This is a genomic window from Neisseria sp. HMSC064E01, assembly GCF_001808875.1.
GTDB classification, from domain to species: domain Bacteria; phylum Pseudomonadota; class Gammaproteobacteria; order Burkholderiales; family Neisseriaceae; genus Neisseria; species Neisseria sicca_A.
Map to the genome: position 1 here is coordinate 1 of NZ_KV794924.1, position 41,692 is coordinate 41,692.

General features: G+C 48.9%; 44 protein-coding genes and 1 pseudogene. 21 read left to right on the forward strand and 24 right to left on the reverse strand.

What is annotated here, in order from left to right:
- Together HMPREF2572_RS05135 and HMPREF2572_RS05140 are read left to right on the forward strand one after the other, a co-directional pair.
- On the forward strand, positions 1 to 258 hold a 258-nt coding region (locus tag HMPREF2572_RS05135; protein WP_283118451.1), incomplete at its 5' end, for a calcium-binding protein.
- 283 nt (positions 259 to 541) lie between these two features.
- On the forward strand, positions 542 to 1,885 hold the full coding sequence (locus tag HMPREF2572_RS05140; protein WP_070496526.1) for an aldehyde dehydrogenase family protein: 1,344 nt from the start codon (positions 542 to 544) through the stop codon (positions 1,883 to 1,885).
- Positions 1,886 to 2,010: 125 nt separating this feature from the next.
- Here the strand turns inward: HMPREF2572_RS05140 and HMPREF2572_RS05145 are convergent, their stop codons facing one another.
- Positions 2,011 to 2,865, reverse strand: a complete 855-nt coding sequence (locus tag HMPREF2572_RS05145; RefSeq protein WP_070496527.1) for a CAF17-like 4Fe-4S cluster assembly/insertion protein YgfZ — start codon at positions 2,863 to 2,865, stop codon at positions 2,011 to 2,013.
- A 196-nt stretch (positions 2,866 to 3,061) separates the two neighbouring features.
- Between HMPREF2572_RS05145 and HMPREF2572_RS05150 the strand changes: the two genes are divergently transcribed.
- A complete protein-coding gene (locus tag HMPREF2572_RS05150; protein ID WP_070496528.1) occupies positions 3,062 to 3,412 on the forward strand; it encodes an ArsC family reductase in 351 nt (116 codons plus the stop codon).
- A 125-nt stretch (positions 3,413 to 3,537) separates the two neighbouring features.
- Entirely contained in the window at positions 3,538 to 5,388 is a 1,851-nt protein-coding gene (locus tag HMPREF2572_RS05155; RefSeq protein WP_070496529.1) for a SurA N-terminal domain-containing protein, read from the forward strand.
- Positions 5,389 to 5,512: 124 nt separating this feature from the next.
- Here HMPREF2572_RS05155 and HMPREF2572_RS14790 read toward each other — a convergent pair.
- A pseudogene (locus HMPREF2572_RS14790) lies at positions 5,513 to 5,632 on the reverse strand (IS5/IS1182 family transposase); the annotation flags it as partial.
- A gap of 57 nt (positions 5,633 to 5,689) precedes the next feature.
- Here HMPREF2572_RS14790 and recR point away from each other — a divergent pair.
- Positions 5,690 to 6,295, forward strand: a complete 606-nt coding sequence (recR, locus tag HMPREF2572_RS05160) for a recombination mediator RecR (RefSeq protein ID WP_070496530.1) — start codon at positions 5,690 to 5,692, stop codon at positions 6,293 to 6,295.
- A 56-nt stretch (positions 6,296 to 6,351) separates the two neighbouring features.
- On the opposite strand, the gene HMPREF2572_RS05165 is transcribed toward recR, so the two are convergent.
- Positions 6,352 to 6,639, reverse strand: coding sequence for a hypothetical protein (locus tag HMPREF2572_RS05165; protein WP_003760695.1), 288 nt, complete (start codon positions 6,637 to 6,639; stop codon positions 6,352 to 6,354).
- A 224-nt stretch (positions 6,640 to 6,863) separates the two neighbouring features.
- On the opposite strand from HMPREF2572_RS05165, the gene HMPREF2572_RS05170 reads away from it, so the two are divergent.
- A complete protein-coding gene (locus HMPREF2572_RS05170; protein WP_070496531.1) occupies positions 6,864 to 8,114 on the forward strand; it encodes a lipoprotein-releasing ABC transporter permease subunit in 1,251 nt (416 codons plus the stop codon).
- Positions 8,107 to 8,787, forward strand: a complete 681-nt coding sequence (gene lolD / locus HMPREF2572_RS05175; RefSeq protein WP_070496532.1) for a lipoprotein-releasing ABC transporter ATP-binding protein LolD — start codon at positions 8,107 to 8,109, stop codon at positions 8,785 to 8,787. The genes HMPREF2572_RS05170 and lolD overlap by 8 nt, the downstream gene beginning before the upstream one ends.
- A gap of 87 nt (positions 8,788 to 8,874) precedes the next feature.
- On the opposite strand, the gene aroA is transcribed toward lolD, so the two are convergent.
- The gene (gene aroA, locus HMPREF2572_RS05180; protein ID WP_070496533.1) at positions 8,875 to 10,173 is read right to left on the reverse strand and encodes a 3-phosphoshikimate 1-carboxyvinyltransferase; all 1,299 of its coding nucleotides are present in this window, start codon (positions 10,171 to 10,173) and stop codon (positions 8,875 to 8,877) included.
- Positions 10,174 to 10,737: 564 nt separating this feature from the next.
- On the opposite strand from aroA, the gene HMPREF2572_RS05190 reads away from it, so the two are divergent.
- On the forward strand, positions 10,738 to 13,029 hold the full coding sequence (locus HMPREF2572_RS05190; protein ID WP_246827775.1) for a TonB-dependent receptor: 2,292 nt from the start codon (positions 10,738 to 10,740) through the stop codon (positions 13,027 to 13,029).
- Between the two features lie 108 nt (positions 13,030 to 13,137).
- Here HMPREF2572_RS05190 and HMPREF2572_RS05195 read toward each other — a convergent pair whose 3' ends face one another.
- Together HMPREF2572_RS05195 and HMPREF2572_RS05200 are read right to left on the reverse strand one after the other, a co-directional pair.
- The gene (locus tag HMPREF2572_RS05195; RefSeq protein WP_070496536.1) at positions 13,138 to 14,451 is read right to left on the reverse strand and encodes a replication-associated recombination protein A; all 1,314 of its coding nucleotides are present in this window, start codon (positions 14,449 to 14,451) and stop codon (positions 13,138 to 13,140) included.
- A 65-nt stretch (positions 14,452 to 14,516) separates the two neighbouring features.
- On the reverse strand, positions 14,517 to 15,620 hold the full coding sequence (locus HMPREF2572_RS05200; RefSeq protein ID WP_070496537.1) for a hypothetical protein: 1,104 nt from the start codon (positions 15,618 to 15,620) through the stop codon (positions 14,517 to 14,519).
- A gap of 161 nt (positions 15,621 to 15,781) precedes the next feature.
- On the opposite strand from HMPREF2572_RS05200, the gene HMPREF2572_RS05205 reads away from it, so the two are divergent.
- The 4 genes from HMPREF2572_RS05205 (at position 15,782) to HMPREF2572_RS05220 (ending at position 19,333) form a co-directional block, all read left to right on the forward strand.
- Positions 15,782 to 16,153 carry a hypothetical protein gene (locus HMPREF2572_RS05205; RefSeq protein WP_070496590.1) on the forward strand — a complete coding sequence of 124 codons (372 nt, stop codon included), beginning with the start codon at positions 15,782 to 15,784 and terminating at the stop codon, positions 16,151 to 16,153.
- Positions 16,154 to 16,296: 143 nt separating this feature from the next.
- Positions 16,297 to 17,709, forward strand: coding sequence for a threonine synthase (gene thrC, locus HMPREF2572_RS05210; RefSeq protein ID WP_070496538.1), 1,413 nt, complete (start codon positions 16,297 to 16,299; stop codon positions 17,707 to 17,709).
- Positions 17,710 to 17,919: 210 nt separating this feature from the next.
- Positions 17,920 to 18,696: a ferredoxin--NADP reductase gene (locus tag HMPREF2572_RS05215; protein WP_003756710.1), complete on the forward strand. Its 777-nt coding sequence runs from the start codon at positions 17,920 to 17,922 to the stop codon at positions 18,694 to 18,696.
- A gap of 145 nt (positions 18,697 to 18,841) precedes the next feature.
- Positions 18,842 to 19,333 (forward strand): DUF1841 family protein, encoded by a 492-nt coding sequence (locus HMPREF2572_RS05220; RefSeq protein ID WP_070496539.1) that lies wholly within the window; start codon positions 18,842 to 18,844, stop codon positions 19,331 to 19,333.
- Positions 19,334 to 19,821: 488 nt separating this feature from the next.
- Here HMPREF2572_RS05220 and HMPREF2572_RS05230 read toward each other — a convergent pair whose 3' ends face one another.
- Positions 19,822 to 20,265 carry a hypothetical protein gene (locus HMPREF2572_RS05230; protein WP_070496541.1) on the reverse strand — a complete coding sequence of 148 codons (444 nt, stop codon included), beginning with the start codon at positions 20,263 to 20,265 and terminating at the stop codon, positions 19,822 to 19,824.
- A 107-nt stretch (positions 20,266 to 20,372) separates the two neighbouring features.
- On the reverse strand, positions 20,373 to 20,870 hold the full coding sequence (locus HMPREF2572_RS05235) for an SEL1-like repeat protein (RefSeq protein ID WP_070496542.1): 498 nt from the start codon (positions 20,868 to 20,870) through the stop codon (positions 20,373 to 20,375).
- A gap of 236 nt (positions 20,871 to 21,106) precedes the next feature.
- Here HMPREF2572_RS05235 and HMPREF2572_RS05240 point away from each other — a divergent pair, with 236 nt between their 5' ends.
- The 5 genes from HMPREF2572_RS05240 (at position 21,107) to HMPREF2572_RS05260 (ending at position 25,199) form a co-directional block, all read left to right on the forward strand.
- Positions 21,107 to 21,757 (forward strand): hypothetical protein, encoded by a 651-nt coding sequence (locus HMPREF2572_RS05240; protein WP_070496544.1) that lies wholly within the window; start codon positions 21,107 to 21,109, stop codon positions 21,755 to 21,757.
- A 66-nt stretch (positions 21,758 to 21,823) separates the two neighbouring features.
- Positions 21,824 to 22,252: a hypothetical protein gene (locus tag HMPREF2572_RS05245; protein WP_070496547.1), complete on the forward strand. Its 429-nt coding sequence runs from the start codon at positions 21,824 to 21,826 to the stop codon at positions 22,250 to 22,252.
- An 81-nt stretch (positions 22,253 to 22,333) separates the two neighbouring features.
- Complete coding sequence (locus tag HMPREF2572_RS05250) at positions 22,334 to 22,864, forward strand: hypothetical protein (RefSeq protein WP_070496549.1); 531 nt, start codon at positions 22,334 to 22,336, stop codon at positions 22,862 to 22,864.
- A 305-nt stretch (positions 22,865 to 23,169) separates the two neighbouring features.
- On the forward strand, positions 23,170 to 24,711 hold the full coding sequence (locus tag HMPREF2572_RS05255; protein WP_070496552.1) for an L-lactate MFS transporter: 1,542 nt from the start codon (positions 23,170 to 23,172) through the stop codon (positions 24,709 to 24,711).
- Positions 24,712 to 24,998: 287 nt separating this feature from the next.
- Positions 24,999 to 25,199, forward strand: coding sequence for a hypothetical protein (locus tag HMPREF2572_RS05260; protein WP_070496554.1), 201 nt, complete (start codon positions 24,999 to 25,001; stop codon positions 25,197 to 25,199).
- 127 nt (positions 25,200 to 25,326) lie between these two features.
- Here the strand turns inward: HMPREF2572_RS05260 and cah are convergent, their stop codons facing one another.
- The 4 genes from cah to HMPREF2572_RS05280 all read right to left on the reverse strand — a co-directional run bounded on the left by cah (position 25,327) and on the right by HMPREF2572_RS05280 (position 28,961).
- Complete coding sequence (cah, locus tag HMPREF2572_RS05265) at positions 25,327 to 26,085, reverse strand: carbonic anhydrase (protein WP_070496556.1); 759 nt, start codon at positions 26,083 to 26,085, stop codon at positions 25,327 to 25,329.
- Positions 26,086 to 26,403: 318 nt separating this feature from the next.
- Positions 26,404 to 27,135, reverse strand: coding sequence for a phosphoadenylyl-sulfate reductase (locus tag HMPREF2572_RS05270; protein WP_070496558.1), 732 nt, complete (start codon positions 27,133 to 27,135; stop codon positions 26,404 to 26,406).
- Positions 27,136 to 27,263: 128 nt separating this feature from the next.
- Complete coding sequence (dinB, locus tag HMPREF2572_RS05275; RefSeq protein WP_070496559.1) at positions 27,264 to 28,322, reverse strand: DNA polymerase IV; 1,059 nt, start codon at positions 28,320 to 28,322, stop codon at positions 27,264 to 27,266.
- Positions 28,323 to 28,466: 144 nt separating this feature from the next.
- The gene (locus HMPREF2572_RS05280; protein WP_049224716.1) at positions 28,467 to 28,961 is read right to left on the reverse strand and encodes a hypothetical protein; all 495 of its coding nucleotides are present in this window, start codon (positions 28,959 to 28,961) and stop codon (positions 28,467 to 28,469) included.
- 214 nt (positions 28,962 to 29,175) lie between these two features.
- Here HMPREF2572_RS05280 and HMPREF2572_RS05285 point away from each other — a divergent pair, with 214 nt between their 5' ends.
- On the forward strand, positions 29,176 to 29,580 hold the full coding sequence (locus tag HMPREF2572_RS05285) for a hypothetical protein (RefSeq protein WP_070496560.1): 405 nt from the start codon (positions 29,176 to 29,178) through the stop codon (positions 29,578 to 29,580).
- A gap of 269 nt (positions 29,581 to 29,849) precedes the next feature.
- On the opposite strand, the gene HMPREF2572_RS05290 is transcribed toward HMPREF2572_RS05285, so the two are convergent.
- The gene (locus HMPREF2572_RS05290) at positions 29,850 to 31,562 is read right to left on the reverse strand and encodes a proline--tRNA ligase (protein WP_070496562.1); all 1,713 of its coding nucleotides are present in this window, start codon (positions 31,560 to 31,562) and stop codon (positions 29,850 to 29,852) included.
- A gap of 448 nt (positions 31,563 to 32,010) precedes the next feature.
- Between HMPREF2572_RS05290 and fghA the strand changes: the two genes are divergently transcribed.
- Positions 32,011 to 32,859 (forward strand): S-formylglutathione hydrolase, encoded by an 849-nt coding sequence (gene fghA, locus HMPREF2572_RS05295; RefSeq protein WP_070496565.1) that lies wholly within the window; start codon positions 32,011 to 32,013, stop codon positions 32,857 to 32,859.
- Between the two features lie 257 nt (positions 32,860 to 33,116).
- Here the strand turns inward: fghA and HMPREF2572_RS05300 are convergent, their stop codons facing one another.
- The 9 genes from HMPREF2572_RS05300 to HMPREF2572_RS15200 form a co-directional block, all read right to left on the reverse strand.
- A complete protein-coding gene (locus HMPREF2572_RS05300; protein ID WP_070496567.1) occupies positions 33,117 to 33,956 on the reverse strand; it encodes a DUF4198 domain-containing protein in 840 nt (279 codons plus the stop codon).
- Between the two features lie 220 nt (positions 33,957 to 34,176).
- Positions 34,177 to 34,728 carry a hypothetical protein gene (locus HMPREF2572_RS05305; RefSeq protein WP_009312874.1) on the reverse strand — a complete coding sequence of 184 codons (552 nt, stop codon included), beginning with the start codon at positions 34,726 to 34,728 and terminating at the stop codon, positions 34,177 to 34,179.
- 216 nt (positions 34,729 to 34,944) lie between these two features.
- The gene (kdsA, locus tag HMPREF2572_RS05310) at positions 34,945 to 35,787 is read right to left on the reverse strand and encodes a 3-deoxy-8-phosphooctulonate synthase (protein WP_003767526.1); all 843 of its coding nucleotides are present in this window, start codon (positions 35,785 to 35,787) and stop codon (positions 34,945 to 34,947) included.
- Positions 35,788 to 35,874: 87 nt separating this feature from the next.
- Positions 35,875 to 36,258: an aspartate 1-decarboxylase gene (gene panD, locus HMPREF2572_RS05315; RefSeq protein WP_070496568.1), complete on the reverse strand. Its 384-nt coding sequence runs from the start codon at positions 36,256 to 36,258 to the stop codon at positions 35,875 to 35,877.
- A 133-nt stretch (positions 36,259 to 36,391) separates the two neighbouring features.
- A complete protein-coding gene (gene cutA / locus HMPREF2572_RS05320; RefSeq protein WP_070496576.1) occupies positions 36,392 to 36,715 on the reverse strand; it encodes a divalent-cation tolerance protein CutA in 324 nt (107 codons plus the stop codon).
- Positions 36,716 to 36,725: 10 nt separating this feature from the next.
- Positions 36,726 to 37,025 carry a TonB family protein gene (locus HMPREF2572_RS05325; protein ID WP_070496580.1) on the reverse strand — a complete coding sequence of 100 codons (300 nt, stop codon included), beginning with the start codon at positions 37,023 to 37,025 and terminating at the stop codon, positions 36,726 to 36,728.
- 248 nt (positions 37,026 to 37,273) lie between these two features.
- Positions 37,274 to 37,942: a histidinol-phosphatase gene (locus tag HMPREF2572_RS05330; RefSeq protein WP_070496581.1), complete on the reverse strand. Its 669-nt coding sequence runs from the start codon at positions 37,940 to 37,942 to the stop codon at positions 37,274 to 37,276.
- Positions 37,939 to 38,607 carry a DnaA regulatory inactivator Hda gene (gene hda, locus HMPREF2572_RS05335; protein WP_003763115.1) on the reverse strand — a complete coding sequence of 223 codons (669 nt, stop codon included), beginning with the start codon at positions 38,605 to 38,607 and terminating at the stop codon, positions 37,939 to 37,941. Before hda ends, HMPREF2572_RS05330 begins: the two co-directional genes overlap by 4 nt.
- Positions 38,604 to 38,729 carry a hypothetical protein gene (locus HMPREF2572_RS15200; RefSeq protein ID WP_283118452.1) on the reverse strand — a complete coding sequence of 42 codons (126 nt, stop codon included), beginning with the start codon at positions 38,727 to 38,729 and terminating at the stop codon, positions 38,604 to 38,606. The genes hda and HMPREF2572_RS15200 overlap by 4 nt, the downstream gene beginning before the upstream one ends.
- A gap of 56 nt (positions 38,730 to 38,785) precedes the next feature.
- Between HMPREF2572_RS15200 and HMPREF2572_RS05340 the strand changes: the two genes are divergently transcribed.
- A complete protein-coding gene (locus tag HMPREF2572_RS05340) occupies positions 38,786 to 39,424 on the forward strand; it encodes a DedA family protein (RefSeq protein WP_070496582.1) in 639 nt (212 codons plus the stop codon).
- Positions 39,425 to 39,499: 75 nt separating this feature from the next.
- Here the strand turns inward: HMPREF2572_RS05340 and HMPREF2572_RS05345 are convergent, their stop codons facing one another.
- Together HMPREF2572_RS05345 and HMPREF2572_RS05350 are read right to left on the reverse strand one after the other, a co-directional pair.
- Positions 39,500 to 39,919, reverse strand: a complete 420-nt coding sequence (locus HMPREF2572_RS05345) for a YidB family protein (RefSeq protein WP_070496584.1) — start codon at positions 39,917 to 39,919, stop codon at positions 39,500 to 39,502.
- A 175-nt stretch (positions 39,920 to 40,094) separates the two neighbouring features.
- Positions 40,095 to 41,252, reverse strand: coding sequence for a sugar transporter (locus HMPREF2572_RS05350; RefSeq protein WP_070496586.1), 1,158 nt, complete (start codon positions 41,250 to 41,252; stop codon positions 40,095 to 40,097).
- Between the two features lie 135 nt (positions 41,253 to 41,387).
- On the opposite strand from HMPREF2572_RS05350, the gene HMPREF2572_RS05355 reads away from it, so the two are divergent.
- A partial coding sequence (locus HMPREF2572_RS05355; RefSeq protein WP_070496587.1) for a hypothetical protein occupies positions 41,388 to 41,692 on the forward strand: 305 nt, incomplete at its 3' end.

Here is a 41,692-nt window from a genome sequence, read left to right on the forward strand (position 1 = left end):
GAGAAAGGTCACGGCAGGGATGTGGTTTCCGATTACGGCAGCCTGCTGGAACATACCGATACGTTGTTGTTTGAGAATGCAGTATTCTCGGATGCGGTATTCAGCCGTTCGGGTAATGATTTGGTCGTCAAGGCTTATGGCGGAGATGATCAGGTCAGTCTCCAGAACTATTTTAGCAGTAAGAATTATCAGTATGCTCAGTTTACATTTGCTGATAAGACAGTTTCCGCGGAAGAAGCTGTTAATGGCATCCTGTAATCTGTGTTGACGATGAAAGGTCGTTTGAAAACCTTGGAAACAGGGTTTCAGACGACCTTTATTATTTTTTAGGTTTATTTTAGATATTTCGATTATTTTTTAATGAGTGATTATCGAGTTACATAAATTCTTTTTCGTTCAAGTTGTCTATTTAGAAAGGACTGCATGGAGTTATATAAGTTTGCTATATAATCGCGTTTCTTTGACGAACAAACGTCATCTGAAAACATACCTTGTTTTTCAGACGACCTAAAATAAAACTGACATACAAAGGAGCCGAACCATGTTTCACAGCATCAATGCCTATACCGGCGAAACCCTTTGCCGCCGTCCTGCGCAGGGTTATGCAGAGTTTGCACAAGAATTGGCAGCGTTGAAGTTGCGCCAGCAGGCGTTTGCGCGGTTGGGCGTTACCGGGAGGACTGCTTTGCTGCAAGCCTTTGCCGAGCGTTTGGCGCAAAACAAGGAGCGGCTTGCGGAAATGGTTTGTGAAGAAGTCGGGCGCTGCCTGCATGAATGCCGTGCCGAACTGGATAAATCGGTCGAACTCATCCGATATTATGTCCGCCTTGCCCCCGAGTTGCTGGCGCATAAGACCATTGCCACGCAGGCGAGCCTCAGCCAGGTGCGTTTTGAGCCGTTGGGTGTTGTGCTTGCCGTCATGCCGTGGAACTATCCTGTCTGGCAGGTTTTGCGTTTTGCCATTCCAGCCCTGTGCGCGGGAAATGCTTGTGCCGTCAAACCTGCGCCCAGTGTTGCGCGGGTCAGCGCTGCGCTGTTGGAGTTGGTTTCAGACGACCTTCCGTTAATTGGCGCATGGTTGGATAACGACGATACCTTGAAAGCCATTGAAGACACCGATGCGATGGCGTTTACCGGCTCGACGCGGACCGGCCGCCTGCTCGCCGCCCATGCGGGAATGCACCTCAAGAAAACCGTCCTCGAACTCGGCGGCAGCAACCCCTTCATCGTCATGCCCGATGCGGATCTCGAACGTGCCGCCGTCGAAGCCTGTTATTCGCGTTTCCGCGACGCGGGTCAGTCTTGCAACGCAGCCAAACGAATCGTCGTAACCGAAGCCGTTGCCGACCGCTTCATTCCCCTGTTCCTTGCCGAATGCGCCAAATTGCAAACGGGCAATCCCAAAGACCCTGCGACCAAACTTGCCCCGTTGCACCGCGAAGACTTGCGCGCAAACGTACACACTCAAGTACAGGACGCAGTCGCACACGGCGCAGAAGTTTTGACGGGCGGTTTCATTCCTGAAGGAAAGGGCTGGTTTTACCCTGCCACCGTGTTGGACAAAGTGAATTCCGACTGCCGCGTTTGGAATGAAGAGGTTTTCGGGCCGGTTGCCATGATCTTGCGGGCGAAGGACGAGGAACACGCCGTCGCCCTTGCCAATGATACCCCCTACGGACTGGGCGCCAGCATTTATACCGCCGATACCCGCCGCGCTTGGGCGTTTGCCGAAAAAATCCAAGCAGGCTCGGTCTTTATCAACCGCCACACCAGCAGCGACCTGCGCCTTCCCTTTGGCGGCGTCAAGGCTTCCGGTTACGGACGGGAATTGTCTGAATTCGGGTTGTATGAATTTGTGAACGTGAAAACGTATTGGCAGAAATAAGGATGGATTGAAAAAGGTCGTCTGAAAACGCCGGGAGTGTCTATGTTGCGTTTTCAGACGACCTTTTTATCGTGTGCAGAGAGATAGCGGACTGACTTAACACTTAATTACGCTATCGCTGCGCGTCAAGCATCCACTGTAAAGAACAAGGTTTCTTGTTTTAAAGCATTACCGTCGGCATCGGTCAAATCGGCGTGTGCTGTGGAAAATTTGATAACTGCAAGACTCAGGCTGCCGGTATCGGTCAGCGCGGTATTGATGATTTGTCCGGCTTCTTCGCCTCCGTTTTGAACGGCAACGCCTGCGGCTTCCAACGAATCGCCCCGCAAAACTGCCAGCCCGCGTTTGACTTGTCCGCGATATTGGGCGCGGGCGATGATTTCCTGTCCAGGATAGCAGCCTTTTTTGAAATGTACGCCGCCGATGATGTGTTGGTTGAGCATTTGGGCAACGGCAGTTTCTTTGGTTGCCGTCGAAATCCAAGCGTAGCCGCTGCGGATTTCGTGCAGGTTCCAAGCGTTTTCGGCTGCCGCGTCATATTCGGGCAGAAGCCCGGCTTCGCCGATTTTCAGACGACCTGAATGGGGCAGGGTAATGGTGTATACCCCATTGTCTGCTTGGGCAGGAAAGGATAGGGCAGGTTCGGCTGCGGGAGAGGGTGAGGCAGTTTCGTCCAGCTCGCCTGCAACGGCAAAATCGGGCAGCGGTTCAAAGATGACTTTGGCTCTCAGGACAAACATGCGCAACCGTTTGACAATGGCTTCGGTCAAATCCTGCGCCATAATCAGCAGCAAATCCTCTCCGCGATTGAGGACGATCATATTTGCCAACACGCGCCCTTTCGGGGTGTTGTAAGTGGCATAGCAGGCGGTATTTTCGTTCAGATGGTTGATGTCGTTGGATAATTGGCCGTGAAGAAAGGAGGCTCTGTCCTCCCCGCTGACTCGGACGACACCAAAAAATGGCAGGCGGGTTTGCATGTGGAATCCTTTGTCGGGTAGCAATGGAATAGTTCGATATTATAAGAACAAATGCTTGATGAAAAAAGCCGTTCAAACTTGGGAAGAGCATGTAGAGGTCGTCCGAAAAGGTTTCAGACGACCCATTTTGTTCTGATTAAAAGGAAAATCAGATAAAATGGCGGTCATTTAGAATTAAGAAGGAAAAGAGTTCAAGATGATTCAGTTATACGGCATTCCCAATTGCGATACGGTGAAAAAAGCCCGCAAATGGTTGGAAGGACATGACGTTGATTTTCAATTTGTGGATTTCAAAAAGAGTCCGCCGCAAGTTGAAACAATAAACAAATGGTTGGAGCAGATACCCTTGGAGGTTTTGTTGAACAAACGCGGTACGACGTGGCGCAAGCTGGATGAGCAAGCTCAAGCCGCTGCCGCCACTATCGATGGCGCGGTTCGATTGATGGCGGAACAGCCCAGCATCATCAAGCGGCCGGTTTTGGAAAAGGAAGGGCGGTTTTTCGTCGGCTTTTCCGAAGAAAACTATCAAGAAATTTTTTCAAAATAACACGATACGGCGGGATAGGGCCGTCTGAAAAATAAGTCGGGCTATCGTTCTGCCAAGAGTGCATAACAAGGCAAAACGCGCTACAATGCGCGCTTGCTATTTTAACCATTACGTCTTCAGATAATATGTTCCATACCGTTGAAAAATATAAAACTCCAGCCCAGATTTTGTTGGGTTTGATTGCGCTGACTTTTGTCGGCTTCGGTGTCAGCACGGTTGCTGCGCCCGGTTCTGATTTTATCGTCAAAATAGGGGATGAAAAAATCAGTGAGTATTCTTTGAATAATGAGTTGCAAGGAGAGCAGCTTCAAGGCCAAAGCCCGTCGCGGGGAGCCGTATTCCAATCTTTGGTTCAACGCGCCTATCTGAAGGAAGGTGCCAAACTGATGGGTGTGGAAGTTTCCCAAGAGCAGCTGAAACAACTGATCGTGGACGATCCTACCTTTCACGATCAAAACGGTAAATTCAGCCAACAAATCTTTTCAAACTTCCTGAGCCAGCGCCATATGACGGAAGATCAGTTTGTTGCCAATATCCGCGAGCGTTATGCGTTGCAAAGTTTAATCAATTTGGTGCAAAACGGTGCGATTATCAGCGATGCGCAAGCGGAGCAACTGGTTAAGCTAACTCAGGCGACCCGCGATATCCGTTCGGTAACATTCAATCCTGAAGCCTTTGTTTCTCAAGTAAAAGTCGATGATGCTGCGTTGAAGGCATACTATGAGGCGCACAAAAAAGATTATCTGATTCCACAAGGTGTGAAATTGGAATACATCGCCCTGAGTGCAAAAGATTTGGCGGACAAACAGACCGTCAGCGAAGATGAAGTGAAAAAAGCATTTGACGAGCAGGCGCCCCATCTTTCGCCCCGCCGTGAAATTGCCCATATCTTCTTCCCGGTTCCCCAAGATGCTGATGAAACGGTACGCGCGGCAATCAAAGCCGAAGCAGACAAAGTTGCGGCAGAGCTGAAAGCCAAGCCGACCGATTTTGCTGCGCTGGCGCAAAAATATTCAAAAGACACCACATCTGCTTCCAAAGGCGGCAACTTAGGCTATCTTTCAAAAGACGGCGGCTTGGGTACGGATTTGGAAAACGTGGCATTCTCGCTGCCTAAAGGCGGAATCAGCGATGTGGTTCAAACGCCGGTCGGTTACGATATCGTCCAAGTTTTGAATATTGAAGACAAAGTCTCTTTCGAACATGAAAAAGCCCGTATTGAAGCCGATTTGAAGCTGAAAAAAGCCGCTTCAGAATTCAATTCGGCAAAAGAAAAGCTTTCTGAAGAAGCATTTAATACGCCGACCTCCCTGGCGGATGTCGCTAAAAAAACAAATCTGAAACTTGAAAGTTTGGATCAAGATTGGCTGACTCAAGCCAATGGTAAAGCAGCAGGTTTGCCCGATGCGTTGATTAATGCGGCGTTCAGTGAAGATGTGTTGAAGAAAAAACACAATTCTGATTTGATTTCCATGGACAAAGATACAGTTTGGGTCATTCGTGTCAAAGAAGTCAGGGAAGAAAAAACCGCGCCTTTCGCTGATGTTCAAGAAGAAGTGCGTTTGGCTTATCTGCGTAGCGAGGCTGCAAAACTGGCGGACAAAAAAGCCAAAGAAGCCATCGAGGCTTTGAAGGCAGGCAAGGCAGTTGACTTGAAATGGTCGGAAGTATCGAAATTGAGTGCGCAAGATGCACGCCGGACCATGGCACCCGAAGCGTACAACGAACTGATTAAAGCCCGTCCGCAAAATGGCAAACCTGCATACGCCATGCTGCTGGAAGGCATGCCGGCTCCTGTAATTGTTGAAGTGCAGAACATTGCAGCGCCGGAAAATATTGCTTCCCAAGTGCCTGCTGCCAAACAAATGCTGGCGCAACAGCAGTCAGCCAACATTTTTGACGCATTGCTGCGTTATTTCAGCAAGGAAATCAAGCGCGAGCAAGGTGCGCAAAAAGTCGATAATTCGGCAGAGTAAGCAGTTGATGAACAAGCGGGCGGCAATGATGACAAACATGTTTGCCCGCTTGGCTTAAACAGAATAAAACGGTCGGAGAAAATCCGACCGTTTTCATTATATAATCAGCCTTTCTTGCCCCATCAATATATAGTGGATTAACTTTAAACCAGTACGGCGTTGCCTCGCCTTGCTGTACTATTTGTACTGTCTGCGGCTTCGTCGCCTTGCCCTGATTTAAATTTAATCCACTATATAGTGATTTCACTACTATACACATCCCGATTTTCCTTGTTTTTCGGTTAGAGGTCGTCTGAATACCATGAGCAAAGCTCCCGATGCTTTTACGCGGCTGATTAATGCCTTGAAAATTCTACCCAATGTCGGTCCCAAATCCGCGCAGCGCATGGCGCATCAATTGCTGCAAAGCAAGCGCGAGCAGGCGCAGGAGTTGGTTGATGCTTTGCAATACGCATTAAAGCAAGTCCAGCATTGCAGGATGTGCAACACATTTTGCGAAGGGAGTTTGTGTGATATCTGCTCTGACGAGTCGCGCGACAAACGCCGCCTGATGATCGTCCATATGCCGGCAGATGTTTCCAATATGGAAACCGCAAATTGCCATGACGGTTTGTATTTTGTGCTGATGGGGCAAATCAGTCCCGCGCAAGGGATGGATGTAAGCGCCATTGCATTGGATAAACTGGTGGCAAGATTGCAGAATGCTGATGTCGAAGAAATCATCATTGCAACAAACTTTACCGCCGAAGGGGATGCGACGGCGTATGTTTTGGCGGAATTATTTAAAAATCTTCCATACAAAGTCAGCCGCCTTGCCCGAGGTATTCCTTTGGGGGGAGAGTTGGAATATGTCGATGCAGGAACTTTGGCGCAGGCCGTTTATGAAAGGCGTGCAGTCAAGGAATAAACAATAAGGTCGTCTGAAAACGCATTTCAGACGACCTTATTTCAAACAAAGCCGGTTTATTTGCAGCTTACGCCTTGAATTTGCGGAGTATCGCCGCTGCCTACTTTGAAGGCACATTTGGTGGCGCTGCTGCCGGATACGGTGACGACACCGCTGCCTGCGGTCAGGCTAACCGGTTCTTTAACACCCATACCGACTGCGGTTGCGGCAAGTTTTTGCACGTCGGCAGCGGAATAGGACGTATTGTTCGAACTGATTTTAATCTCCTTAGCCGCATACGCATTTGCACTGAATGCCAATCCGGCAGCGGCAACGGATAATGCTAAGAATTTTGTGATGTTCATTAATGGTTTTCCTTTTTGATGGCGGTAAGCTTTACCGCGATTTCAGAATAAGGCCGAATAGATGATTGTGCAAGTTTTTCGACCGATTTTACGGTAGCCCTGAATAAGAAGACTTTGGTTTACAAATTGCGATGTCTCTATTCTCGGTCGTTTCGGCGTATTCAGACGACCTGTCGGTTTTACGGTACAATAAGCGTTTTTTGACAAACGGATGAGGCATATAAATGGCTTCTTTAGAAACTTGGATAGGACTGCGCTATTTGCGGGCAAAAAAACGCAATGGCTTCATGTCGTTTATCACCGTCATTTCTATTGTGGGTATTGCACTCGGTGTGATGGCTTTGATTGTCGTATTGTCAGTCATGGCAGGCTTTCAGAGAGACATACGCGGGCAGCTTTTGAAAGTGGCTCCTCATGCCGAAATGGGTTATTACGATAACGGCAACGGTAAAAGCTGGGAGAGCCTGCGCGAGATTATCAAAGGACGCAAAGAGGTGCTTCAGTCGGCACCTTATGTTTCCGGACAGGCATTACTGGCAAATGCGGGTGAGGTGAAAGGCGTTCAAATCCGCGGGATTTTGCCTAATGAAGAAAAAAATATCGTTGAATACAGTAAAGAAATGCCTGTGGGCAGTTTTGATGATTTGAAGCCGGGCGAATTCGATATTATTTTGGGACAAGATTTGGCTGAGTCTTTGGATGTAAAGGTTGGTGAAAAAATCACGGTCATTACGCCTGAAGGCAACGTGACACCTGCCGGTGTCGTACCTCGTCTGAAACAATTTAAAGTTGTCGGCTTGATCAAAACCAAAATCTATGAATTGAACACTACTCTGGCATTGACGCACATGAAAGATGCCCAAGTCTTGTACCGCTTGGATGAAAATGCGGCAGGCTTGAGATTGAAACTTGCCGATCCGATCAATGCGCCGTCGTTTACCGAAACACTGCTGCCGAAAAATCTGCAAGAAGAAGTATGGTTGCGCGATTGGACCTATACCAACCGCAGTTATTTCGAGGCCGTAGAAATGGAGAAAAGGGTAATGTTCATCATTCTGCTGCTGATTGTTGCCGTAGCCACCTTTAACTTGGTTTCTTCTTTGGTCATGGCGGTTACGGAAAAACAAGCCGATATTGCCATTTTGAGGACTTTGGGCGTCTCCCCGGGCAGTATTATGAAAATTTTTATGGTGCAGGGCGTATTTGCCGGCTTTTTCGGTACCTTGACCGGTGTGATTAGCGGTGTCACGCTGGCTTTGAACGTGGGCAGTATTGTCAAACAGTTAGAGAGTTGGTTTGGTTTCCAATTCATCAAATCACAAGTTTATTTCATTGATTATATTCCGAGTGACGTCAGTGTTCATGATGTTGTGCTGATTGCCTGCATTTCTCTGATTTTGTCGTTTATCGCTACGCTCTATCCAAGCTGGCGTGCTGCAAGAACCCAACCGGCGGAGGCTTTACGCTATGAATAAAGTAGTTTTGAAATGCGATAATGTCAGCAAAAGCTACAAAGACGGTCAATTGAATGTCAACGTTTTGAATCAGTTGAGGCTCGAAGTGCTCGAAGGTCAAAGCGTCAGCATTATCGGTTCGTCCGGTAGCGGTAAATCGACATTGATGCACATTTTGGGCGGCTTGGATAAACCGACTTCCGGCAGCGTGGTACTGATGGGGCAGAATTTGAGTCAGTTGGGACAGAAACAACTGGGTCTGTTGCGCAATCAGTATTTAGGCTTTGTGTACCAGTTCCACCATTTGCTGCCTGAATTTTCCGCTTTGGAAAACGTCATGATGCCGCTTTTAATCGGTAAGATGAAAAAAGCCGAAGCAGAACAGCGTGCAGTTGAAATGTTGGAAAAAGCGGGTTTGAAACAACGCATACAGCACCGCCCCAGCGAGCTTTCCGGTGGCGAACGCCAACGTGCCGCCATTGCCCGCGCGCTGGTGACGCGTCCGAAATGCCTGCTTGCTGACGAACCGACGGGCAATCTGGACCGTAAAAATGCGCAAAATGTACTGGATATGATGCTGGACCTGAAGTCTGAGTTGAATACCAGTCTGATTGTGGTAACACATGATGACGAATTGGCTGGCCGCTTCGATCGGGTCATGCTGATGCACGACGGACGCTTGGAAGAGCAGTAAATCCCTCAGACAAATACGCAAAGGTCGTCTGAAATGCAATGGATGCTTTTCAGACGACCTTTTTGTTTGGGTAAACGTCTTCCCGCTTTAAACCGCGTCGGTCAGTGATGAGAACACTTCAAAATAAGTCGGGAAAGTTTTATGAGTGCATTTTGGGTCGTTGATGACGACGGGTACGCCCAACAATGAAACCAGCGAGAAACACATCGCCATGCGGTGGTCGTCGTAAGTGTCGATGACGGCGTTGGGCGTCAGCGTTTCAGGCGGGGTGATGTGAATCGCTTCGGCTTCTTCGACGACTTCTGCGCCAAGTTTGCGCAACTCGTTTGCCATTGCGGCGATGCGGTCGGTTTCCTTGACGCGCCATGAACCGATGTTGCGCAACGTGCAGGTTTGTCCTGTGGCAAGCGCGACGATGGCGAGGGTCATGGCAGCATCGGGGATATGGTTCGCATCCAAATCAAAGGCTTGGACGGCACGTTCTTTCGGACGCGAGACTTCGACGAAGTTTTCTCCCCAAACCGCATCCGCACCGATTTTTTCCAGCTCGCGGGCAAAGGCGACATCGCCCTGTATGCTGTTTGCGCCAATGCCGGTAACGCGGACGGGCGTGGCGGCAATCAAGCCGGCTGCGAGGAAGTAGGACGCGCTGGAAGCATCGCCTTCGACGTGCAGATGTTCGGGCGCATGGTAGCGGGCATCGGCGGGGATTTTGAAGACGCGGTAGTCTTCATTGGCAACCTGTACGCCGAATTGCGCCATCAGTTTCAAGGTGATGTCGATGTAGGGCTTGGAAATCAACTCGCCGACCATACGGATTTCAAATGCCTGTCCGGTCAGCGGCAGCGCCATCAAGAGGGCGGTCAGAAACTGGCTGGACACATTGCCTTTAATCGGAATCACGCGCTCGCCGTGGTCTTGGCGCTCGCCGATATGAAGCGGCGGATAGTGTTCGTTGCCGAGATATTCGACATCGGCGCCGGCAATCCGCAACGCATCGACCAAATCGCCGATAGGGCGTTCGTGCATACGAGGCACGCCGTGCAGATGATAATCGCCACCCAAAACGGCCAGCGCGGCGGTCAGCGGACGGAAAGCCGTGCCTGCGTTGCCTAAAAACAAATCGGCAGTCCGATTGGGGAAACGTCCACCTGTGCCGTGTACTTTCAGACGACCTTCGGCAAGATATTCGATTTCAACGCCGAGTTTATCGAGCGCTTCCAACATACGGTCGGTATCATCGGATTTGAGCAGGGAATGGATTTCGCAAGTATTGTCGGACAAAGCGGCGAGCAGCAGGGTGCGGTTGCTGATGCTTTTAGAGCCGGGCAGAGCGACGGTGGCGGGTTTGAGCGAGGCGGCGGGGAGGCGGATGGATTCGGTCATGATGGTCGTTTGGGAAGCGGAAACAGAAAACGGCATTATACGGCAGGGAGGGTCGTCTGAAAAACGTGGCTGCTGCAATTCGATAGCCGCAGAGTTTGTCTTTGAATGGTTTCGGTATCTTAAAACGATGGTCAGGTTTGTACTGAATCGTACTGAAAGAGCGATGGAAAATTTTGCCGATAGAGTGTGGTAATTAGGCTGATATGTATATTTGCAATAATCCTTTATATTTATATACATTCATAATAATACAAACTTTGTAACTATTGACAAAAATCAAAGTTCCTAAAGAAAGATAAAGTTACCTGCATTCTAGGTAAAGAAAATGATATATCATATCGCCTTTCGTGATGTGTTATCTAAAAAGGATGAATGGTGAAGCAAACTATCTTTTTCAATAAAAATAAAATGTTGTGTGCTGTTTTGGCTGTTTTTTCAGGACAAGTGTTCGCGGATGATGTTCAGCAGGTGGATTTGCCTGAAGTTAAGGTTAGTGGAAAAGCACCTTCTAACAACTGGCGTTTGCAATCTGGTGCAAAAGACTACCTGAAAGACGGGGAGGTCTTGACCACGAATGATCTGAAGACGAAACGCGCCGTATCACTCGGACAGACTGTGGAACAAGTCTCCGGCGTTCAAAACAACGCTTATGGTCCGAATACGGGCGTGCCGCAAATCCGCAGTTTGAGCGGTTCGCGTGTGTATGTCAGTGAAAATGGATTGGGTATTTCGGACGCTTCTTCTTTAAGCCCTGATTTGCCGTTGATGGTGAATCCGTTTATGGCGGAAAAAATTACCATTTTGAAATCATCGGCTTCTGTGCTGTATGGCGGTAATGCGATTGGCGGTGCGGTCGATGTCGATACAGGCGTGATTGCGAGCCAACTGCCTGAAAAAGACGTCAACGGCAAAGTGGAAGTGAGCGGCGGTTACAATACGCCGCGCGTCGCCGCGTTCAAATTAAACGGTAAGGTAGGCAATGTGGCTTGGCATTTGTCGGGCGCGGACACCCATTCGGATGATTACCGCATCCCCGGCGATTCCAAGCCGGCAGCCTGCTACGATCCTTCTAATATTTACAGCTCGCGGTTGATGTGGGCATGTCAGGTTACTCCGGACATTAGCGAGACCTTAAATAAAGGCCATTTCCGTTATGTCGCGAAAGATATTCCGGCTTTTATCGCCCAGTGGAAACGCTATAACGATGGGTCGGAGCCTGACGAGTCTGAGCTGTACAAAGTGAATAAGCCATCTTGGGGCGATTGGGTAGAAAATCCGCTTTACGACGGCAGCAAAGATCGCAGGATTAAGGTCGTCAATGCCATGAAGGACGATATGCCTGTTGAAAAAGGTCGTCTGAAAAACAGCGACTTGAGCAATCAGAACTTTGCTTTCGGTTTAAGCCATATAGGCGAACGCAGCTACGTCGGTTTGTCGGTCAGCCGCTTCTTAAGCAAATCAGGCATTGCCGGATTCGGCTATTACAATTTTGCTTCAGCCGGACACAATCATCATGGCGGCTCTTCTAACAAAACCGGACGCGAGTATGCCTCCGTGCGCGCCCAGCAAACCCGTTGGCAGGCTGAAGCCATGTACCGTCCGTTGGCTCCGTGGATAGAGAACATCAAGTTCCAAGCTGCTTATACGCAAACGCCTACCGCCGAATATTTGGGCGACACCAAAATGCAAACGCTGGACAGCAAAACCTTCCAAAGCCGTTTGGAGTTCAACCACAAAGCCGGTTCTTGGCTGAAAGGCACAATGGGCGCAGACTGGAAACAACGCAGCACTGAATCTTCCGGCATCAACGGCAAACGTACCGGAAACTATGCTTACCTGCCTGATACCGACAGCAAAGAATACGGTATTTTCGCGTTGGAAAACTTCAAGTGGAAAAACTGGGATGCTTCGTTGGGCTGGCGGCACGGACAGGTTCGCCACTCGGTCGATATCGGCGACTACAAACCTGGGCGCAACAGCTCGACAGTCAAAGGTTTGGAAGAGCGGGGTCGTCTGAAATACAGCTTGAACCATTATCATGCCGGTGTAGGCGTCGATTTGTTTGACTTCTGGAAGCTGGGCGCACGATACAGCCGTTCGCAACGCGCTCCTGAAGTCAATGAGTTGTACGCAGGCGGCGATCACTATGCCCTGATGGCTGCCGAATCACACTGGGCGGTCGATGTCCTCCGTCCTGAAACCGCTAGAACTTGGGAATTCAACAGCGAATTCGGTTGGAAAGACGGACGGCTTCGCGCAAGCTGGTACAGAACCCAATTCAAAGATTATGCCTTCTTGGTCGATGCGGCACACGATGGCGGCCAACGCCTTCCGACCAAATATTGGCGCGCCGGAAATACCCAGCTTCACGGTTTAGAGTTGGAATTGAATCAGTGGCTTGACCTGAACAAATACGGCACATTGGAAGCTCGTTTGTTCGGTGATTTCGTACACAACCGCGCCGATTTGGACGACGAGCGCAACACTTCCTTAGAACACGGCAGCCGCGTCCGAAACAACGGCTATTACATGCCCAATATGCCCGTTTCCCGCTATGGAGCAGGTTTGACATGGAACAAAGGCGGCTGGCAAGTGGGCAGCAGCCTGACGCGCTACCGTCCTGCCAAACATACCGGTCATATGGCTGCAAACTACAAAGAACCAGTTTTGGGCGGCTATACCATGTGGGATGCGTATTTGAGCCATACGCTCAAACACGGCAAGGTAACATCTGAATGGTTTGTCGATGCGCGCAACCTTGCCAACCGCACCGCACGTCCGCAAAACTCCATGCTGAAATACATCGCACCGCTGCCTGGCCGCTCCGTCCGCGTGGGTGTGAGAATGAATTTCTAAGTTTGGAATAAAACAAACCGGATTCCTTTGATGGTAATCCGGTTTCTCTTTTCGATGATTGGATTTTCAGACGACCTTTGGGGTTGTCTGAAACCTTATCCATGCCATTTACTTCTGCTTATCCAACGCCTCTTCATCCAGCGATTTCAACCATTCCAGCTTTTCACCGATTTTGATTTCCAGCCCACGCGGGACGGGTTGGTAGAAATCGGGTTCGTCCAAGCCGTCGGGCATATAGCTTTCGCCGGCGGCGTAGGCGTTTGGTTCGTCGTGGGCATAGCGGTATTCGCGTCCGTAGCCCAATTCCTTCATCAACTTGGTCGGGGCGTTGCGCAGGTGGACGGGTACTTCGTCGCTGGCGTTTTCTTTGACGAAGCGGCGCATTTGGTTGTATGCCTTGTAGCCTGCGTTGGATTTAGCGGCGGCGGCAAGGTACAGCACAGCTTGTGCCAGCGCAAGTTCGCCTTCGGGCGAGCCTAAGCGTTCGAAGGTGGCGGCGGCATCGTTGGCGATTTGGAAGGCGCGCGGGTCGGCAAGCCCGATGTCCTCCCACGCCATGCGCACGATGCGGCGGGCGAGGTAGCGCGGGTCGGTGCCGCCGTCGAGCATACGGCAGAACCAATACAGCGCGGCGTTGGGATGCGAGCCGCGCACGGATTTGTGCAGGGCGGAGATTTGGTTGTAGAAACTCTCGCCGCCTTTGTCGAAACGGCGGATTTGCGCGCCCAAGCTGTCGGCGAGAAATTCGGCGGTTAAGTTTTTCAGACGACGTGTGTCGGCGGCGCGTAAAAGTTGTTCCAGCAGATTCAACAATCTGCGCGCATCGCCGTCGGCGGTATTGACGAGCAGCTCCTGCGCATCGGCTTCAATCGTGAAATCCCGGTATTCGGGCAAGGCCAACACTTTGGCAATCAGTTTCTTGAGGTCGTCTGAAGACAAGGATTGCAAAACATACACCTGCGCGCGGCTCAACAGCGCGGGATTGACTTCAAACGATGGGTTTTCCGTAGTCGCGCCGATAAAGGTCAGCAAACCGCTTTCGACATGAGGTAAAAACGCGTCCTGTTGTGCCTTGTTGAAGCGGTGGACTTCATCGACAAACAAAATCGTCGCGCGTCCCTGCTGCAAAGCAATTTCAGCCTTATCGATTGCCTCGCGTATGTCTTTCACGCCGGAAAACACGGCGGAAACAGGCAGGAACTGGGCATTGAAACTCTGCGCCAAAATCCGCGCCAACGTCGTTTTGCCCACGCCCGGCGGCCCCCACAGCAACATAGAATGCGGCTTCCCGCCTTCCACCGCCACACGCAGCGGCTTGCCTTCGCCGATTAAATGCTGCTGCCCGATAACATCATCAAGCGTATGCGGGCGCAGGCGTTCGGCAAGCGGCGCATCGGGTTGGCGGGTGAAAAGGTCGGACATGGCGGTTTCCGTGAAAGAAGGTTTTCAGACGACGTGGATTATAGCAGGTCGTCTGAAAAGGGGGATTAACGCTCTTTGGGCATAATATCAATATAATTTTCATTCAAAATTTGTAGGGATTTCCCGCTGATGACGATACATTCCTTAGCTAATTTTGAAGCTTCTTCTTTTCCTTTGTTATTTTCAGCAGTTGGAGGGCAGAAGACCTTAGTGTCGCCTAAGTTCCAAGCCATGTAGCCGTATAGGGCGTTGTTGCGTTGTTCAGGGATTGAAGAACAGATAATGCCTTTTTCTACTTTTTCTTTTTCTGAAAGGGAAGAACATTTGAAATTTTGTTTTAACTTGAGCAAATCACCTCTTCTAATGCCATTGTTTGGTTGGAAATTATTATGTAATAAATACCAGGAGGAGTTTGCGGGAGTTTCAATGAAGCGGACAGTATTTAATAAATATAAAATTGATTTTTCCCTGGAATACTGCGATGGCATGGCTGAAATAGTCATTAAAACTAGAAAAGAAGAAAAAATAGGTTCTGATAAGGTAATTTTTTTGTTATTCTTTTTATATAATTTTGCAAATGAAAAGTTAATATATAAAAGAAATATTATTAGTAAGATTAAGAATGATACATAGAATATTGGAAACTTAAAAAAATCATAAATTTTCTCTATAATTAAATAAAATATAGCTATTATTGATAATACTAGTAGTGATGTATTTATAATATTTAAGATAGAAATAGGATCTTTAATTGTTTCAAGTTGTTTTCCACCTTTTTCATCTGTTTTTTTATCAAAAGGACTAATAAAATATAATGTAGCAAACGGGAGGGTGAATAACAGATAAATTATACCTAAAGATACTGCTGAGGCTACTAAGCTTGATGGATTGTTTATGGTGTCAGGAAAAATACTTAGATAGTTAATATTCCCTAGATATGTATAGGCTAAAAAACCTCCTGTTACGATACCTATGGTAACTGAAATGCCTGTTAGTTTATTAATTACATCTATATAATCAGTTTGCTTTGTTTTTAAATCAACTTGTGCTTGTTGCTTTATCTCGGGTGATGTGGGTTCTTTAATTCGATTGTTAGAAATACTATGTATTTTCTCTTTTTTGTTATCATGTGTTTTTAGCTGAATATGTAATTTTCGCTTTTTCATCATTATTACATCCCTTCGTTTTAAAAGATTCTCAAAGCTCACCCAAAATTATAACCCAACACTCCCCAATCCCCCATCTCACACTGCTTACGGTATAATACGCGTTTGTTTAAAGACTTTGCGGGGCGTTTCAGACGACCTTGCGGCAAGGGATGGCTATGAATATGAAAAAGATGGTTGCCGTTGCTTCTGTGGCGGCGTTGTTGGGCGGTTGCGCTTATGATTCGGATTCGTCGTTCGGCGGTTTGGGCGGCGGTACGGGTATCGGCGGCAGCGTGGTGAAAATGGCGGTCGATCATCAGTGCCGTTCGGAATTGAACAAGCGCAATGAGTGGCGTTTGATCGCGCTGACGATGAGCGCGGACAAACAGCGCGAGTGGGAAGACAAAATCTGCGGCTGCGCGAGCGAGGAAGCGCCGAATCAGGTGTCTGCGCAAGAGTTGATGGATGTTTTGAATCCTTCTTCGCGCGATCGGGCGATTGCGTCGGTAACGGTGAAAACCGTCAATGCTTGTTTCAAGCGTTTGTATAGATAATGTTTTTCAGACGACCTCTGTGTATCGGGGTCGTCTGAAAGTTTATAGTGGATTAAGGTCGGGATAGGGCGGCTTGCGGGATGGTTCGCAGGCGGGCTTCCTGTTTGGATCAACAATTTTTTTGTTTTTATAGAGAAGAAATCATGAAATATATCAGTACGCGCGGCGAGACGGCGCATAAACCGTTTAGCGAGGTTTTGTTGATGGGGCTTGCGCCCGATGGCGGTTTGATGCTGCCGGAGCGTTATCCGCAGGTCAGCCGCGAGACTTTGGACAAGTGGCGCGGTTTGAGCTATCCGGAACTGGCATTTGAGGTGATGAGCCTGTTTGTAACGGATATTCCGGCGGACGATTTGCACGATATTTTGAACCGTACTTATACGGAAGCGGCGTTCGGTACTAAGGAAATCACGCCTGTGCGTACTTTGTCCGACGGCATCAAAATCCAAGCCTTGTCCAACGGCCCGACGCTGGCGTTTAAGGATATGGCGATGCAGTTTTTGGGCAACGCGTTTGAATATGTGTTGAACAAAAAGGGCAGGGAACTCAATATCTTGGGCGCGACCAGCGGCGATACGGGTTCGGCTGCGGAATATGCCTTGCGCGGTAAAAAGGGCGTGAACGTATTTATGCTCTCGCCCGAGGGCAAAATGAGCGCGTTCCAACGTGCGCAGATGTACAGCCTGCAAGACGAGAATATCCATAATATCGCCGTGAAGGGCATGTTTGACGACTGTCAGGATATTGTGAAGGCGGTGCAAAACGATGCCGTGTTCAAGGAAAAATACCATATCGGTACGGTCAATTCGATCAACTGGGGACGCATCGTCGCGCAAGTGGTTTATTACTTTGCGGGTTATTTCAAGGCAACGCAAAGCAATGACGAGCAGGTCAGCTTTTGCGTGCCGAGCGGCAACTTCGGCAATGTTTGCGCGGGACACATCGCCAAACAAATGGGCTTGCCCATTCGCCGCCTGATTGTTGCGACCAATGAAAACGATGTATTGGACGAGTTTTTCAAAACCGGTGCATACCGCCCGCGCAACAGCGAGCATACTTATGTTACCTCCAGCCCGTCTATGGACATTTCCAAAGCCTCCAACTTCGAGCGTTTCGTGTTCGACCTGATGGATCGTGATCCTCAGGAAATCAATACGCTGTGGGCGGAAGTGGCGGCGGGCAAGGGCTTTGACTTGCAGTTTGCCTTGGAAAAAGTCGGCGGCAAATACGGTTTTACCTCCGGCAAATCCACCCACGCCGACCGCCTCGCCACCATCAAGCAGGTTTATGAGCAAGATAAAGAACTCATCGACCCGCACACTGCCGACGGCGTAAAAGTTGCCCGCGAAGTGCGCGAAGAAGGGGAGACGGTTGTGTGTTTGGAAACCGCGTTGGCAGCGAAATTCGATGCGACCATACGCGAAGCCGTCGGCGATGTCGCCATTCCGCGCCCCGCCGCGCTGGAAGGTTTGGAAAACCTGCCGCAGCGCGTCCGAGTCATGCCGAACAATGCAGCCGCCGTTAAAGAAATCATCCGTGAAACCTTAGACAAGTAATGCGTTGACCGAGAGGTCGTCTGAAAAGTTTTCAGACGACCTCTGCTAGACAGCAAACATTGTGATGATAAATATTTTCGTTTAAAATTGCGCGTTTGCTCTAATTCGGCATTATCTATTCACAGGCGAGACAGGTCGTCTGAAAACCCTTTTAAAACCATCATCCGCCCGACCCGCGTGTTCAGACGGATTTACCGACAGGAAACTCAAATGGCAGCATTCAATACCCAAAAAGTATTGTCCGTACACCACTGGACGGATGCGTATTTCACTTTTACCTGCACCCGCGACGAATCGTTGCGCTTCGAAAACGGCCAATTCGTCATGGTCGGATTGATGGTGGACGGCAAGCCGCTGATGCGCGCATACAGCGTCGCCTCCGCCAACTGGGAAGAACACCTCGAATTTTTCAGCATTAAAGTCCAAGACGGCCCCCTGACCAGCCGCCTGCAACACCTTAAAGTCGGCGACGACGTGTTAATCAGCAAAAAACCAACCGGAACCTTGGTTGCCGGCGACCTGAATCCCGGCAAACACCTTTACCTGTTGAGCACCGGTACCGGCATCGCCCCCTTCTTGAGCATCACCAAAGACCCTGAAATTTACGAGCAATTTGAAAAAATCATCCTCGTACACGGCGTGCGCTACAAAAAAGATTTGGCGTATTACGACCGCTTCACCAAAGAATTGCCCGAACACGAATACCTCGGCGACTTGGTTAAAGAAAAACTGATTTACTATCCGATCGTTTCCCGCGAAGACTACGAACACCACGGCCGCCTGACCGACCTGATGGTAAGCGGCAAACTGTTTGAAGACATCGGCCTGCCCAAAATCAACCCGCAAGACGACCGCGCCATGCTGTGCGGCAGCCCTGCCATGCTGAAAGACACCTGCAAAGTTCTGGATGATTTCGGTCTGACCGTCTCCCCGAAAACCGGCGTACGCGGCGACTACCTAATCGAACGCGCGTTTGTGGATCAATAAGGGTTTTGCGGTAATCAAAATATAGCGAGGCAGAACTTGTTATCAGGTTCTGCCTCGCTACAAATCCATTATTTGCCAAAATTCCGGTTTCACTCAATCTCTAAAATATCTCCTCAGACGATTCAACAGACTTCCCATTCTTATCATGTACGATGTCAACACCCACGATGTCCGCCGATTTTTCGCACACGTTTGGAAACATCGCCTGGCCCCGCTGCAACTGGATGCGCTTCAGCATAAAGCGCTCCGTATCATCGAATCCCATCCCGAATATACCCATTATCTTGAAAACATTGAAGACTATTTAGATAAAAACTGGCTGCCGGAAGACGGGGAGAGCAACCCGTTTTTGCATATGTCACTGCATCTTTCCCTTCAAGAGCAAGCAGCCATTGACCAACCACCGGGTATTCGGGCAATTCATCAGCAGCTTTGCGCACGTTATAACAACGACTGGATACGAGCCGAACATGACATGATGGACGCACTGGCAGAAACCATTTGGGAGGCGCAACGATACGGACGCGGTTTGGATGTCAATGCCTACATGACACGGCTTCGCAAACTGATCGGTTTAGGACAGGAAGAAAATGCCCGCATCAATCCGCATGAAGTGAATGCTAAATTTGACGGATGAAAAAGTTTTCTATGTGATAGGAAAAAGTGAATCGATTTCTTATTTTGAGGTCGTCTGAAAACAATGTTTCAGACGACCTCTCAGCTATGTTGGGACTTGATACGATTTACATTTACTATTCAGACTTTACTTCTTAGCGATTTAAAAAAGCATAATAACTTGCTTATAAGCACTATATTTATTAAGAAACAAATCATACTGTATGCAAGGTGAATCAATCTTCTATATGGTATGTTATCGACAGTAGTACTCAGATTCAGACCTATGGCTGTAATGATATTTTCTTCAAAAATGGCCCAAGGAAGTGTTAAGGTCATATTAACTAATTCCGCAATCCAAGGTTCTATGAAAAACAGTATAAAAAGCACTGATAAATATATAAATGAAATGGTTATATACCTTTTTAATTTCATATATCACCTTTGAGTTAAGTGGAAAGAAATGGGTCTAGCTAGGGACAGTCAACAGAAATCATGAGGGGAGGCAATTTACGCTTGCCAAGTTACTTTATTAAGCTGTGCTTTGATGAAATTAAAAATTTTCCTGTCACTAGTATGATTCAAATCTAAAAATGATAAATATTGGCAATTACCATTTGGGTAGGGGAAAATTAAAAATTCATAATAGATATCTTCTATATCCGCTATTGTTAAATCACTAAATTGAAAATTAGTGGTTACTACATTCAACATATGGTCATTTTTGATTGATTCTGCTTCCAAAAGATTATCAAATTCATCTTCTAAAATATCGGCATTTTCTCCAATAAGAATTATCCAGAATAAAGGGTATTGTTTAATTAATCCAAATAAATCATTATAATTTATTGTTTTGAGGTAGTTTTGACTGATTAAAGCGACTATGGGTTTATCTTTTTCTATTTGAATTTTTTGGAAATATGTATCAAGATTTATATTTAAATAGTGAATCATTTTGAGGGGGTTAGGGTAGTTAAACAGATAAGGCGGGTATTTGTAGGAAAAGGTCGTCAGAAAATTACTTCAGACGACTTTGCGGTTTTATTAGAAATTCATTTAGCTTAAAACGATGAATTTTTTAGATTTTGTAACAATTGGCTTGCCTCTTCCTTAGAAATTTCAGTAATATAATCGCTCTTGATAGCAAACTTAAGTAATTCTATTATTTTATGATAGCTTCTCTTATTTTTCCTGTTAATTAAAAATTTTGCATAATCAAGAGCTGCATCTCCATCATTAAATTCTGATATTGCTCTGTTCCACCAAAATCTAGCTTGCCGTATATTTCCTAAACTCGCATAAAGTGATGCAATATTAGAACACAACCCACCACTTTTTCCTTCATATTGCCAACTTTTTCTATACCATTTGAGTGCCAAAATTGGATTTTTTCGAACTCCATATCCAACATCAGATAAAACTGCTAAATTATTATAACAATTAACATCTTTTCGCAAAGCTCCTTTCTCCAAAAAATAAAAAGCTTTTTGATAATCTTGATTTTCAAGGTAATAATTAGCTTGTATAAATTCATCGGTAAGATAAGTGTCATTGCACATAGGAATTGTCCTTAACATCCGTAAATTTCCAAATTTATAAGCAGGGCGTGCTTCAAAGTACGCACATAGTTTGCATTTAAGGTCGTCTGAAAGATTTGTTTTTTAGCAACCTCATTACTGGTTAGTATAAAGGTCCTCTGAAAAATAATTTTCAATTACAAAAACTTCTCATTAAATCTGCTAACTAAATCCTAATCAATAGCAACAACCCGTTTAGACCATGCGAATCGAAAATCATGATTAACCAAATTTGTTTATACTGTTATGACGATGATGAGAGAACTTCTGAATTTAAGCAAGAATTCTTTGCTATTCCTGAGCTTTATCTCGTTTCCATACCCAAATTTGATTCCAAAAAAGTGATTAAATGTAATATTTTCTTATGGGAGAACGGCCCACTTCCACCTAAAGAAAAAATATTGGGATTTGCCGATTCTCATCAGATTTTTGATTTCAAGAAGTATATCTCCCTATCCGAAAGAGATAGACAGCTAATGCAGTTACAGGTTATCCATCAGGGGATGCTGGATATTGCTGCTGATTACAATTGGGATAAAGGACCGTTGGAAGAGGCTTATCAAAGTTGCTTGACTTCCGATTTAACCTTTCTAAAACAGATCAAAAAGCGCAAACTGAGTCCGAACAGAAAACAATACCTGTCTTTATGGGCATATTGCGATCAACACCACTTTAAAATCACTTGGACTGTATCAGATAGGAAAGAAAATATTCTCAAAAAGGGAGTTTTACTAACAAAAGAGTCATATTTTGTTGATATATGGAGTCAGCTGAAATTTTATTGGATGGATGATGAGCGTTTTATTGTTGAGCTGAGTTATAAAGGTCTAATTACGGACGCATGGGCAGTTAATATTGCATATTGTTGATTTAAAATATTAGTTATTTTAGCAATGTATTGATACACTAAGGTCATAGACTGTGATGAGGCCATAATGGATATAACATCTTTTTTAAAAACGGGCAGGTTTAAAGGTTTATCTGTTGGTATGTCGTATAGTGACTTTCAAAAACAGAAACGGTTTAAAAAGCTGACTAAATGGTTATACGAAGAAGGCGATGTAGAGAGTGGCTTTTGCGTTTTTTGGAAAGGGTTGGAAGTTGGTTTTACCGATGGTGTTGTTTATCCATTGTTAATAGACCCTTACTTCAGGGATATTACAATTGCAAAGCAGTATAAAATTAATAGGAAATTAACTATCGAGAAGTTTATAAAATATTTGTTTTTCGCTGATATTAAATGGAAATTTGTTTCTAGAGAAGAGTGGGAACATGAGTGTGAAATAAAAACTGAAGGTGGTGTTTCTGTGATTTTTTCATTTGATTTGAATGGGGTAAAAATCTCTAAATTTTCTATTTCATAGAAAGTAGGGAGATAAGTAAGGTTGGTTAATGTGTATCCTTATAATCTATTTCACTGACAATTAGGTAAAGAAAGAATCTTTATGTTTAGCCTAAAAGCAGATAGAGACATTTTTAGTAATTTTGAAACTCGGACAAATATTGTTACTGGTTTAGGGAAGTTACCTAATTTAAGTGAATCATATTTATCATTTTTGGCTCAATTTAAAGGTATAGAAATTACTCCCGATGTAATCATATATGGGTATGAAGATTCTTTAAATGAAAATAGATATCTAGAGAAGAATTATTCTGACTGTAGTGAGGTATTCTGGATGATTGGTTGCTCAGGACAAGGAGATGGTTGGTTTATAAATAAACTGGATGGCTCAATCTTTTTTTATGATCATGATTCAGGGGAGTATCAAATAAATTATTTCATGAATTTGGGAATCAATTTTATAGAATTTTTGCAATTATCCTTTTTATACTGTGAGTTAGAGAGATATCTTGATTTGAATGATGGTATAGTAGACGAAATCAGACAAAAACAATTTGAAGATACGGTAAATTCAATACATGATGATTTATTCTCTTCTTACCCTTATAGATATTTTGATACTAAGCCTGCATAACAGCTAAACATCGCTGTTTCACCAATCTCTGTCGCAGTCATTGCCTCTTAGTCTGTTCAACATAAAAGGTCGTCTGAAAACCAATTTTCAGACGACCTTTTATCTGATATGAAAACCCAAGCTGCGGATGTCATCAAATCGTTTTCAAATCCTCGTTGTTTATGAATGATTTTTCTTTTTTCTGCTCAAAAAACTCATGTTAAGCGGAGTAAAGCACACGCAGAAGCGTGGTACAATATTGTCAACAATTTAAGGCGTTTTCCTCACGGAGAACGCTGTTTTTCATTCGACATCAAGAGGCTTTTATGAAATTTTTAGACCGTGAGGCGACGATTGCCGCACCGGGTTTTAACCGTTGGCTGGTGCCGCCTGCCGCTTTGGCGGTGCATCTTGCCATCGGGCAGATTTATGCGTATTCCGTGTTTAACGCGCCACTGACCAAACTTATCGGCATTACCGAATCCGCAGCCGGGGATTGGAAGCTGACGACTGTGGGCTGGATTTTCAGTATCGCGCTGGCTATGTTGGGGGCGTCTGCTGCTTTATTTGGGACTTGGATGGAGCGTGTCGGACCACGCAAGGCGATGTTTGTCGCGGCGTGCTGTTTCAGCTTGGGCTTTTTTGTGTCGGCACTCGGCGTCAGTACGCATAATCTGTTTCTTCTGTATTTGGGCAACGGCGTGATCGGCGGCATCGGCTTGGGGTTAGGCTATATTGGCCCTGTGTCCACTTTGATGAAGTGGTTTCCCGACAAACCGGGCATGGCGACGGGTTTGGCGATTATGGGGTTCGGCGGTGGTGCGATGCTTGCCTCGCCGTTGTCCGTATCATTGATGAATGCGTTTTCAGACGACGTGTCGGTTGGTGTCGCACCGACTTTTGTCGTGCTGGGGCTGTTTTACCTTGTGTTGATGATGTTCGGCGCATTCACCATCCGCGTGCCGGCGGAGGGGTGGAAACCTGAAGGCTATGTCGCGCCGAAAGTCAAAAACAAGCTGGTCAGCAGCAATCATGTCAATGTTTCCCAAGCGATGAAAACGCCGCAATTTTGGCTGTTGTTTTGGGTGTTGTGCCTGAACGTGACTGCCGGTATCGGCGTTTTGGGGCAGGCTTCGGTCATGATTCAGGAGCTATTTTCAGAGGCTTCGGTTGGCAAACAAGCGGCAGTCAGTGCGGGGGCGGCGGCAGGTTTCGTCAGCCTTTTGAGTCTGTTCAATATGGGCGGGCGGTTTTTGTGGTCCAGCGTTTCCGACAGAATCGGACGTAAAAATACCTACACCATCTTTTTCGTACTCGGCTCGTTGCTATATTTTGCCGTTCCGTCTATTGGCGAGATCGGGAACAAGGCTTTGTTTATTATTGGATTTTGCGTCATCATTTCCATGTATGGCGGCGGTTTTGCTGCGATTCCGGCTTATTTGAAAGACTTGTTTGGCACTTATCAAGTCGGCGCGATTCATGGACGTATTTTGCTGGCGTGGTCAACCGCCGCCGTGATCGGTCCGGTCTTGGTGAACTACATTCGCCAAAGCCAAATCGACAGCGGCGTACCCGCCGCGCAGGCATACAGTATAACCATGTATATCATGGCAGGATTGTTGATTGTCGGTTTGCTGTGCAACCTTGCCGTCAAATCCGTCCATGAAAAACACCACGAAACCGACATCAAAACAGCGGCCCACAGCGGCAACCCCGATGACGAAACTGCTGTTTCCGATGCCTACTTGTTGCAGGAAAAAGTTGCGGCAGGCGGTTTTTCGGTTTGGTGGCGTTGGGCTTTAGTCGGCGTCCCGCTGGTTTACGGCGTGGTGATGGTGTTCGTCAAGGCATTGGGCTTGTTCCGCTAGGTATTTCGGCTGCTGATGCCGGAGGTCGTCTGAAAAGCGGATATTGGTTTTCAGACGACCTTTGGGATAGAAAACCGGCTTTTATTGGCTTAACCGTCTGATTGGTAACGGCATTCGTGTGCAGCGTCAGTTGAGTTGGCGTTTGCAGGAAGTGTTGCGGTGCAAATCGGTAATTTATACCGGACTGGATTTGTGATACATTTTTGCCTTTGCAAACCGCAGCAAGCTACTGGTCAAAATGGGAAATTTGACTTCTTCCCATCTGTTGACCCATGATAGGAAAAGAAATGTTTTGGTATATCGTAGGATTTTTTGCTTTCATCGTCGCCGCTCTTGCGCTCTGGGTGAACGCCAGCGCGTTTGGTATGCAGGATGACGGCACGCCGCAATCCGAATATGAAAAACGTTTGGGTTTGGGAGCAAAATTGAAGGATAAAGAAACTGTTATGAAAGAACGCGAAGCGGCAAGGTTCCATCCTGATGATTGATTTGGGACACGCTGTTGAAATCTGAACAAGGAAATTTAGCGGAAACCTTTGACCGTCATGCAGAAAGGTCGTCTGAAAACCTGAATTTGGTTTTTTCAGACGACCTTTTCGTTTACGGCTTTACCGTTTATTCGATGACAACGCGCGCGTTAAGCGGCTGGACGGGGCGGTTGTTGTGCGAGCCGATGGCGCGGGTGAATTTTTCTGCCTGCGCCTGATCAATGTGGTCGTAGTTTTTCAACAGTAGCCACGATACGCCTTCGCTGCACGGCGGTGTGGTCAGTGAGCCGGCAAAGCGGTAGTATTTCAGTCGTTTCTGCAGCAGGGTGCTGGCGTCGAAGGCTTTGTCGAGGTTTACTTTTCCTTCCTTCATCGGCATCACGTTCCATATAGGCGCGAGGCGGTCGTTGGTTTTGCCAGGTTCGTACAATACTGCCAATACCAAAGGCTGGCGGTTTTCGTCCAAGTGGACGAAGTGGGCTTCCATCGGGAAGGTGCGGCCTTTGATTTGGTTTTCACTGGGTACGTGGAAATGGAATTGTTTCAGGGTGTAGGTGCGACCGTTTACGCTAAGGGTATTGCCGCCTTCGGCGTAGTTGACTTGGATGGTGTGGCCGTTGTTTTCCACGTTAACCGCGCTCGGCTTGTAATTGACTTTGATGGCGGGCAGTCTGCCTGAGACGGTTTCGGTGATGTTGACGGGGGATTGGTTTTTGCCTGTGGAGCATAAACGGAACTCTTCAGAAAGCTCACCCCAGCTTTCGGGGGAGTCGTGTCCGGTGTAACCCCAATGGGTGTGGTTTCCGTGTGCGGCGGCGGAGAATGCTGCGAAGGTGGACAGCAGGAAGACAGTCAGACGAGGCAACGTACGGGTCAAGCAGGGCATTGCAATATCCTTTCTATAAGGAGGAGGGAAAAAAGCATTGCGGTGCGTGTATAGAATATTGTTATTTTTTATTGAACCATAGCCATATTAAATCACTAGGTCAAGCCTTCTTTTGCTAATTAATTTAAGGCTATGAAGTTAAAGCGAATTCATTTTTTAAAAAACGATATTGTCGTTTTAGGAATGGATAATAATTTGCAATAGAAAAATGCTGATTGGCGCGCGAGAAAAATTAAAGGAAAACCGCCCTATGAAAAAGGTCGTCTGAAAACCTGAATTTGGTTTTTCAGACGACCTTTCTGTCATGCCTGCCAAGGGTTATTTGTGCAGCCCGCATTCTTTGCTGTCTTTGCTTTCCCACCACCAGCGTCCGGCGCGAATGTCTTCGTCTGCTTTGACGGGGCGGGTGCAGGGTTCGCAGCCTATGCTCGGGTAGCCTTGGAAATACAGGGCGTTGAGCGGAACGTCGTAGGCTTGCGCGTATGCCCAGACGTCGTTTTCTTCCCAGTCGAAAATGGGGTTGAACTTGGCGATGTTGCGGCTGTGGTCGGTTTCTTCGAAATCCAATTCGCTGCGGGTTGCCGATTGGCTGCGGCGTTGTCCGGTCAGCCAGGCGGGGGCGTTTTTCAGGGCACGGTTGAGCGGCTCGATTTTGCGGATGTGGCAGCAACGGCGGCGCAGCTCGACGCTGTCGTACATGGCGGTTGCGCTGAATTCCTGCTCAAACTGCCGCGCACTTTCGGGATCGGGGTGGAAGACTTTCAGCTCGGTTTGGTAGCGAACGTTGACGGCGGTAATCAGGGCGGCGGTTTCGGGATTGAGCTTGCCGGTGTCGAGGGTGATGATGCGCAGGGGGAGTTTCAGGTGGCAGATGGCGTCGGTAATGATCATGTCTTCGACGGCAAGGCTGGAGGCGAAGACGGCTTGCGGATAGCGGCGGGCGATGTGTTTGAGGCGGTTTTCGAGCGTGGCGGTCAACTCGGGCAGCCGGCGCTGTTCGGCTTCTCCTGTTGTCGGGATGCGCCAAAGCTGGGGACGGAAGAGGGACATGGTTTGCTGTTCCTTGATTTTTGTTTTCAGACGACCTCTCTTGCGGCAAAGGGGTCGTCTGAAAGTTTGTTCGGAACATTATTGTCGGGCGGTCTCGCGCGAAGGGGAAAGAATGCTTTTCTATTTCTTTATAACCAAAGCGATTGCTGCTGGTCTTTCGGCACGAGGTGGTTCACGCCTATGCCGATCAAGCGGAAGGCGTCTTCTCGCTGGGGCGGCACGCGCTGCATCAGGGTTTGCGCGGCGCAAAGCAGGGCGTCGGTGTCGGGCAGGACGGAAGAGTAGGTCAGGGAGCGGGTGATGATGCGGAAATCATGGGTTTTCAGCTTGAGGGTTACACCTTTGGCTTCGACGTTTTTTCGCTCGATTTGCCGCCACAGGTCTTCGGCAAGGTGGGGCAGGTGCCCGCCTGCCTGTTCGAGCGACAGGTCTTCGGGTAGGGTGATTTCGGTGGAGATTTGGAGGCGTTCGCGTTCGGCTTTGACGGGGCGTTCGTCCGTACCGCGCGCCAAATCATAGAGGCGGTAGCCGTAGCGTCCGAAATGGTTTAACAGTTCGCCGCGCTCGAAACGGCGCAAATCACCTGCCGTCTGCATACCCAGCGACTGCATTTTTTTCAGCGTGACTTTGCCCACCCCGGGGATTTTGCCCAAAGGCAGGGTTTCTAAAAACGTCATGACCTTGTGCGGCGGCAGGACGAATTGCCCGTTCGGCTTTCGCCAGTCCGATGCGATTTTCGCTAGAAATTTGTTCGGCGCGATGCCTGCGGAAGCGGTCAGGCCAGTTTCCGCAAAAATGGCGGCGCGGATTTCTTTGGCGACTTCGCTGGCGTAGGGGATGTTTTTGAAATTATGGGTCACATCAAGATAGGCTTCGTCCAGCGACAAGGGTTCGATCAAGTCGGTATAGCGACTGAATACGGCGTGAATCTGCGCGGAAACCTGACGGTACAAATCGAAATGCGGCGGCACATACACCGCTTGAGGACACAGCCTTTTCGCCGTCGCCACCGACATCGCGGAATGCAGCCCGAACTGCCGCGCCTCATACGATGCGGCGCAAATCACCGAACGCGCGCCCTCCCACGCGACGACCACGGGCAGCCCTTTCAAATGCGGCTGCTCGCGCAGTTCTACCGATGCGTAGAACGCGTCCATGTCGATATGGATGATTTTGCGTTGGGACATTGAAGACGGTCGGGAAAGAAAAAGAGACGGGTATTTTAGCGGAAAACGACAAACGAAGGTCGTCTGAAACGGCATTTGGCTTTTCAGACGACCTTTGATTAGGAGGCGCAAACAGGTTTTCAAGATTTGCCTGATGGCTTGAATCTACGCCGTTTCATGCGCCCATTGGGGCAGGGTGGTTTTCTGTTTGCAAAAGGCAAACAGCCGCTGCCCATTGCATTTTTCAAACATCAACTCTACGCCGCTTTGCAGCCGCAAAATCAGCGCGGACGGCGTATCGATTTTGATGAAGTCGATATGATGTTGCACGAGTTTGGCAATGGCGGAATACAAATCAAGCTTGTCCGCATGCCTGAAAAACCAAGGATTTAAGCTTAACCAACGCCCGCCGTTCAACGAAGCACCGGGTTGGAAGTCCGCCCGGATTTGAGTCAGGCGGTCGTCTGAAAAATGCAATTCGATATCGCCATACAGCCAAATGTTCCAGCCCTTTTTTACCAAAAGCCCTTTAGGCACGCATTCGGGCGCAGGGAACATTTGCAGGATCATCTCCGCCGTCTGCCCGATCTCCAGATAATCAAATCGGCCTGTGGTCAAAAAGTCGTACATATCGACGGAAATCGGGAAATGGTAGCGCATGGTCGTTTCAGACGAGGTGTGAAATATGGGCTATCTTAGTTCAAAATACAAATGCAATCAATTCTTATTTTTATTTATTTGGCTCATTAAAAGAAATTTGTCGGACAGGCTGATCACTCAAAACAATATTAAGATATTGATAATGAGTTTTCCAATACGCAAATTTGCCATATGATTATCCGCGTTTCATCATCATTTATTCAGTTCATCAGCTATGGCATACATTTTTATATTTTTAGTCGGATGCTTCATTTTCATCCTGATTGCCCGCAGAGTACGGCCAGCGCCTGAAATCATTTGGGAAAACGAACCGCTCATCTGCATCAGTCTCGGTAATTTATTGGATAACGAACGGATTTATTTTGGCAAAAACGAGATTTTCATTTGTGAAGGCAGTGAAATTAAAGCACGTCATCCTCTTCAAGATTTGATTTATTTGAGTAGGACGATGATGGCCCTTTTCGGAACTCATGTTTGGAGGCTGGAGTTTAGAGCGGACGGAAGTCAAGTTGCTTATCATTTTTATCCCAAAGCCGGCGGATTCGCTATTTTTTATAAACAACTGGTTCAAAATCATCCGCGTACCATTATGGACTGTTGGAGTGAATGGATGAGATAGGCAGCATGGGGCAGTAAATGAAATTTAGCCCTAAATGCGATTATAGTGGATTAAATTTAAATCAGGACAAGGCGACGAAGCCGCAGATAGTACAGATAGAGACCTTTGCAAAATTCCCCAAAATCCAGATAGTACGGCAAGGCGAGGCAGCGCCGTACTGGTTTAAAGTTAATCCACTATATTTGTTTTAAGCACATAAAAAGGTCGTCTGAAACCTCTTTCCAGTTTTCAGACGATCTTCTTTCATCTATATTCTGCTTAAACCGTCATTAGTCTTTCAATGCAGTCAAAACTTTGCCGGCGATTTCATTCAGGCTTACGGTTTGCGCCTGATTGTCGCGGCGTTCGGCGTATTCGACATTGCCTTCTTTCAAGGCGCGGTCGCCGATGACGACGCGGTGCGGGATGCCCAGAAGCTCGGAGTCGTTCAGCAGTACGCCTGCACGTTCGTCGCGGTCGTCGAGGAGGACGTCTGCGCCTGCGGCCAGCAGTTCGGCGTAGATTTTGTCGGCGGCTTCGCGCACGGCGTCTGATTTTTTGTAGTTCATCGGCACGATAACGACTTCAAACGGCGCCATTGCTTTGGTCCAGATGATGCCTTTTTCGTCATTGTTCTGCTCGATGGCGGCGGCAACGACGCGAGTGATGCCGATGCCGTAGCAGCCCATTTCCATGATTTGCGATTTGCCGTTGTTGTCGAGGAAGCTCACGTTCATGGCTTGGGTGTATTTGTCGCGCAATTGGAAGACGTGTCCGACTTCGATGCCGCGCGCCAGTTTCAGACGGCCTTGTCCGTCGGGGCTTTCGTCGCCTTCGACGACGTTGCGCAAATCGACAAACTCAGGCTCGGCGGCGTCGCGGCCGAAGTTGAAGCCGGTATAGTGGTAGTCGTCTTCGTTCGCGCCGATGACCCAGTCCGCGCCTTTTTCAGTGGCGAAATCGGCATAGACTTTGCCTGTGAAGCCGACGGGGCCGAGCGAGCCACCGTTTGCACCGAACTGCGCACGGATGGCGGCAGGGTCTGCCATGGTCAGCGGCGATTTCACACCTGCGAGTTTTTCAGCTTTGATGTCGTTGAACTCATGGTCGCCGCGCAACAGTAATAAGACGATTTCGCCTTCGTTTTCGCCTTCGACCACAATGGATTTCAGTGTTTTTTCAATCGGAATGCTGAGTAAGTCAACCAATGAATCAATGGTTTTGACGTTTGGTGTGTGTACTTTGGTCAGTTCTGCCTGAGCGGTCGCGCGTTCGCCTTTGAGCGGCAAGGTCGGAGCTAACTCGATATTGGCGGCGTAATCGGAAGTGTCGCTGTATGCAATGACATCTTCGCCGCTTTCCGCCAACACTTGAAACTCGTGCGAACCGGTGCCGCCGATGCTGCCGGTGTCTGCGGCAACGGGGCGGAATTCCAAGCCCAGACGGGTGAAGATGCGGCAGTAAGCGTCATACATGGCATCATAGGTCGTCTGAAGCGAGGCGTAGTCGGCATGGAAGGAATAAGCGTCTTTCATGACGAACTCGCGCGCGCGCATGACGCCGAAGCGCGGGCGCACTTCGTCGCGGAATTTGGTTTGGATGTGGTAAAAGTTTTTCGGCAGCTGTTTGTAGCTGTTGATTTCTTTGCGCACGATGTCGGCGATGACTTCCTCACAGGTCGGGCCCATGCAGAAATCGCGGTCGTGGCGGTCTTTCAGGCGCAGCAGTTCTTTACCGTAAAATTCCCAGCGGCCGGATTCCTGCCAAAGCTCGGCAGGCTGCACCACCGGCATCAACAACTCCACGCTGCCCGCGCGCGCCATTTCTTCGCGCACGACGTTCTCAACTTTGCGCAACACGCGCAGCCCCATCGGCATCCAAGTATAAAGGCCGGACGCGTTGGCTTTAATCAGACCGGCGCGAATCATCAGCTTGTGGCTGGCAAGCGCGGCTTCGGCAGGGGCTTCTTTCAGGGTGGAAATGAAAAATTGGCTGGCTTTCATGGTGTGTTTTTCTGTGTAAAAAAGTAAGCGCGTATTGTAACGCGAAAGGCAGGGGGATTGAAGTTTTTCCCTATGCGCGAACAGCCGCCGCCTTTCTTTTTGAGTTAATCCATTTGACATTTATCGGGCGTGTCAATCACTTTTTATACACAATTTCGCATTGGCTTGTTTTGCTTATAGATTTTTCCCATAAAGGCTTTGAAATTTTTTATTTTTATAACTAATTGATTTTATTGTATTTTATTTGACTATTTTTTAAGCACCGAAAGGCTTGGGTTGTTCCAAAAGCAAAATTTCCGATTACCCAAAGCTTATCAACAAACTTATCCACAGAGTTTGTGTATAGATTAGTGTCGTCTGAAACCATACCGTTCGATAGGTTTTTAAAAGCCCGTAACGCGGTCTTTCTGTTAAGATGATGCCTTCACTTTTTTCACACCACCTATCTATGTCCGCACACGAATTACACCTGCTTTCCCGTGCCAAAATGTTCAACGGCCATCAGGAGCAATACCGCTGCTTTTCCGAAACCTGCCAAACCGACATGACTTTCGGCATCTACCTGCCGCCGCAAGTATTGAAAGGCTATCCCGCGCCGGTTTTGTATTTTTTGTCGGGATTGAACTGCGACGGCTCGGAACTGATACGCCAAACCGGCATCCAGCGTTTTGCCGCGCAATGGAACATCATCGTCGTTTTTCCCGACACCTCGCCGCGCGGCAGCCATATCAGCGACAGCGCGAACGAATTTATCGGGCAAGGCGCGGGATTTTACATTGATGCGACCGAACAACCGTGGGCGGCGCATTATCAGATGTACAGCCATATCAGCCGCGAACTGCCCGACTGGGTGGAACGGCATTTCCCCGCCACCCAAGAACGCAGTATCGCAGGTTTCAGCATGGGCGGACACGGCGCGCTTTCCATCGCCCTGAAAAATCCGGGACGCTATGCCGCCGTTTCCGCATTCGCCCCCTTGTGCCATCCGACTGCCAGCCGGGGCGGAAAGCAGGCGTTTGCCGCCTATCTGGGCGCGGAATCGAATGCTTGGCAGGTTTACGACAGCACATCGTTCGTTCAGACGACCTCACGCAAGCTGCCGATACTTATCGACCAAGGCGGCATCGATCCGCTGTTCCCCGACGAATTACAACCCGAAGCCTTCGTCAACGCCGCCCGTGCCAACGGCTTCAACGTGCAATACAAAGTCCGCCCCGGCTACGGACACGATTATTTCTTCATCGCTAGCTTTATCGACTCGCATATCGAGTTTCATGCTGAGGCATTGGGTTTGTAAATCCGCCATCTATAGTGGATTAACTTTAAACCAGTACGGCGTTGCCTCGCCTTAGCTCAAAGAGAACGATTCTCTAAGGTGCTTAAAGCACCAAGTGAATCGGTTCCGTACTATCTGTACTATCTGCGGCTTCATCGCCTTGTCCTGATGTACTATCTGCGGCTTCGTCGCCTTGTCCTGATTTAAAGTTAATCCACTATAACTAGAAAGGTCGTCTGAAAAGTTTTCAGACGACCTTTTTGATCTTTCACACTCAATTAGTGTTGATGATGATGGTGTTCATGCCGTTCAGCCGCGCGTTTCGTTCCGACGGGCATAATCAGCGTTGCATACGACTTGTCCTCTTGGCAAACGCTTTTATCGGCATAGTTTGCCTGATGGACGGCTTTGATTTTCCACAAACCTTCAATCAAAGGAATCACATTGACGACGCCGTCTTTATCCGTTTTCCCTGAGAAACCTTGCGGCTCGCGGTGGTCGTGTGTCGCCGCCAAGTCCATTTCCGCCAGCGTATCCGAGCTTGCCGTTACCGTCGCTTTTGCCAACGGTTTGCCTTTATAAAGCACTTTAATCGGAAGCAGGCCGCCTGCCTTGACTTCATTCGGATTTTTCAGCGGCACCAGCTCCAATTCATGACCGACCGGACGGGTCAATACGCTTTCATCCACGCCTGCGCTGCCCACTTGCAAAAACGCTTTGCCGAACATCTGAGCCTGTTCGCAATAAGTCGCGCCGGGCAGGTCTTTCAAGGTTTTCTGTTTCCAGCCTTCACTGTTTTGCGACCAGAACGTCGGTTTGTACACCGAGCCGACCCAATAAGAGCCGTCTTTCAGGCGGGATTTGGAAACATATTGGTAATTTTCGCCTTTATTCGTTAAATCAACGGTTTTTCCGGATTTGTCCGTCAATTGCAGCGGTTTGAAAATATGCACGCGATCGTCGGCGATTTTTTCAACATTCGGGAAATCATGGCTGTAACCTAAATCCGCTTTCAACGTACTGCCCGAATCCAAACGCACCGGAGCCGACACCCACAAATCATGCGCCTGCGCCGCCATGCTCAAGCCCAATGCGCCAAGTATCCATAATTTTTTCATGTTTCTTCCTCAAATTTGATTGTTTACGGTTCAAAAGCCAACGGAAAGCCCGAAAAGCAAGGCAACCTTACTCTTTTTATTTCGAAATGTAAATATTATTGATGATTGTTTTTAGTTACAAAGAACTAGAAATCCTTAAAGGGACAACAGAAAACAGAAAGGTCGTCTGAAAACCTTGAAATTAGGTTTTCAGACGACCTTTCAGTATTGGGAGGATGGATTATTGCGCTTCCAGTTTTTTCAGCAGATCAGGCATGGCTTCTTCGTTGTAGCGGTAATAGCGGACGCTGTCCGTACCTTCTTTATTGGTCATTTCTAATACATTGGGTTTGCCTTCCAGCTTCAGCAGCAGCGGAACTTTGAATTTGACGGTTTTGCCGATTTCGTCAGGTTTTTGTTCGGGCGCGCCATCGTTGTGGCTGACGGTGTAGTTGGTTATGGTTTGACGGAATTCTTGTCTCCAACGGCTGAATTTCCATTTGAAGTCTTGGGTAATGGTGGTCGTATCGCCGGAATTTGCTTGGAAATGAATCAGGTCGCGGCCGGTACCGTCGGGGCGCATCAGACTGGCGTTGAGCAGGGAGCCGTCTGCGTTTTTGCTGGTGTTGCCCCACATGCCGAACAAGTCTTTGCGTTTGACTTTTTTGGCGGTAACGAGCTGGTTGGGTTCGGTAACGTGCAGACCCGGTACATAAGCCGTCTCCGCCACGGCGGCAGAAGTCAGGGTCAAGGTGAACGCGGCGGCGCCAAGTAGGGTTTTCCATGTTTTCATATTGTTTTCCTTATATGTAATGAGCAGTTGAAGAATCGGGCGCAGGCGGCGAATCCGTTTTTTGGGGTTTTCGCGTTTGCCCACAATGTTGATGGTTTGTGTATTTACTGTTTTATATCGAAAAATCGATTGAAATACAAAATTGCCTGACCGTCAGTTTACACAAGGTAAACCGACGATTCAATTTTCAGACGACCTTTCGTTTGCCATGCCGCGTTAACGGATGTCCATAGGCGCGAAGGATTTGACGGTTTCGTCCACGGCTTTGACGCGGGTCAGGAAGTCTTCCAGCTGGGCGAGCGGCAGGGCGCTGGGGCCGTCGCATTTGGCTTGGTCGGGGTTGGGGTGTGATTCGAGGAAGAGGCCTGCGAGGCGGGTTGCCATGCCGGCGAGCGCCAAGTCCAGCACTTGCGCGCGCCGTCCGCCGGATGCGGCCGCACCGGATTCGCGGGTTTGTAGGGAGTGGGTTACATCGAAGATGACGGGCAGGCCGCCGCAGGTTTGTTTCATGACGCCGAAGCCGAGCATATCGACGACGAGGTTGTCGTAGCCGAAGTTGGCACCGCGTTCGCACAGGATGATTTGTCCGTTGCCTGCTTCTTGGAATTTTTCGACGATGTTTTTCATCTGCGAGGGGCTGAGGAACTGGGGTTTTTTGATGTTGATGACGTTGCCGGTTTTTGCCATGGCGACGACGAGATCGGTTTGGCGGGCGAGGAAGGCGGGCAGTTGGATGACGTCGCAGACTTCGGCGACGGGGGCGCATTGGTAGGGTTCGTGGACGTCGGTGATGACGGGCACGTCAAACTCGCGTTTGACGGCTTGGAAGATTTTCATGCCTTCGTCCAAGCCGACGCCGCGGAAGGAGTGGATGGAGGAGCGGTTGGCTTTGTCGAAGGAGGCTTTGAAGACATAGGGAATGCCGAGTTTGTCGGTCACTTTGACGTATTGTTCGCAGGCTTTGAGGGTGGAATCGAGGTCTTCCAGGACGTTGATGCCGCCGAACAGGGTAAAGGGGAGGTCGTTGCCGACGGTAAGGTTGTTGATGCGGATGTTCATGATGATGGGGCTTTCTCGAAGGTCGTCTGAAAATGGCTGAAAGGTCGTCTGAAAGCGGATTTTGCGGTTTCAGACGACCTTTGTGTTTTATAGGACGGTGTGCGGCGGCTCGTAGGAGAGGATGTCGCGGATTTTGTTGTGTTCGTCCACGAGGACGACTTTGGGTTCGTGCGTGGCGATTTCGGGTTCGGACAGCATGACGTAGGACATGATGATGACGATGTCGCCTTTTTGGACGAGCCGTGCGGCGGCACCGTTGAGGCAGACGACGCCGCTGCCGCGTTCGCCGGGGATGGTGTAGGTTTCGAAGCGTTCGCCGTTGTTGTTGTTGACGATGGCGACTTTTTCGTTGACGAGGATGCCTGCGGCGTCAAGCAGGTCTTGGTCTATGGTGATGCTGCCGACGTAGTTGAGGTCGGCCTCGGTAACGGTGGCGCGGTGTATCTTGCCGCCGAGCATGGTGCGGAACATGGGTTTCCTTTTGGTTTGGGATTGCGGATGCAAACGTAAGGTCGTCTGAAAATCAAAAGCCGTCATTATAGTGGACTTCCCTGTAAATTCATAATGATGCTTGGGCTTTTTTCAGACGACCTCGAGTGGCTATTTATAAACCTAAACTCTGCTTCAGCCAGCGCAGATATGGGGCAAACCCGCGCGATACGTTTTGCATCAGGATTTGCGGGCAGTCGTAGCTGTGGTTGGCGATGATGTTTTTTTGGATTTCGCGGTAGCAGTGGCGCGAGGTTTTGATGGTGATGCGGATTTCGTCGTCGCGGCAGATTTCGCCGTTCCAAAGGTATTGGCTGGTGATGGCTTCGTATTGCACGCAGGCGGCGAGTTGCTTTTCCAGCAACAGGCTGCCGATTTTTTCGGCTTCTTCGCGGGTCGGGGCGGTGGTGGTAACGATGACGGGTTTGAACGCGGACATTTCAGACGACCTATTGGTTTTTAAACTCGATGGTTCCTTTATATTTCACCCAGTATCCGGCGGCTTTGTATTTGTCTTTTTTGGCGGTTGCGACGGCTGTTTCGTCGAGCCCTTCATAACCGCTGGATTCGAGGATGTGGACTTCTACGGCTTTGCCTTCTGGGGAAACCAAGATGGACAGTTTGACGGGTTTGATGGGTTGTGCAGTATTTTCGGATGCGGGGGCGTATTCTGCCGGATTGACGGTTTGCGCGGCTGCGGGGAGGGCGAAGGCAAGCAGCAGGGCGGGGATGATGGTGCGGATGGACATGGGTGTTTTCCTTATTTATCGATTTGTAGAGATTTTAGGGGAGTTGTTTTTGTTTGTTTTCAGACGACCTTTTGTTTTCGTAGGAGAAGCCCACGCTACGAGGTTAGCGCTTATTTTCAGACGACCTTCGTTTTCCGTGGGCAAAGCCCACGCTACGGGTTTGCGCTATTTTCAGACGACCTCTGTTTCCCGTGGGTAAAGCCCACGCTACGATATTACGCCCATTTAGGCGACGGGCACGGTTTTACTTATTTGAAATTCAATATCGGCCAACCTTTTGCTTTGGCTTCTTGTTCCAACTCGGCATCGGGATTAACGGCAACGGGTTCGTTGACGAGACGCAGCAACGGCAGGTCGTTTTTGGAATCGCTGTAAAAATAGGTTTTGCCATAGCTTTCGAGCGTTTCGCCGCGTTCGGCGAGCCATTGGTTCAGGCGGGTGATTTTGCCTTCTTTGAGACTGGGTGTGCCGATGTAGTTGCCGGTGTAGCGACCGTCAGTGCTGGTTTCGAGTTGTGTGCCGATGATGTTGGTGATGCCGAAAAGGTGGCAGATGGGAGTGATGATGAACTCGTTGGTCGAGGAGATAACGAGGGTTTCGTCGCCCGCCATTTGGTGGCTCTGCACGAGCATGCGCTGCATGGGCGAGATGTGGGGCGTGATGAACTCTGCCATAAATTCGCGGTGAAATTCCGCCAGCTCTTCTTTGCTGTAACGGGCGAGCGGAGCGAGGTGGAATTTGAGGAAGGCGTCGATGTCGAGGCAGCCGTTTTGGTAGTCGCGGTAGAATTTTTCGTTTTGCGCTTCGGTTTCGGCAGCGTCAACCAGCCCTTTTTTGATGAGGTATTGCGGCCATGAATGGTCGGAATCGGTGTTGATGAGGGTGTTGTCGAGGTCGAAGATGGCGAGATTTTTCATTGGGTTTCCTGTTGTTTCAAAAGCTGGCGCAGAAGCGGCAGGGTGATGCGTTTGCCCATGGTAACGGCGTAGTTGTCCAGCGTGTCGAGCATCTGCATCAGGCTGTCCATGTCGCGCCGCCAGTGGTTGAGCAGGTATTCGAAGATTTCGGGGTCTATGGTGACTTGGCGCGCCGCCGCCATGCTGACGAGCGCGTCGATTTTTTCTTGGTCGGTCAGGGGTTTGACTTCGTAAACGAGGCAGTACGCCATGCGGGTGCGCAAGTCTTCGCGGATGACGAGCTGTTGGGGCGTGTGTTCGGAGCTTAACAGCAGAAAGCCTTTGCCGCTGTTGCGGAAGCGGTTGAATACGGCAAACAGGAGGGCTTGTTCTTCGTTGCCCAGTTTTTCGATTTGGTCGATGGCGAGGTATTCGGCTTCAAAAGCGGCTTCGGTCAGGGGCGTGGCGGCGGCATCGATATAGACGGCTTTTTTTCCTGCGTCGAGCGCTTGGGCGACCCATGCGCGCAGCAGGTGGCTCTTGCCCGCGCCTTCTTCGCCCCAGACGTAGATAAACGGGTCGTGTTTATGCTGTAACACATAGACCAGTTCGGCATTTTCCGTTCCGAGGAATTTGTCGAAACCGGGATAGCCGCGTTCGGCGAAGTCGAAAATAAGCTGGTTCACAAAGGCATACCGGATGGGTTGGAATCGGGTTTATTGTACGTTGTTTTGTCAGGGCGTATCAAGGCACGGGGTCGTCTGAAAAAGGGGCGCGCGGCATGGGTTTCATATACAATGGCGGACATTTGGCGACGCGTCTGTTTTCAGACGACCCCTGTCTTTTTTATTTCAGGAAAATCTCGTGATTTCGACCCTTATTGATTTTATCCTCCACATCGACCAGCATTTGGTCGATATTTCCGCGCAATACGGCGTATGGATTTACGCGGTGTTGTTTTTGATTATTTTCTGCGAAACCGGTTTGGTGGTTACGCCGTTTCTGCCGGGCGATTCGCTGCTGTTTGCCGCGGGCGGGATTGCCGCAGTCGGCAGCATGAATATTCATGTCATGGTCGCGCTGCTTTTGGCCGCCGCGATTTTGGGCGATGCCGCCAACTTCATGATCGGCAAGTTTTTCGGGCGCAAACTCTTTGCCAACCCCGATTCCAAAATCTTCCGGCAGTCGTATTTGGAGAAAACCCACGCGTTCTACGAAAAACACGGCGGCAAAACCATCATCATCGCCCGCTTCGTCCCGATTGTGCGCACGTTTGCCCCGTTTGTCGCGGGCATGGGCAGCATGCACTACGGCACTTTCATCCGCTACAACATCATCGGCGCGGTATTGTGGGTCTTGTCGTTTTCCTATGCCGGCTATTTCTTCGCCAATATTCCGGTGGTGAAAAACAATCTGGCTTTGGTGATGGTAGCGATTATCGTGATTTCCATCTTGCCAGGCGTGGTCGAAGTCATCCGCGCGAGAAGGGCGGCGAAGAAATAAGAGACAATGTGAACCATATAAAAAGGTCGTCTGAAAACGTTTTTCAGACGACCTTTTTTGTATCTTTCATGCTGCTTATTTGGTGAAGTTCTTCAATATCGCCGAAGCAATATCGTCCAAACCGAATCCGTCCGCATCCTGCGCCGAACCGTTCGGCGTGGCTTTGTCTACCAGATTGGGCAGAATCTGTGCCAGCATATCGCTGGCTTGCTTAGTGTCGAGACCGAATTTTTGCGCCACTTGGCTGATGGCATCGCTGCCCAAAGCGTTTTGCAAATCGCTGCCGGATACGGGGAGGTTGCTTTGTTGGTTGGAAACCCAGCTGTTCAATACGTCGCCCAGCCCGCCTTGTTGCAACTGATTAATCAGATTGCCCACGCCGCCTTGTTGTTGTACCAAATTCATCGCCATTTCGGTCAACGAGTTTTGTCCGTTTTCGTCTTTGCCGCCCAAGGCTTGCGCCGCCGCGTTCAACAAACTGTCCATTAATGCCATAAAGCCTCCTTGTGTGAAGTGTAAGTGTGAAGTGTAAAGAAACCAGAGTGTAACAAAATTCCGACGCTTGTTTGCCAATTTAACCCAATTAAACAACGAACTGACGGGCTGCAACAAAAGTAAAGGTCGTCTGAAACGCTGCTACCGATTTCAGACGACCTTTTTTACAACATTCTTATTTTTGCATGCCAACCAACATCCGACACACGACCAATCCTGCCGCCGCCAAGATTGCAGCGGCAAAGCCGATGTTGGAAATGCCTGCCCACACGGTAACGTAGTGTCCCAAAAGCGCGCCGCCGCCGATGCCAACGTTGTAGAGGCCTGAGTAAATCGAGTTGGCTACATCCGTCGCATCCGAGGCAAAGTCCAATACTTTGGATACCATGCCGAGGCTCAAGACGACGATGGCGATGCCCCAGACAAACACCAGCGCGTAAACGGCTATCGGGTAAGCGGCAAGAGGCAGCAGGCAGAGCGTCGAAGCCAGAATGACGGATACCGAGGTCAGCAGGAATGCGCGTGGGTGTTTGGCAAACCATTTGCCGAACAAATACGACGCGGCAAATCCCGCCAGCCCGTACAGGCTCAAAACGATGGTCACTTGTTCGGGCGCGAAGCCGCCGGCTTGCAGGACGAAGGGTTCGATATAACTGTATGCCGTAAAGTGGGCGGTAATCAAGAGGACGGTCAGCGCGTAGAGCAGCATGAGGTTTTTGCGCTTGAGCAATCCGGGCAGGCTTTTGAGCGAACCTGTGTTTACGCTGGGCAGCAGCGGCAGGTTTTTCGCCAATATGCCCATGACCGCCGCCGCACAGAGTCCGATAAGCAAAAAGCTGAACTGCCAGCTCGAATGTTGCCCGATAACGCGCCCGAGCGGAATACCCGCCACCATCGCCATAACCGTACCCGTACTGAGCAGCCCCAAAGCCTGATTGCCTTTACCCTGCGGCGCAACGCGCACTGCCAGCGAGGCGGTAATTGACCAAAACACCGCATGCGTCAGGGCGATACCGATGCGGCTGACAAGCAGGATTTCGAAACTTCGGGCGAAATAGGAAACGATGTGGCTGAGGGTAAAGAACGCAAAGAGGATGAGCAGCAGCTTTCGGCGTTCGATGTTTTTCGTTGCCAGCATCAGCGGCAGCGACAGCAGCGCGACGATCCAGGCATACACGGTAATCATGATGCCGACTTCGGTCGGCGGCATATTGAAGGTCGCGCCGATGTCGCTCAATAGGGCAATCGGGATATATTCGGTGGTGTTGAAAATGAATGCGCCGACTGCCAGGGCGATGACGCTTAGCCACTGTTTGTTTGTGTTTGCTGACATTGGGGTTTCCCTTTTTATATTTGTCTTCAAAAATTTATCAGTTTTGTAATTATACTACTTTTAGACGACCTTCCTACTGCGCTGATACAAAATTCCGCCCTAGACGCTCCCGCATCATCGGCATACAATCTTTGCATGAACACTAAACGCCCCAAGCTCTCCCGTTTTGCCCATATTTACGGCATGAACGGGCAATTCGTCCTGTTGGAACAGCATTCCGAGTGGATGCCGGTCAACGATGCCGACTACGACAATGCGCCCGCATTGCCGGAGGGGTTCGTGTTTACGGATGAAGCGTTCTATACGACTGACAGCAGCGTGCCGTCGCTCGTCCTGCCCGACAATATTAAAATTTTCAACGAAGAAGCGCGCAAACTCGAACGCCGCAGGCTCGATGCACTGGCTTTGGAAGAGTTGGGCAAAAACCTCGCCGCCGCCCA

Bases quoted from the DNA above. Each gene is read 5' to 3' on its own strand.
- HMPREF2572_RS05140 (WP_070496526.1), top strand. From the start codon at position 542: ATGTTTCACAGCATCAATGCCTATACCGGCGAAACCCTTTGCCGCCGT.
- HMPREF2572_RS05145 (WP_070496527.1), bottom strand. From the start codon at position 2,865: ATGCAAACCCGCCTGCCATTTTTTGGTGTCGTCCGAGTCAGCGGGGAG.
- HMPREF2572_RS05150 (WP_070496528.1), top strand. From the start codon at position 3,062: ATGATTCAGTTATACGGCATTCCCAATTGCGATACGGTGAAAAAAGCC.
- HMPREF2572_RS05155 (WP_070496529.1), top strand. From the start codon at position 3,538: ATGTTCCATACCGTTGAAAAATATAAAACTCCAGCCCAGATTTTGTTG.
- recR (WP_070496530.1), top strand. From the start codon at position 5,690: ATGAGCAAAGCTCCCGATGCTTTTACGCGGCTGATTAATGCCTTGAAA.
- HMPREF2572_RS05165 (WP_003760695.1), bottom strand. From the start codon at position 6,639: ATGAACATCACAAAATTCTTAGCATTATCCGTTGCCGCTGCCGGATTG.
- HMPREF2572_RS05170 (WP_070496531.1), top strand. From the start codon at position 6,864: ATGGCTTCTTTAGAAACTTGGATAGGACTGCGCTATTTGCGGGCAAAA.
- lolD (WP_070496532.1), top strand. From the start codon at position 8,107: ATGAATAAAGTAGTTTTGAAATGCGATAATGTCAGCAAAAGCTACAAA.
- aroA (WP_070496533.1), bottom strand. From the start codon at position 10,173: ATGACCGAATCCATCCGCCTCCCCGCCGCCTCGCTCAAACCCGCCACC.
- HMPREF2572_RS05195 (WP_070496536.1), bottom strand. From the start codon at position 14,451: ATGTCCGACCTTTTCACCCGCCAACCCGATGCGCCGCTTGCCGAACGC.
- HMPREF2572_RS05200 (WP_070496537.1), bottom strand. From the start codon at position 15,620: ATGATGAAAAAGCGAAAATTACATATTCAGCTAAAAACACATGATAAC.
- HMPREF2572_RS05205 (WP_070496590.1), top strand. From the start codon at position 15,782: ATGAAAAAGATGGTTGCCGTTGCTTCTGTGGCGGCGTTGTTGGGCGGT.
- thrC (WP_070496538.1), top strand. From the start codon at position 16,297: ATGAAATATATCAGTACGCGCGGCGAGACGGCGCATAAACCGTTTAGC.
- HMPREF2572_RS05215 (WP_003756710.1), top strand. From the start codon at position 17,920: ATGGCAGCATTCAATACCCAAAAAGTATTGTCCGTACACCACTGGACG.
- HMPREF2572_RS05220 (WP_070496539.1), top strand. From the start codon at position 18,842: ATGTACGATGTCAACACCCACGATGTCCGCCGATTTTTCGCACACGTT.
- HMPREF2572_RS05230 (WP_070496541.1), bottom strand. From the start codon at position 20,265: ATGATTCACTATTTAAATATAAATCTTGATACATATTTCCAAAAAATT.
- HMPREF2572_RS05235 (WP_070496542.1), bottom strand. From the start codon at position 20,870: ATGTGCAATGACACTTATCTTACCGATGAATTTATACAAGCTAATTAT.
- HMPREF2572_RS05240 (WP_070496544.1), top strand. From the start codon at position 21,107: ATGATTAACCAAATTTGTTTATACTGTTATGACGATGATGAGAGAACT.
- HMPREF2572_RS05245 (WP_070496547.1), top strand. From the start codon at position 21,824: ATGGATATAACATCTTTTTTAAAAACGGGCAGGTTTAAAGGTTTATCT.
- HMPREF2572_RS05250 (WP_070496549.1), top strand. From the start codon at position 22,334: ATGTTTAGCCTAAAAGCAGATAGAGACATTTTTAGTAATTTTGAAACT.
- HMPREF2572_RS05255 (WP_070496552.1), top strand. From the start codon at position 23,170: ATGAAATTTTTAGACCGTGAGGCGACGATTGCCGCACCGGGTTTTAAC.
- HMPREF2572_RS05260 (WP_070496554.1), top strand. From the start codon at position 24,999: ATGTTTTGGTATATCGTAGGATTTTTTGCTTTCATCGTCGCCGCTCTT.
- cah (WP_070496556.1), bottom strand. From the start codon at position 26,085: ATGCCCTGCTTGACCCGTACGTTGCCTCGTCTGACTGTCTTCCTGCTG.
- HMPREF2572_RS05270 (WP_070496558.1), bottom strand. From the start codon at position 27,135: ATGTCCCTCTTCCGTCCCCAGCTTTGGCGCATCCCGACAACAGGAGAA.
- dinB (WP_070496559.1), bottom strand. From the start codon at position 28,322: ATGTCCCAACGCAAAATCATCCATATCGACATGGACGCGTTCTACGCA.
- HMPREF2572_RS05280 (WP_049224716.1), bottom strand. From the start codon at position 28,961: ATGCGCTACCATTTCCCGATTTCCGTCGATATGTACGACTTTTTGACC.
- HMPREF2572_RS05285 (WP_070496560.1), top strand. From the start codon at position 29,176: ATGGCATACATTTTTATATTTTTAGTCGGATGCTTCATTTTCATCCTG.
- HMPREF2572_RS05290 (WP_070496562.1), bottom strand. From the start codon at position 31,562: ATGAAAGCCAGCCAATTTTTCATTTCCACCCTGAAAGAAGCCCCTGCC.
- fghA (WP_070496565.1), top strand. From the start codon at position 32,011: ATGTCCGCACACGAATTACACCTGCTTTCCCGTGCCAAAATGTTCAAC.
- HMPREF2572_RS05300 (WP_070496567.1), bottom strand. From the start codon at position 33,956: ATGAAAAAATTATGGATACTTGGCGCATTGGGCTTGAGCATGGCGGCG.
- HMPREF2572_RS05305 (WP_009312874.1), bottom strand. From the start codon at position 34,728: ATGAAAACATGGAAAACCCTACTTGGCGCCGCCGCGTTCACCTTGACC.
- kdsA (WP_003767526.1), bottom strand. From the start codon at position 35,787: ATGAACATCCGCATCAACAACCTTACCGTCGGCAACGACCTCCCCTTT.
- panD (WP_070496568.1), bottom strand. From the start codon at position 36,258: ATGTTCCGCACCATGCTCGGCGGCAAGATACACCGCGCCACCGTTACC.
- cutA (WP_070496576.1), bottom strand. From the start codon at position 36,715: ATGTCCGCGTTCAAACCCGTCATCGTTACCACCACCGCCCCGACCCGC.
- HMPREF2572_RS05325 (WP_070496580.1), bottom strand. From the start codon at position 37,025: ATGTCCATCCGCACCATCATCCCCGCCCTGCTGCTTGCCTTCGCCCTC.
- HMPREF2572_RS05330 (WP_070496581.1), bottom strand. From the start codon at position 37,942: ATGAAAAATCTCGCCATCTTCGACCTCGACAACACCCTCATCAACACC.
- HMPREF2572_RS15200 (WP_283118452.1), bottom strand. From the start codon at position 38,729: ATGTCCGCCATTGTATATGAAACCCATGCCGCGCGCCCCTTTTTCAGA.
- HMPREF2572_RS05345 (WP_070496584.1), bottom strand. From the start codon at position 39,919: ATGGCATTAATGGACAGTTTGTTGAACGCGGCGGCGCAAGCCTTGGGC.
- HMPREF2572_RS05350 (WP_070496586.1), bottom strand. From the start codon at position 41,252: ATGTCAGCAAACACAAACAAACAGTGGCTAAGCGTCATCGCCCTGGCA.